The sequence below is a fragment of the Streptomyces sp. NPDC060002 genome (genome assembly GCF_042737245.1).
Taxonomy (GTDB): Bacteria; Actinomycetota; Actinomycetes; order Streptomycetales; family Streptomycetaceae; genus Streptomyces.
Genome location: NZ_JBHWUW010000006.1, coordinates 198,969 through 251,720, shown reverse-complemented (window position 1 = coordinate 251,720; position 52,752 = coordinate 198,969). Strand labels below are relative to the sequence as shown.

At 72.4% G+C, this 52,752-nt stretch carries 49 protein-coding genes and 1 pseudogene; 28 read left to right on the top strand and 22 right to left on the bottom strand.

The window, feature by feature from the left end:
- Positions 1 to 383: 383 nt before the first annotated feature.
- Complete coding sequence (locus ACFWBD_RS08905; protein WP_385664666.1) at positions 384 to 1,355, bottom strand: ROK family protein; 972 nt, start codon at positions 1,353 to 1,355, stop codon at positions 384 to 386.
- 234 nt (positions 1,356 to 1,589) lie between these two features.
- On the opposite strand from ACFWBD_RS08905, the gene ACFWBD_RS08900 reads away from it, so the two are divergent.
- From ACFWBD_RS08900 to ACFWBD_RS08890, 3 genes are all read left to right on the top strand, one after another.
- The gene (locus ACFWBD_RS08900; protein ID WP_385664663.1) at positions 1,590 to 2,627 is read left to right on the top strand and encodes a LacI family DNA-binding transcriptional regulator; all 1,038 of its coding nucleotides are present in this window, start codon (positions 1,590 to 1,592) and stop codon (positions 2,625 to 2,627) included.
- 7 nt (positions 2,628 to 2,634) lie between these two features.
- Positions 2,635 to 3,372, top strand: a complete 738-nt coding sequence (locus ACFWBD_RS08895; protein WP_385664660.1) for a hypothetical protein — start codon at positions 2,635 to 2,637, stop codon at positions 3,370 to 3,372.
- An 86-nt stretch (positions 3,373 to 3,458) separates the two neighbouring features.
- The gene (locus ACFWBD_RS08890) at positions 3,459 to 3,848 is read left to right on the top strand and encodes a VOC family protein (RefSeq protein WP_385664657.1); all 390 of its coding nucleotides are present in this window, start codon (positions 3,459 to 3,461) and stop codon (positions 3,846 to 3,848) included.
- A 147-nt stretch (positions 3,849 to 3,995) separates the two neighbouring features.
- Here ACFWBD_RS08890 and ACFWBD_RS08885 read toward each other — a convergent pair whose 3' ends face one another.
- The gene (locus ACFWBD_RS08885; protein WP_385664654.1) at positions 3,996 to 5,300 is read right to left on the bottom strand and encodes a DUF6986 family protein; all 1,305 of its coding nucleotides are present in this window, start codon (positions 5,298 to 5,300) and stop codon (positions 3,996 to 3,998) included.
- A gap of 183 nt (positions 5,301 to 5,483) precedes the next feature.
- Between ACFWBD_RS08885 and ACFWBD_RS08880 the strand changes: the two genes are divergently transcribed.
- Both ACFWBD_RS08880 and ACFWBD_RS08875 read left to right on the top strand, forming a co-directional pair.
- Positions 5,484 to 6,407, top strand: a complete 924-nt coding sequence (locus ACFWBD_RS08880) for an endonuclease/exonuclease/phosphatase family protein (RefSeq protein WP_385664652.1) — start codon at positions 5,484 to 5,486, stop codon at positions 6,405 to 6,407.
- Between the two features lie 67 nt (positions 6,408 to 6,474).
- The gene (locus ACFWBD_RS08875; protein ID WP_385664649.1) at positions 6,475 to 7,689 is read left to right on the top strand and encodes an IS30 family transposase; all 1,215 of its coding nucleotides are present in this window, start codon (positions 6,475 to 6,477) and stop codon (positions 7,687 to 7,689) included.
- A gap of 83 nt (positions 7,690 to 7,772) precedes the next feature.
- Here ACFWBD_RS08875 and ACFWBD_RS08870 read toward each other — a convergent pair whose 3' ends face one another.
- From ACFWBD_RS08870 to ACFWBD_RS08855, 4 genes are all read right to left on the bottom strand, one after another.
- Complete coding sequence (locus ACFWBD_RS08870; protein WP_385664646.1) at positions 7,773 to 8,735, bottom strand: electron transfer flavoprotein subunit alpha/FixB family protein; 963 nt, start codon at positions 8,733 to 8,735, stop codon at positions 7,773 to 7,775.
- Between the two features lie 50 nt (positions 8,736 to 8,785).
- Positions 8,786 to 9,574, bottom strand: a complete 789-nt coding sequence (locus tag ACFWBD_RS08865) for an electron transfer flavoprotein subunit beta/FixA family protein (RefSeq protein ID WP_385664643.1) — start codon at positions 9,572 to 9,574, stop codon at positions 8,786 to 8,788.
- 218 nt (positions 9,575 to 9,792) lie between these two features.
- The gene (locus tag ACFWBD_RS08860; RefSeq protein WP_385664640.1) at positions 9,793 to 10,302 is read right to left on the bottom strand and encodes a flavin reductase family protein; all 510 of its coding nucleotides are present in this window, start codon (positions 10,300 to 10,302) and stop codon (positions 9,793 to 9,795) included.
- 208 nt (positions 10,303 to 10,510) lie between these two features.
- Positions 10,511 to 10,924 carry a TlpA family protein disulfide reductase gene (locus tag ACFWBD_RS08855; RefSeq protein WP_385664637.1) on the bottom strand — a complete coding sequence of 138 codons (414 nt, stop codon included), beginning with the start codon at positions 10,922 to 10,924 and terminating at the stop codon, positions 10,511 to 10,513.
- Positions 10,925 to 10,999: 75 nt separating this feature from the next.
- Here ACFWBD_RS08855 and ACFWBD_RS08850 point away from each other — a divergent pair, with 75 nt between their 5' ends.
- Complete coding sequence (locus tag ACFWBD_RS08850) at positions 11,000 to 11,416, top strand: DUF4395 domain-containing protein (protein ID WP_385664634.1); 417 nt, start codon at positions 11,000 to 11,002, stop codon at positions 11,414 to 11,416.
- A gap of 189 nt (positions 11,417 to 11,605) precedes the next feature.
- Positions 11,606 to 12,334, top strand: coding sequence for a lysophospholipid acyltransferase family protein (locus ACFWBD_RS08845; RefSeq protein ID WP_351755486.1), 729 nt, complete (start codon positions 11,606 to 11,608; stop codon positions 12,332 to 12,334).
- A gap of 459 nt (positions 12,335 to 12,793) precedes the next feature.
- Here the strand turns inward: ACFWBD_RS08845 and ACFWBD_RS08840 are convergent, their stop codons facing one another.
- The 4 genes from ACFWBD_RS08840 to ACFWBD_RS08825 all read right to left on the bottom strand — a co-directional run bounded on the left by ACFWBD_RS08840 (position 12,794) and on the right by ACFWBD_RS08825 (position 16,725).
- A complete protein-coding gene (locus ACFWBD_RS08840) occupies positions 12,794 to 13,387 on the bottom strand; it encodes a transglutaminase domain-containing protein (protein WP_385664631.1) in 594 nt (197 codons plus the stop codon).
- Between the two features lie 82 nt (positions 13,388 to 13,469).
- Positions 13,470 to 14,540 (bottom strand): threonine aldolase family protein, encoded by a 1,071-nt coding sequence (locus ACFWBD_RS08835; RefSeq protein ID WP_385664627.1) that lies wholly within the window; start codon positions 14,538 to 14,540, stop codon positions 13,470 to 13,472.
- On the bottom strand, positions 14,537 to 15,283 hold the full coding sequence (locus ACFWBD_RS08830; protein WP_385664697.1) for an SDR family NAD(P)-dependent oxidoreductase: 747 nt from the start codon (positions 15,281 to 15,283) through the stop codon (positions 14,537 to 14,539). The genes ACFWBD_RS08835 and ACFWBD_RS08830 overlap by 4 nt, the downstream gene beginning before the upstream one ends.
- Before the next feature lie 44 nt (positions 15,284 to 15,327).
- Positions 15,328 to 16,725, bottom strand: coding sequence for a DUF6421 family protein (locus ACFWBD_RS08825; protein ID WP_385664625.1), 1,398 nt, complete (start codon positions 16,723 to 16,725; stop codon positions 15,328 to 15,330).
- A 287-nt stretch (positions 16,726 to 17,012) separates the two neighbouring features.
- Here ACFWBD_RS08825 and ACFWBD_RS08820 point away from each other — a divergent pair, with 287 nt between their 5' ends.
- Positions 17,013 to 17,696 carry a glycerophosphodiester phosphodiesterase gene (locus ACFWBD_RS08820; protein WP_385664622.1) on the top strand — a complete coding sequence of 228 codons (684 nt, stop codon included), beginning with the start codon at positions 17,013 to 17,015 and terminating at the stop codon, positions 17,694 to 17,696.
- 29 nt (positions 17,697 to 17,725) lie between these two features.
- On the opposite strand, the gene ACFWBD_RS08815 is transcribed toward ACFWBD_RS08820, so the two are convergent.
- Positions 17,726 to 18,265 (bottom strand): GNAT family N-acetyltransferase, encoded by a 540-nt coding sequence (locus ACFWBD_RS08815; protein WP_385664619.1) that lies wholly within the window; start codon positions 18,263 to 18,265, stop codon positions 17,726 to 17,728.
- A gap of 74 nt (positions 18,266 to 18,339) precedes the next feature.
- Here ACFWBD_RS08815 and ACFWBD_RS08810 point away from each other — a divergent pair, with 74 nt between their 5' ends.
- Together ACFWBD_RS08810 and ACFWBD_RS08805 are read left to right on the top strand one after the other, a co-directional pair.
- Positions 18,340 to 18,732, top strand: a complete 393-nt coding sequence (locus tag ACFWBD_RS08810) for a VOC family protein (RefSeq protein ID WP_385664617.1) — start codon at positions 18,340 to 18,342, stop codon at positions 18,730 to 18,732.
- Positions 18,733 to 19,062: 330 nt separating this feature from the next.
- Positions 19,063 to 19,827, top strand: a complete 765-nt coding sequence (locus ACFWBD_RS08805; protein WP_385664614.1) for a VOC family protein — start codon at positions 19,063 to 19,065, stop codon at positions 19,825 to 19,827.
- Positions 19,828 to 19,870: 43 nt separating this feature from the next.
- Here ACFWBD_RS08805 and ACFWBD_RS08800 read toward each other — a convergent pair whose 3' ends face one another.
- A complete protein-coding gene (locus tag ACFWBD_RS08800) occupies positions 19,871 to 20,398 on the bottom strand; it encodes a MarR family winged helix-turn-helix transcriptional regulator (RefSeq protein ID WP_385664694.1) in 528 nt (175 codons plus the stop codon).
- Positions 20,399 to 20,733: 335 nt separating this feature from the next.
- Positions 20,734 to 22,347 carry an FUSC family protein gene (locus ACFWBD_RS08795; protein ID WP_385664691.1) on the bottom strand — a complete coding sequence of 538 codons (1,614 nt, stop codon included), beginning with the start codon at positions 22,345 to 22,347 and terminating at the stop codon, positions 20,734 to 20,736.
- 261 nt (positions 22,348 to 22,608) lie between these two features.
- Between ACFWBD_RS08795 and ACFWBD_RS08790 the strand changes: the two genes are divergently transcribed.
- From ACFWBD_RS08790 to ACFWBD_RS08770, 5 genes are all read left to right on the top strand, one after another.
- Positions 22,609 to 23,151: a DUF5134 domain-containing protein gene (locus ACFWBD_RS08790; RefSeq protein WP_385664611.1), complete on the top strand. Its 543-nt coding sequence runs from the start codon at positions 22,609 to 22,611 to the stop codon at positions 23,149 to 23,151.
- Between the two features lie 82 nt (positions 23,152 to 23,233).
- Positions 23,234 to 24,169 (top strand): M56 family metallopeptidase, encoded by a 936-nt coding sequence (locus tag ACFWBD_RS08785; protein ID WP_385664608.1) that lies wholly within the window; start codon positions 23,234 to 23,236, stop codon positions 24,167 to 24,169.
- 655 nt (positions 24,170 to 24,824) lie between these two features.
- Positions 24,825 to 25,496 (top strand): phosphatase PAP2 family protein, encoded by a 672-nt coding sequence (locus tag ACFWBD_RS08780; RefSeq protein ID WP_385664606.1) that lies wholly within the window; start codon positions 24,825 to 24,827, stop codon positions 25,494 to 25,496.
- Positions 25,497 to 25,632: 136 nt separating this feature from the next.
- A complete protein-coding gene (locus tag ACFWBD_RS08775) occupies positions 25,633 to 26,322 on the top strand; it encodes an HAD family hydrolase (RefSeq protein ID WP_385664688.1) in 690 nt (229 codons plus the stop codon).
- A gap of 226 nt (positions 26,323 to 26,548) precedes the next feature.
- Positions 26,549 to 27,232 carry a TetR/AcrR family transcriptional regulator gene (locus ACFWBD_RS08770; RefSeq protein WP_385664604.1) on the top strand — a complete coding sequence of 228 codons (684 nt, stop codon included), beginning with the start codon at positions 26,549 to 26,551 and terminating at the stop codon, positions 27,230 to 27,232.
- Here ACFWBD_RS08770 and ACFWBD_RS08765 read toward each other — a convergent pair.
- A complete protein-coding gene (locus ACFWBD_RS08765) occupies positions 27,220 to 28,722 on the bottom strand; it encodes an LVIVD repeat-containing protein (RefSeq protein ID WP_385664601.1) in 1,503 nt (500 codons plus the stop codon). The two genes, ACFWBD_RS08770 and ACFWBD_RS08765, sit on opposite strands and share 13 nt — an antisense overlap.
- A 191-nt stretch (positions 28,723 to 28,913) precedes the next feature.
- Between ACFWBD_RS08765 and ACFWBD_RS08760 the strand changes: the two genes are divergently transcribed.
- Positions 28,914 to 29,552: a DUF305 domain-containing protein gene (locus ACFWBD_RS08760; RefSeq protein WP_385664598.1), complete on the top strand. Its 639-nt coding sequence runs from the start codon at positions 28,914 to 28,916 to the stop codon at positions 29,550 to 29,552.
- A 36-nt stretch (positions 29,553 to 29,588) separates the two neighbouring features.
- Here ACFWBD_RS08760 and ACFWBD_RS08755 read toward each other — a convergent pair whose 3' ends face one another.
- Positions 29,589 to 30,203, bottom strand: coding sequence for a DUF6214 family protein (locus tag ACFWBD_RS08755; RefSeq protein ID WP_385664596.1), 615 nt, complete (start codon positions 30,201 to 30,203; stop codon positions 29,589 to 29,591).
- 199 nt (positions 30,204 to 30,402) lie between these two features.
- Here ACFWBD_RS08755 and ACFWBD_RS08750 point away from each other — a divergent pair, with 199 nt between their 5' ends.
- A complete protein-coding gene (locus ACFWBD_RS08750; protein ID WP_385664685.1) occupies positions 30,403 to 31,779 on the top strand; it encodes an FAD-dependent oxidoreductase in 1,377 nt (458 codons plus the stop codon).
- Positions 31,780 to 31,924: 145 nt separating this feature from the next.
- Entirely contained in the window at positions 31,925 to 33,322 is a 1,398-nt protein-coding gene (locus ACFWBD_RS08745) for a nucleobase:cation symporter-2 family protein (RefSeq protein WP_385664593.1), read from the top strand.
- A gap of 42 nt (positions 33,323 to 33,364) precedes the next feature.
- On the opposite strand, the gene ACFWBD_RS08740 is transcribed toward ACFWBD_RS08745, so the two are convergent.
- Positions 33,365 to 34,666 (bottom strand): PHB depolymerase family esterase, encoded by a 1,302-nt coding sequence (locus tag ACFWBD_RS08740; protein ID WP_385664590.1) that lies wholly within the window; start codon positions 34,664 to 34,666, stop codon positions 33,365 to 33,367.
- A 586-nt stretch (positions 34,667 to 35,252) separates the two neighbouring features.
- Here ACFWBD_RS08740 and ACFWBD_RS08735 point away from each other — a divergent pair.
- The gene (locus tag ACFWBD_RS08735; RefSeq protein ID WP_385664587.1) at positions 35,253 to 36,056 is read left to right on the top strand and encodes a pectate lyase; all 804 of its coding nucleotides are present in this window, start codon (positions 35,253 to 35,255) and stop codon (positions 36,054 to 36,056) included.
- A gap of 94 nt (positions 36,057 to 36,150) precedes the next feature.
- On the opposite strand, the gene ACFWBD_RS08730 is transcribed toward ACFWBD_RS08735, so the two are convergent.
- Positions 36,151 to 36,903, bottom strand: coding sequence for a PaaX family transcriptional regulator C-terminal domain-containing protein (locus tag ACFWBD_RS08730; RefSeq protein ID WP_385664584.1), 753 nt, complete (start codon positions 36,901 to 36,903; stop codon positions 36,151 to 36,153).
- A gap of 71 nt (positions 36,904 to 36,974) precedes the next feature.
- Between ACFWBD_RS08730 and ACFWBD_RS08725 the strand changes: the two genes are divergently transcribed.
- Positions 36,975 to 38,672, top strand: coding sequence for an acyl-CoA dehydrogenase family protein (locus ACFWBD_RS08725; protein ID WP_385664581.1), 1,698 nt, complete (start codon positions 36,975 to 36,977; stop codon positions 38,670 to 38,672).
- A gap of 99 nt (positions 38,673 to 38,771) precedes the next feature.
- Here ACFWBD_RS08725 and ACFWBD_RS08720 read toward each other — a convergent pair whose 3' ends face one another.
- Positions 38,772 to 39,353: a hypothetical protein gene (locus tag ACFWBD_RS08720; RefSeq protein ID WP_385664578.1), complete on the bottom strand. Its 582-nt coding sequence runs from the start codon at positions 39,351 to 39,353 to the stop codon at positions 38,772 to 38,774.
- Positions 39,354 to 39,566: 213 nt separating this feature from the next.
- Between ACFWBD_RS08720 and ACFWBD_RS08715 the strand changes: the two genes are divergently transcribed.
- From ACFWBD_RS08715 to ACFWBD_RS08700, 4 genes are all read left to right on the top strand, one after another.
- Entirely contained in the window at positions 39,567 to 40,718 is a 1,152-nt protein-coding gene (locus ACFWBD_RS08715; protein ID WP_385664576.1) for a WD40/YVTN/BNR-like repeat-containing protein, read from the top strand.
- A gap of 81 nt (positions 40,719 to 40,799) precedes the next feature.
- The gene (locus ACFWBD_RS08710; RefSeq protein ID WP_385664574.1) at positions 40,800 to 41,477 is read left to right on the top strand and encodes a uracil-DNA glycosylase; all 678 of its coding nucleotides are present in this window, start codon (positions 40,800 to 40,802) and stop codon (positions 41,475 to 41,477) included.
- A gap of 155 nt (positions 41,478 to 41,632) precedes the next feature.
- A complete protein-coding gene (locus ACFWBD_RS08705; protein ID WP_385664571.1) occupies positions 41,633 to 42,586 on the top strand; it encodes an N-acetylglucosamine kinase in 954 nt (317 codons plus the stop codon).
- A 188-nt stretch (positions 42,587 to 42,774) separates the two neighbouring features.
- Entirely contained in the window at positions 42,775 to 43,698 is a 924-nt protein-coding gene (locus ACFWBD_RS08700) for a sirohydrochlorin chelatase (protein WP_385664569.1), read from the top strand.
- A gap of 148 nt (positions 43,699 to 43,846) precedes the next feature.
- Here the strand turns inward: ACFWBD_RS08700 and ACFWBD_RS08695 are convergent, their stop codons facing one another.
- Both ACFWBD_RS08695 and ACFWBD_RS08690 read right to left on the bottom strand, forming a co-directional pair.
- Positions 43,847 to 44,887, bottom strand: coding sequence for a lactonase family protein (locus tag ACFWBD_RS08695; protein WP_385664567.1), 1,041 nt, complete (start codon positions 44,885 to 44,887; stop codon positions 43,847 to 43,849).
- A gap of 153 nt (positions 44,888 to 45,040) precedes the next feature.
- Positions 45,041 to 46,552: an FUSC family protein gene (locus ACFWBD_RS08690; protein ID WP_385664564.1), complete on the bottom strand. Its 1,512-nt coding sequence runs from the start codon at positions 46,550 to 46,552 to the stop codon at positions 45,041 to 45,043.
- Positions 46,553 to 46,865: 313 nt separating this feature from the next.
- Here ACFWBD_RS08690 and ACFWBD_RS08685 point away from each other — a divergent pair, with 313 nt between their 5' ends.
- Both ACFWBD_RS08685 and ACFWBD_RS08680 read left to right on the top strand, forming a co-directional pair.
- Positions 46,866 to 47,342, top strand: a complete 477-nt coding sequence (locus tag ACFWBD_RS08685; RefSeq protein WP_385664562.1) for an Lrp/AsnC family transcriptional regulator — start codon at positions 46,866 to 46,868, stop codon at positions 47,340 to 47,342.
- A 139-nt stretch (positions 47,343 to 47,481) separates the two neighbouring features.
- Positions 47,482 to 50,268, top strand: coding sequence for a beta-L-arabinofuranosidase domain-containing protein (locus ACFWBD_RS08680; protein WP_385664559.1), 2,787 nt, complete (start codon positions 47,482 to 47,484; stop codon positions 50,266 to 50,268).
- Positions 50,269 to 50,283: 15 nt separating this feature from the next.
- Here the strand turns inward: ACFWBD_RS08680 and ACFWBD_RS08675 are convergent, their stop codons facing one another.
- Positions 50,284 to 51,093 (bottom strand): LysR family substrate-binding domain-containing protein, encoded by an 810-nt coding sequence (locus tag ACFWBD_RS08675; RefSeq protein WP_385664556.1) that lies wholly within the window; start codon positions 51,091 to 51,093, stop codon positions 50,284 to 50,286.
- A gap of 58 nt (positions 51,094 to 51,151) precedes the next feature.
- Between ACFWBD_RS08675 and ACFWBD_RS08670 the strand changes: the two genes are divergently transcribed.
- Positions 51,152 to 51,538 carry a DUF5997 family protein gene (locus ACFWBD_RS08670; protein ID WP_385664553.1) on the top strand — a complete coding sequence of 129 codons (387 nt, stop codon included), beginning with the start codon at positions 51,152 to 51,154 and terminating at the stop codon, positions 51,536 to 51,538.
- A gap of 6 nt (positions 51,539 to 51,544) precedes the next feature.
- Here ACFWBD_RS08670 and ACFWBD_RS08665 read toward each other — a convergent pair.
- Positions 51,545 to 52,103: pseudogene (locus tag ACFWBD_RS08665) on the bottom strand (hypothetical protein).
- A 100-nt stretch (positions 52,104 to 52,203) separates the two neighbouring features.
- Between ACFWBD_RS08665 and ACFWBD_RS08660 the strand changes: the two are divergent.
- Complete coding sequence (locus tag ACFWBD_RS08660; protein ID WP_028806173.1) at positions 52,204 to 52,593, top strand: cold-shock protein; 390 nt, start codon at positions 52,204 to 52,206, stop codon at positions 52,591 to 52,593.
- The last annotated feature ends 159 nt before the right edge of the window (positions 52,594 to 52,752 follow it).

Genomic DNA, 52,752 nt, shown 5'->3' with positions numbered 1-52,752 from the left:
GGCAACGGTATGCAGACGGCACCCCGCCCGACGGTCTACACGCCCTGAGCGATCGAGGGGTGGGGGGCCCCGCCGCCCCCGCCCCCGCCCCACCCCGGCCGCCGCCGCGAGCACCGGCACAAACACCGGCACTGCCCGTCAGGCACCACCCCGCACGCCGCCTGGGAGCGGCTGGACCGCCGTCACGGCGGCCGCGACAACGGTCCGGCACGTCGCCGAGTGACCACCACACGGCCGACCGCCACGCAGGCCCCCACCCGCGCCCGTGCGACGCCCAGCCGCCCGCCGCCAGCACCGACACGAGCACCGGCGAAGCCGGTCCGCCATGGCCCCCTACGCCGCCTCCACGCCGGAACGTTTCCTCCGGGGGCCGCCCGTCGGCGTCAGACTCCCGCCGCCGTGGCGCCCGCCTCCGCCCCGGCCTCCGTGCTCGCCGACAGCGCTGCCGCCGCCGCTCCCACCAGGCCCGCGTCCGTGCCCATCTGTGCGGGCGTGACGGTCAGGCGCTGGACGAAGGAGAGGGTGGCGTAGTCGCGGAGCGCCCGGCGCAGGGGGGCGAAGAGCACCTCGCCCGCCTTGCCCACGCCCCCGCCGACCACCGCGATGTCGATCTCGACGAGGGTCGCCGTGGCCGCGATTCCGGCGGCCAGTGCCTGGGCGGCCCGTTCGAAGGAGGCCACGGCGACCGGGTCGCCCGCGCGGGCGGCGGCGGCCACCGCGGCCGCGGAGGCGTCGCCGTCGGGGCCGGGCAGCCAGCCGTTCTCCAGGGCCCGCCGGGCGATGTTGGGGCCGCTGGCGATGCGTTCCACGCAGCCGCGCGCGCCGCACGGGCACAGGTCGCCGTCGAGTTCGACGCTGATGTGGCCGATGTGTCCGGCGTTGCCGGTGGGGCCGGGGTGCAGCCGGCCGCCCAGGACCAGGCCGCCGCCGACGCCGGTGGAGACCACCATGCACAGCGCGTTGTCGTGCCCGCGGGCGGCGCCCTGCCAGTGTTCGGCCGCCGTGATCGCCACGCCGTCGCCGATGAGCTCGACCGGGAGGTTCCCCGTGACCGCCCGGACCCGGTCGACCAGCGGGAAGTCGCGCCAGCCGGGCACGTTCACCGGGCTGACCGTGCCCGCCGAGGCGTCCACCGGGCCCGCGCTGCCGATGCCGACGGCCCGGACGCGCCCCCACAGCGGAGACGCGGTCAGCTCGGCCAGCGCCTCCTCGGCGGCCCGCATCACGGTGTCGCCGTTCTCCTGGGCGGGCGTGGGGCGCTGCGCGCGGGCCAGGATCGTGCCGTCGCCGTCCACCAGCGCTCCGGCGATCTTGGTGCCGCCGATGTCGAGCGCGGCCACGAGGTCGGTGTACATCAGTCTGGTTTCTCCCGGTCCACCATGGAAGGGGCTGGCCGGTCCAGCGGTTGGGGGACGCGGGCCGGAGTTTGCGGTGGACAGTGTCTCCCGCATCTGACAACGTTGTCCAGGCTCTATGCTCGACGCCACATCCTCATACAAACCCTGGGACCCACGCATCCCCGTGCGCAACATCTTGTGGACGGCGTGCCTGGCCGACCTCCCGTGGACGACAGGACAGGACACAGCATCGTGCCCGAGACGCAGCGCCGGCCCGAGAGCCGTTACGGCAACCGTCCCACCATGAAGGACGTCGCCGCTCGCGCCGGAGTCGGCCTCAAGACGGTCTCGCGCGTGGTGAACGGCGAGCCGGGCGTCACGCCCGAGACGGAACGCCGTGTCCAGGAGGCCATCGACGCGCTCGGTTTCCGCCGCAACGACAGCGCCCGGGTGCTGCGCAAGGGGAGCACGGCCAGTATCGGCCTGGTCCTGGAGGATCTCGCCGACCCGTTCTACGGGCCGCTCAGCCGCGCGGTGGAGGAGGTGGCCCGCGCCCACGGCGCACTGCTCATCAACGGCTCCAGCGCCGAGGACCCGGACCGGGAGCAGGAGCTGGCGCTGGCGCTGTGCGCGCGCCGGGTGGACGGTCTGGTGGTGATCCCGGCCGGTGACGACCACCGGTACCTGGAGCCCGAGATCAAGGCGGGCGTCGCCACGGTGTTCGTGGACCGGCCGGCCGGGCAGATCGACGCCGACTGCGTCCTGTCGGACAACTTCGGCGGCGCCCACGAGGGCGTGACCCATCTGGTGGCGCACGGGCACCGCCGGATCGGCTTCATCGGCGACATGCCCCGTATCCACACCGCCGCAGAACGTCTGCGCGGCTACCGGACGGCGATGGAGGACGCGGGCATACCGGTCGAGGACGCCTGGATGTCGCTGGGCGCCACCGATCCGCTGCGGGTGCGCCGCGCGGCCGAGGAGATGCTGTCCGGACCCGCGCCGGTCACGGCGGTCTTCTCGGGCAACAACCGGGTGACGGTCACCGTGATCCGGGTGCTCGCCGAGCGGAGCCGCCCGGTCGCCCTGGTGGCCTTCGACGACCTGGAGCTCGCCGACCTGCTCCAGCCGGGGGTCACCGTGATCGCCCAGGACGCGGCCACGCTCGGCCGGACCGCAGCGGAGCGCCTGTTCGGGCAGCTGGACGGCACTCTGATCACCCCCGAGCGCATCGAACTGCCGACCCGGCTCGTCACGCGCGGCTCGGGCGAGCTGCCGCCGGCCGACTGAGACGCCCATGGACGCCCGCGACGAGCACCGCACCCTTCGGGCACTTGGCCTGGCCGACGCGCCGCGCGACCACCCGCTGAGCTATCCCGGCGCCTGGCCGGCCGCGTCCGGACTGCTCCGCGGGGACGAGCTGCTGCCGCTGGACCGGCTGACGCATCCCGGCCGCACTCCGGTCGTGGCCGTCGGCTCCAATGCCAGCCCCGCCCAACTGCGGGACAAGATGGCCGAGTTCGCGGTCACCTCACCCGTCCCCATGGTGAAGGCCCGGGTCACGGGCATCGACATCGGCGTCTCGGCGCATGTCAGCCGCCTCGGCTATGTGTCCGCGTCCCCGGTCGACGCCCCCGCCGTCACAAGGGAGTTGTTCGTCATCTGGCTCGACCCGGAACAACTCGCCCTGATCGACGCGACAGAGCCGAACTACGACCGGGTCCTGCTGCCCGCGCCGGGAATCCGGGTCGAGCTGGAGAACGGCGAGGTCCTCCTCGATGCGTTCGCGTACGTGAACCATCACGGAGTGCTGCACAACGGCGACGGGGTTCCGCGCAGGCATCCAGGACAGCGTGCCCTGATCACCGAACTCCTCACGCGGTCACCGGCGTTGCGGCAGCTGTTCGGGACGACACCGGAGGAGTTCTGTGCCCGCGCACGGGCCGACGCACGGCTGTGCGAGGAAGGCACCCGCCTGTTCGCGGAAGAGAAGTTGGCGATCGCGTCCGGCCTGGAACACCTGCGCGTCCGTTAAAGTGATCGAACGGCATCGCGTGTCGGTCACCGGCCGGGTGAGGCATGGAGGTGCCCGTGAGTTTGCCTTACGGAGGCATTCCACACATGTCAGTCGAGTTGAACCACACCATCATCCACTCCCGTGACAACCGGGAGTCCGCCGAGTTCCTCGCTCACGTCCTGGGACTCGAAGTGGGCCCCGAGTGGGGTCCGTTCGTCCCGGTGAACACCAGCAACGGCGTCACCCTGGACTTCGCCGCCATCCCGGTGGAGTCGATCGTCATGCAGCACTACGCGTTCCTCGTCTCGGACGAGGAGTTCGACGCGGCCTTCGAGCGGATCCAGCGGGCGGGGATCACGTACTTCGCCGATCCGCACGGCAAGCAGCCGGGTGAGATCAACCATCACCACGGCGGCCGGGGCGTGTACTTCATGGATCCGGCCGGGCACGGCATGGAGATCATCACGCGTCCGTACGAGCTCCCGCAGCAGTAGTCACCGCTGAACAGAGGCCGGCGGGGCAGGGGTTGCGCGGTGTCGTCGAGCGGTTCCGGTCCTCGGCGAGGACGCCCTGTTCCTCCGGCCGGCCCGCCGGCCGGAGGAGCCCCCGAGGCCACCCCGCGCCGGCCGCAGCCGCTACTGCTACTGCCCGGAGACCGTCAGATCGCCTCGGCGCGGCGTCGCGAAGCCCTCCAGGGCCGCCCTGGTGAGCCCGGTCGCGTCGGTCACCTCGGCGAGGTCGAGGGCGCCGCAGTCCAGGCCGCGCAGCAGGTAGCCGCTGAGGGCCTTGGCGGTCGCGGGCTCGTCCATCACATCACCGCCGGCCCGGTTGGCGTACCGCGAAAGCCGCTCGGCGGCCTGGGCGAAGCCCTCCCGGTAGAAGGCGAAGACGGCCGCGTAGCGGGTGGGGATGTGGCCGGGGTGCATGTCCCATCCCTGGTAGTAGGCGCGGGACAGGGCGCGGCGGGTGAGGCCGTAGTGCAGCCGCCAGGCGGCGTGGACCTGCTCGGTCGGGCCGACCGGCAGCACGTTCGTGGAGCCGTCCGAGACGCGCACCCCGGTGCCGGCCGCCGCTACCTGCATGACCGCCTTGGCGTGGTCGGCGGCGGGGTGGTCGCCGGCCTGGTAGGCGGCGGAGACACCGAGGCAGGCGCTGTAGTCGAAGGTGCCGTAGTGCAGACCGGTGGCGCGGCCCCGGGCCGCCTGGATCATGCGGGCGACCGTCGCGGTGCCGTCGGTGGCGAGAATGGACTGGCTGGTCTCGATCTGGATCTCGAAGCCGAGCCGTCCGGCGTCGAGGCCCCGCGCCCGCTCGAAGGCCTCCAGGAGCCGGACCATCGCGGTGACCTGCTCCGGATACGTCACCTTGGGGAGGGTCAGGACCAGGCCGTCGGGAAGGCCGCCGTTCTCCATCAGGCCGGTGAGGAAGATGTCGAGGGTGCGGATGCCCCGGTCGCGTACCGCGGCCTCCATGCACTTCATGCGGATGCCCATGTACGGGGCCGCGGTGCCCTTGGCGCCCGCCTCCGCGATCAGCCGGGCCGCGCGGGCGGCCGCCTCATCCTCCTCGGCGTCCGGGCGGGGGCCGTAGCCGTCCTCGAAGTCGACGCGCAGGTCCTCGATGGGTTCGCGCTCCAGCTTGGCCCGCACGCGCCCGTACACGGGCTCGGCGAGATCCTGGGAGAGACCGAGGCAGGCGGCGAAGGAGGCCGCGTCCGGGGCGTGCTCGTCGAGGGCGGCGAGGGCCCGGTCGCCCCAGGAGCGGATGGTGTCGGCGTCGAAGGCGTCGCCGGGGACGTAGACGGTGTGGACGGGCTGGCGGGTGCCGGGGTCGCCGGGGTAGCGGCGGTCGAGTTCGGCGTCGACCGGGACGAGGGAGGCGCTGATCTCCTCGCTGACGGCGCCCGCGAGGCTCGTCGCGACCGTCTCCTGCTGGCCCTGACCCATTCCACACCCTCCGATTTTTCCGCTGTACGGAATCAACAATCCGTAGAGCGAAGCTATCCGTGCAGCTTCCGGCAGGTCAACACCCTGTCCACGGCTTGCCCCTCGCGTTCACCGCCGCATCCACGCCCTCTTCCGTACAAGGGTTCACACCTTCATCCTGGCTCACGAGACAAAGGGGAACACATGACGAGCAGCAGTCGGCCGACTCGCCGGGCGGGGCTGAGAACCGTGGTGGCCGCCGTGGCCGCCGTCCCCCTGCTCGGTACGGTGCGGGCCTCGGCCGCACGGCACGAGAGCCGGCCGCACGGGACGCTCCGGCCGGCGTCCGTGCCGCCGCTGGAGGTCATGACGTACAACCTCCGTTTCGCGTCCGCCGAGGAGCCCAACAGCTGGGCGGTGCGCCGACCGGTCATGCGCGCGCTGCTGCGCCGGGCCGCCCCGCACGTCATCGGCACCCAGGAGGGCCGGCCGCAGCAGTTGCGGGACATCGCGGCCGACCTGGGGAAGCGGTACGAGTGGATCGGCACCAGCCGCGGAGCCGTCGACGACGAGGCGATGGCCGTCTTCTACGACACCCGTCGGCTCGCCCCGGCCGAGCACGCGCACTTCTGGCTCTCCGACACGCCCGAGGTACGCGGCTCCAACACCTGGGGCGCGGCCCATCCCCGCATGGTCACCTGGGTCCGCTTCCGTGATCTGCGGGCGGTGGGGCGGGAGTTCTGCGTCCTCAACACCCATCTCGACAACGCCGGCCAGTACGCGCGCGAGCGCTCCGCCGCCCTGATCGCGGCGCGGATCGCCGGGTTCGACCGCTCCCTGCCCCTGCTGCTGACCGGCGACTTCAACGCCGTCGCGCACGTCAATCCGGTCTACGACACCCTGCTGGCCGCCGGGCTGGTCGACACCTGGGACGCGGCACGCTCGCGTGGCGGGGCGTATGCCACGTTCCACGGGTACAAGCCGCTCACGCCGAACGGGGACCGCATCGACTGGATCCTGGCGACGCCCGGGTTCAGGGTCCACCGGGAGTGGACCGACACCTTCGCCCTGAACGGCCAGTACCCGAGCGATCATCTGCCGGTACAGGCGTCCCTGAGCCCGGAATGAGCCGAGGCCCCCGTGACCTGGCCTTAGGTTCTAGTGATCGTCGCAACACCCCAGCTCAAGGGGTGCGATGTTCGAGATCCGCCAGGCCCGGACGGTGGCTCAGGGCCGCAGGAAGCTGACCCGTGAGCGGGAGGAATACTTCCGGCTCGTGCAGCAGGGCGTGAGTTACACGGAGGCGGCCAAGGCCGTCGGCATCAACCTCCGTACGGGAAAGCGATGGCGTAACGGCCGGAACCCCTCCGGTCGGCAGAAGGCGGCAGCACCGGCCAGACCGGTTCTGCCGCCTTCTGGTGTGTCCCGGTACCTGCGGGAAGCCGACCGGATCTACATCGCCGACCGGCTCCTCGAGAAGGCGACAATCCGCGCGATCGCCGCCGAACTGCGCCGCAGTCCCTCCACCGTCAGCCGGGAGATCCGCCGCAACCGGCACCCCGTCAACGGCCAGTACCGTCCCTTCGCCGCGCAGGCCCGCGCGGATGACCGCCGTCCCCGCCCCAAGCCCCGGAAGATCAGCCAGGACCCGGAGTTGCGGGCCGCCGTCCAGGCGGGTCTTGACGAGCGGTGGAGCCCGGAACAGATCTGTCACGCTCTGCGCAGACAGTTCCCCGACCGGCCGGAGATGCACGTGGTCCACGAAACCGTCTACCAGGCGCTCTACGTGCAAGGACGCGGAGCACTGCGCCGGGAGCTGGCCGGCGCCCTGCGCACCGGACGCGCCCGCCGCAAGCCCCACCGCCAGGCCAACTGCCGACAGCCACGCTTTGCCGATCCCATGGTGATGATCAGCGACCGCCCGGCCGAGGCGGACGACCGGGCCGTGCCCGGCCACTGGGAAGGCGACCTCATCATCGGCAAGAACAGCGGCTCGGCGATCGGCACCCTCGTCGAACGCAGCACCCGCTACGTGATGCTCCTCCACCTGCCCACTGACCACACCGCGGCCAGTGTCCGAGACGCACTGACGGATGCCGCACACAGGCTGCCACCGCATCTCAAGCGGTCTCTGACCTGGGACCAGGGCTCCGAGATGGCCGCCCACCACAGCTTCACCGTCGCCACGGACGTCCCGGTCTACTTCTGCGACCCGGCAAGCCCCTGGCAGCGCGGCTCCAACGAGAACACCAACGGCCTGCTGCGGCAGTACTTCCCCAAGGGAACCGACCTGTCCGTCCACAGCCGCGAGCACCTCGACGCCGTCGCCGCCCAGCTACACGGCCGCCCACGCAAAACGCTCGGCTGGGAAACCCCAGCCGAGCGCCTGCATAAACTGCTCGCCGTCTGACACAACCGATCATGTGTTGCGACGATTCCTAGAAACCGCCGGCGGTCACGGGGGCCTCGAACGGTGCTGCGACTGCCGGGTGATCAGCCCTTGCGGGTGTTGATCTCCTCGGTGAGCTGCGGGACGACGTCGAACAGGTCGCCGACGACGCCGTAGTCGACCAGGTCGAAGATCGGGGCCTCGGCGTCCTTGTTGACGGCCACGATGGTCTTCGAGGTCTGCATGCCGGCGCGGTGCTGGATGGCGCCGGAGATGCCGTTGGCGATGTAGAGCTGCGGCGAGACGGACTTGCCGGTCTGGCCGACCTGGTTGGTGTGCGGGTACCAGCCGGCGTCCACCGCGGCGCGGGAGGCGCCGACGGCCGCGCCGAGGGAGTCGGCGAGGGACTCGATGAGGGCGAAGTTCTCGGCACCGTTGACGCCGCGGCCGCCGGAGACCACGATCGCGGCCTCGGTCAGGTCCGGGCGGCCGGTCGACTCACGCGGCGTGCGGCCGGTGACCTTGGTGCCGGTGGCCTGGGCGGAGAAGGTCACCGCGAGGGCCTCGACCACGCCGGCGGCCGGGGCGGCCTCGACGGCGGCCGAGTTCGGCTTCACGGTGATGACCGGGGTGCCCTTGGAGACACGGGACTTGGTGGTGAAGGACGCGGCGAACACCGACTGGGTGGCCACCGGACCCTCGGCGCCGGCCTCGAGGTCGGTGGCGTCGGTGATGATGCCGGAGCCGATGCGCAGCGCCAGACGGGCGGCGATCTCCTTGCCCTCGGCGGAGGACGGGACGAGGACGGCGGCCGGGGAGACCGACTCGACCGCGGCCTGGAGCGCGTCGACCTTGGGTACGACGAGGTAGTCGGCGTACTCGGACGCGTCGTGGGTCAGCACCTTGACGGCGCCGTGCTCGGCGAGCGCGGCGGCGGTGTTCTCGGCGCCCGCGCCGAGGGCGACGGCGACCGGCTCGCCGATACGGCGGGCCAGCGTCAGCAGCTCCAGGGTGGGCTTGCGGACGGCGCCGTCCACGTGGTCGACGAAGACGAGGACTTCAGCCATGGGATTGCTCTCCTGCGAAACGAAGTTGAGGGGCGGTCGGCGAAGGGCCTTTAGATGAACTTCTGGCCCGCGAGGAACTCGGCGAGCTGCTTGCCGCCCTCGCCCTCGTCCTTGACGATCGTGCCCGCGGTGCGGGCCGGACGCTCGGTCGCGCTGTCGACCGCGGTCCAGGCGCCCTCGAGGCCGACCTCTTCGGCCTCCAGGTCCAGGTCCGACAGGTCCCAGGACTGAACCGGCTTCTTCTTGGCCGCCATGATGCCCTTGAACGACGGGTAACGCGCCTCGCCCGACTGGTCGGTGACCGACACGACGGCCGGCAGGGAGGCCTCGAGCTGCTCGGAGGCGGCGTCGCCGTCGCGGCGGCCCTTGACCGTGCCGTCCTCGACGGAGACCTCGGAGAGCAGGGTGACCTGCGGGACGCCCAGGCGCTCGGCCAGCAGGGCCGGGACGACGCCCATGGTGCCGTCGGTGGAGGCGAGGCCGGAGATGACCAGGTCGTAGCCGGCCTTCTCGATCGCCTTGGCCAGCACCAGCGAGGTGCCGATGGCGTCGGTGCCGTGCAGGTCGTCGTCCTCGACGTGGATCGCCTTGTCGGCGCCCATGGAGAGGGCCTTGCGGAGCGCGTCCTTGGCGTCCTCGGGGCCCACCGTCAGGACGGTGATCTCCACGTCGTCGTCGGAGTTCTCGGAGATCTGCAGCGCCTGCTCGACCGCGTACTCGTCGAGCTCGGAGAGCAGACCGTCCACGTCGTCCCGGTCGACGGTCAGGTCATCGGCGAAGTGCCGGTCGCCAGTGGCGTCGGGCACGTACTTCACAGTGACAACGATCCTCAAGCTCACGCCGGCTCTCCTACTGCATCGTCAGTTCTCGGCTGCCTTCTTCCAGGCAGCATAGGCGCCACAATCGGCCGATCCCGGTCGGGGCGGCCCGCGCTCCGTCCGAAATATTACTCGTCAGTACACCCAGTTCGTTCCCGCTAAGCAAGCGCTTTGAACTGTGACCTTTGCAACGCAGCGTAATCGGAACTCGACGACTTCGCAGGAGAGCCCGGCAGTGATCAATCCCGCAGGGCGGTGAACTGCCCCTGGTGGTAGAGCAACGGACGGCCCGCGCCCTCCGGATCGCCCAGGACGACCTCGGCCAGCACGATGCGGTGATCGCCCGCCGGGACCCGCGCGACGACCCGGCACACCAGCCACGCCAGCACGTCGTCCAGGACCGGAACGCCCTGCGGACCGTCGCGCCAGGCGGTCGGCGCCCCGAAGCGGTCGGCGCCGCTCCTGGCGAAGGTGGCGGCCAGCGCCTGCTGGTGCTCGCCGAGTATATGGACGCCCACATGTGTGGCCCGCGACAGCGCCGGCCAGCTGGAGGCGCCGGTGCCGATGCCGAAGGAGAGCATCGGGGGTTCGGCGGAGACGGAGCTGAGGGAGGTGGCGGTGAAGCCCACCGGGCCGCTCTCACCGGAGGCGGTGATCACCGCGACCCCCGCGGCATGCCGGCGGAAGACGGAGCGCAGGAGGTCGGGAGAGGCCAGGTGCGGGGAGCCAAGGCCGGGTATGGCCGTCATGGGGTTGTCCTTCTGCGGGAGGTGGCGAGCCGGGCCGTGGGTGCTCAACGGCCCGGACAGCGCGCGCTCGCGGTACGGACCAGGTCGACGTGGACCCGTCCGTGGAGAAGGAGTTCCTCAGGCATACGGTCAGGCTGACGATAGGTGGCGCGCGCAGTCAAGTACGTTCCGGCATCTGGGAGATGCCTCACCGTCCCCCGCGGGCGGATCACACGGCCTCCCCCAGGGCCGCGAGGACGTCCGCCTTGCGGGGCTGGCCGGTGGCGCGCCGGACGATGTGGCCGTCGGCGTCGAGCACCAGGACGGTCGGGGTCCTGAGGATGTCGAGCTCGCGGACGAGGTCCAGGTGCGCCTCGGCGTCGATCTCTATGTGGGCGACTCCGGGGACCACGCCGGCCACCTCGCCGAGGACCCTGCGGGTGGCCCGGCAGGGCGCGCAGAAGGCGCTGGAGAACTGCACGAGCGTGGCCCGTTCGCCGAGTTCGCCGCCGAGCCGGTCCGCTCCGAGCCGTTTGCCGTCGTCGCGCCCGCGCACCCGTACTCTCCCGCTCCGCCGCTTGTGCAGCACTCCGTAGGTGCTTGCCGCGGCGAGCACCGCCACACACACCAGCAGTCCGGTCATCAGGTCCTCCAGCGTTCACGAGACTGCAAAGATTCCCGACCCCAGGAATCGTTTCCGTTGCGGAATGCTTGATTCATGGACATCGATGCGAGGGGCCCGCGCTTCGGGGCCGCTGTGACGACCGTAGTACTCGCGGTCGTACTGATCAGCGGCAACGCCTGGCTGCTGGCGTGGCAGACGCTGGCGTTCGCGCTCGGCGCGGCGGGCGGGGTGGGGCGTTCACCGTACGGCTGGGTGTTCCGCAAGGTCGTACGGCCGAGGATCGGGCCGCCGACCGAGTTCGAGGCGCCGGAGCCGCCACGGTTCGCGCAGGCGGTGGGTCTGCTCTTCGCGGGGGTCGGAGCCGTCGGGCTCACGCTGGGTCCGGACTGGCTGGGCCTCGCGGCGACCGGGGCGGCGCTGGCGGCCGCCTTCCTCAATGCCGCTTTCGGGTACTGCCTCGGATGCGAGATGTACCTGCTCGTACGGCGGGTCGCGGTACGCGCGGAGTAAAGACCACTTAAAAGCCCGAGGTGGATCAAGGGGGCCGAAGTGACGAGGATCTCGCCGTTCCCGGGCGCTGGGGCTGGCTCCCCGGCCGTTCTTCGGGCACCATCTGCGAGATGCCGTAAACCTACGGCTGCGTAACTTTGCCGTCGGGAGCGCCTCCCCGGCAAAGAGAAGGAAGGGTCCGCCCCGCCCATGGCAGAGATTGTCTACCGCCCCGTCGTCGGCCTCGCCCAGACGTTGTTCAAGGCCTGGGACCTCAAGATCGACTGCAAGGGGTCGGAGAACATCCCGCGCTCTGGTGGAGCCGTGCTGGTGAGCAATCACATCAGCTACCTCGACTTCATCTTCGACGGTCTGGCCGCGCTCCCGCAGAAACGTCTCGTTCGTTTCATGGCGAAGGAGTCCGTCTTCCGCCACAAGATCTCCGGCCCGCTGATGCGCGGGATGAAGCACATCCCGGTGGACCGCAACCAGGGCGAGACGGCCTACGCGCACGCGCTCGAGTCGCTGCGCTCGGGCGAGATCGTCGGGGTCTTCCCCGAAGCCACCATCTCGCAGTCGTTCACGCTCAAGAGCTTCAAGTCGGGCGCGGCCCGGATGGCCCAGGAGGCGGGCGTCCCGCTGATCCCGGTGGCCCTGTGGGGTACGCAGCGGCTGTGGACCAAGGGCCACCCGCGCAACTTCAAGCGCAGCCACACCCCGGTCACCATCCGCGTCGGCGAGGCCATGGAGGCCTCCCGCGACAAGTACGCGGGGGCGATCACCCGGCAACTGCGCGAGCGCGTCCAGGAGCTCCTGGAGGCCGCTCAGCGCGCCTATCCCGTCCGGCCCAAGGACGCGAACGACACCTGGTGGATGCCGGCCCACCTGGGCGGCACGGCGCCGACGCCGGAGCAGGTGCGCGAGGCCGAGGCGCGCTGACGCGGTTCGCGCGCTGCGCGTTCCCCGGCCGGCGTTCGCGCGTCGGGGCTCGCGCGTCGGGGCTCGCGCGTCGGGGCTCGCCCGTCGGGGCTCGCGCGTCGAGACGGGCGAGGTCGTCGCCCGGGTCGAGGGCGCGGGTCGCGGCGGCCGGGTCCTCGGCCAGTGCGCGGGTGGTGGCGGGGAGCTTCCGGCAGGGTGTCTCGTTTCCGGAGCCGGCGAGGGCGATCGGCACGGCGGTCGCGGTCGCGAGGAGGGCCAGGGCCACGGCGGAGCCGAGCAGCGGGCGCTTGCGCGGCCGGGTGACGAGGCGCGGCCGCTCACCGGGCGGGTCGTCCGGCCCGCCCGGCTCGGGCGGGGCGTCCTGTCCCAGATGCTTGATCCCGTCCGCACCGGCCTCTCCCCCATCACCCATGCCGGGGAGGTGAGCGACCGCGACAGCCGGGGCTCGCGGCGCGGTGGTCACAGTGCGGTGGGGAGGGTCTTCCACAGGTGCGGCCGGTCGTGGGCGGCCCGCAGCGCGCCGAGGACGGCCGGGTGCGGTGCGGCGTAGAGGCCGGGGTAGTCCAGCTCGCCCGCCGAGGGGTCGGGCTGGAAGGCCAGGTGCTCGCCCTCCAGGGAGAACCGCGCGTCCACGCCCGGTTTGTTGCCGCGGGGATCCTGGCGGTGCCAGGCCCCGTCGAAGCGCACGGCGACAAGCCCGTGGAGGGCGTGTCCGCCCCCCTCGTCGTGCACGAACCGCTGGTAGCACAGCGCGGTCGGGATGTCCTCGGCCCGCAGCAGGGCGGCCAGGGCATGAGCCTTGGCGTGGCAGATGCCCGTGCCCTGCTCCAGTACGTCCGAGGCGCGCCAGGTCACGCGCGGGTCGCCCGCGTCCTGTGAGTGGGGGATGGCGTCGCGGACGAACTCGAAGGCGAGGCGCGCATAACCATACGAGTCCTCCGCATCCTTCGCGAGGTGGGCGGCCGTGTCGCGCACCAGCCGGTGGTGATGGTCGATGACGTCGTCAGCAGCCAGATAGGCCGAGAGGTCGGGGTTCTCCTGGGTCAGCTCCATGACGGGAGAGCATAGGAAAGCGATCACCCAAAGGTCAATGACTTTTCAGGTGACCGCATACCTATGCAATCGGACGCCGCTGCTACCGCGCCATCTCCTCCTTGACCGCGGCAACGAACGTGTCCACGTCCTCCTCGGTCGTGTCGAACGCGCACATCCAGCGCACGACACCCGCCGCCTCGTCCCAGAAGTAGAACCGGAACTTCTTCTGGAGCCGCTCGCTCACCTCGTGCGGGAGCCGCGCGAACACGCCGTTGGCCTGCACGGGGTAAAGGATCTCCACACCGTGCACGGCCCGCACGCCCTCGGCGAGCCGCTGGGCCATCCCGTTGGCGTGGCGGGCGTTGCGCAGCCACAGGTCCCTGGCCAGCAGGGCCTCCAACTGCACCGACACGAAGCGCATCTTGGAGGCGAGCTGCATGGACAGCTTGCGCAGGTGCTTCATGTGACGGACGGCGTCCTGGTCGATGACGACGACCGCCTCGCCGAACAACGCGCCGTTCTTCGTCCCGCCCAGCGAGAGGAGATCGACGCCGGCCGCGTTGGTGAACGTCCGCATAGGGACGTTCAGCGAGGCGGCGGCGTTGGCTATCCGGGAGCCGTCCAGGTGCACCTTCATGCCGTGCGCGTGGGCGTGGTCGCAGATCGCGCGGATCTCGTCGGGTGTGTAGAGCGTGCCGAGCTCGGTGCTCTGGGTGATCGAGACGACCTGCGGCATCGCGCGGTGCTCGTCCTCCCAGCCCCAGGCCTGCCTGTCGATCAGCTCGGGGGTGAGCTTGCCGTCCGGGGTGGGCACGGTGAGCAGCTTCAGGCCGCCCATGCGCTCGGGCGCGCCGCCCTCGTCGACGTTGATGTGCGCGCTCTGCGCGCAGATCACCGCGCCCCAGCGGTCGGTGACCGCCTGGAGCGCGACGACGTTGGCGCCGGTGCCGTTGAAGACCGGGAAGGCCTCCGCCGTGGGACCGAAGTGACTGCGGATGATCCCCTGGAGGTGCTCGGTGTAGTCGTCCTCGCCGTACGCCACCTGATGGCCGCCGTTGGCCAGGGCCAGGGCGGCCATCACCTCCGGGTGGGCCCCGGCGTAGTTGTCGCTGGCGAAACCGCGGACCTCCGGGTCGTGATGGCGTCGCGCGTCGGTCTTCGGAGGGTTCACGGGTTCTCGGTGAGCCACAGACGCTGTCCGTTCACTTCGGGGGCGGACTTGTCCCAGACTCCGGTGATGGCCTCGGCCAGGTCCTTCACGTCGGTGAAGCCCGCGAACTTCGCGTTGGGGCGGTCGGCACGCATCGCCTCGTGCACCAGCGCCTTCACCACCAGGATCGCAGCCGCGGAGGTCGGCCCCGCGGCGCCCCCGGCCTTCTGGAAGGCGTCGGCGAGCGCGAGCGTCCAGGCCTCGGCGGCGGCCTTGGCGGCTGCGTACGCGGCGTTGCCCGCGGTGGGCTTCGACGCGCCGGCGGCGCTGATCAGCACGTACCGGCCGCGCTCGCTGCGCTGCAGGCCCTCGAAGAAGGCGAGCGAGGTGTGCTGCACGGTCTTGACGAGCAGCAGCTCCAGGAAGTCCCAGTCGTCGAGGCTGGTCTTGATGAACGTCTCGCTGCCGCGCCAGCCGCCGACGAGGTGGACCACGCCGTCGATCCGGCCGAACTCCTTCTCGACGCGCTGCGCCCAGTCCCGGGTCGAGTTCAGGTCGAGCAGGTCGACCGGCTCGCCGGTGACGGTGGCGCCCCCGGCCCCGTAGCGGGCCGCGTCGACGGCCTCCGCCAGGCGCTCGGGGTCGTTGTCCGCACCGACGACGACCGCGCCCGCCTCGGCGAGCCTGAGCAGTGCCGCCCGGCCGGCCGGTCCGCCCGCACCGGCCACCGCGATCACCGCACCACTGAGAGCCCCGTTCCCCATGGTCTTCGCCTCCTGCTGAGCAGTGTTCTCGGTACGCAGGTCGCTCATGCGGCGATCCGCTCGGCGCCGTCCGCCGTGATGCCCCGGGTGGAGGCGATCACGTTCTTCAGCTTCTTGGACAGTGCCTCATAGAACATGCTCAGCGGAAACTCGTCCGGAAGCACGTCGTCCACGAGTTTGCGGGGCGGCTGGGTCAGGTCCAGGGCGTCGGGGCCCTTGGCCCACTTGGAGCCCGGGTGCGGGGCGAGGTAGCCGGAGACCAGCTCGTGGGCGGCGAACCAGTGGACGAGCTTGGGGCGGTCGATGCCGTCGCGGTACAGCCGCTCGATGTCGGCGCACAGCTGGTTGGTGACCTGCGGGGCGCGCTGCCAGTCGATGTGCAGCTTGTTGTCGGTCCAGCGGACGACGTCGTGCTTGTGCAGGTAGGCGAAGAGCAGCTGGCCGCCGAGGCCGTCGTAGTTGCGCACCCGGTCTCCGGTGACCGGGAAGCGGAACATGCGGTCGAAGAGGACCGCGTACTGCACGTCACGGGCCTGCGGGACGCCGTCGGCCTCCAGCTTCACGGCCTCCTTGAAGGCGGTGAGATCGCAGCGCAGCTCCTCCAGGCCGTACATCCAGAACGGCTGGCGCTGCTTGATCATGAAGGGGTCGAAGGGCAGGTCGCCGTGGCTGTGGGTGCGGTCGTGGACCATGTCCCACAGGACGAAGGCCTCCTCGCAGCGCTTCTGGTCGTGGACCATGGCGGCGATGTCCTCGGGCAGCGACAGGCCCAGGACGTCGACGGCGGCGTCGGTCACGCGGCGGAAGCGGGCGGCCTCGCGGTCGCAGAAGATGCCACCCCAGGAGAAACGTTCCGGCGCCTCGCGGACGGCGATTGTCTCCGGGAAGAGGACGGCGGAGTTGGTGTCGTAGCCGGCCGTGAAGTCCTCGAAGGTGATGCCGCAGAACAGCGGGTTGTCGTAGCGGGTGCGCTCCAGCTCGGCCAGCCACTGCGGCCAGACCATGCGCAGCACGACGGCTTCCAGGTTCCGGTCCGGGTTGCCGTTCTGCGTGTACATCGCGAAGACGACCAGGTGCTGAAGCCCGTCGCGGCGGTTAGCGGCGGGCTGGAAGGCCAGCAGCGAGTCGAGGAAGTCCGGCACCTCGAAGCCGCCGTCGGCCCAGACCCGCAGGTCCTTGGCGAGCGCCCGGTGGTAGTCGGCGTCGTGCGGAAGCAGCGGGGAAAGCTCCTCGACGGCCTCGATCACGCTCTGGACGGCCTGCTCGGCGTCCGTGCGCGGCGGTGCGCCCTCGGCCGCGAAGTCGATCGACCCGTCCTTGGACTGCCAGGGCCGGATCCGCTCCACGGCATCCTTGAGCACGCGCCACGCCGGGTGCTCCACCACCCTGGACGCCGGAGAAACCTGCTCCCCCGTAGTCGCCTGCACAAGAATTTCCGTCATGTCCCATCCTTCACTGGAGAAGCTCACGTCAGGACACCGTATGCATAGGGGGTTTCCTCCAGCAAGTGGACCTTCGGGAAATTATCCTGCGCTCTCGCATCTTCACCGCACTTTTTCCTGCTGGACACCGGAGGGGCGGCTACTTCCGCTAGTGCCGGACCGACGGGTCGGATCTCCGCGCGAGACGGGTAGAGGAACCTTCGGTGCACGCACATGTCCCTGGCGGCCCGGGGCCACTAGGCTGCGTGCTCCTCCGGCCCCAGCCGTCGACGGAAGCGAGTCGTGTCTTGAACTTCCTCACCATCGGTCACCGCGGAGTCATGGGCGTCGAGCCCGAGAACACCCTGCGTTCCTTCGTCGCCGCGGAACACGCCGGCCTCGACGTCATCGAACTCGATCTGCACCTGAGCAAGGACGGCGCTCTGGTGGTCATGCACGACCCCGATGTGGACCGTACGACCGACGGGACCGGGCCCGTCGCCGACCAGACCCTCGCGGAGCTGCGCACCCTCGACGCGGGCCGCGGGGAGCGCGTGCCGTTCTTCGAGGAGGTCGTGGACGCCGTGCGGCTCCCGCTCCAGGCCGAGATCAAGGACGTCCAGGCCGCGCGGGCGCTGGCCGAGGTGATGCACGCGCGGGACCTCGTGGACCGCGTGGAGGTGTCCTCCTTCCACGACGAGGCCGTCGCCGAGATCGCGCGCCTCGTACCCGGGGTGCGCACCGCGCTCATCGGCAGCCGCTACGGCCTCGACATCGTCGACCGCGCCGTGGAGGCCGGCGCGGCGACGGTCTGCCTCAACCTGCGCCGGCTCACCCTGGAGATCGTCGAGGAGGCTCGGAAGCAGGACCTGCGGATCATCGGCTGGGTGGTCAACACACAGGACCAGCTGCGGCTGGTCCGCGCCCTGGAACTCGACGGCGCGACCACCGACTACCCCGAGATCAGGCGCACGGGCCGCTTCACGGCCTAGTAGTCCGGGCCTCGGCCGGGTCCTGACGGTCAGCCGAGTTCCTTGACCAGCAGCTCGAACTGGAGGTCGTCTCGCTGCGGAACGCCGAAGCGCTCGTCGCCGTAGGGGAAGGGGGTCATGCGACCGGTACGCCGGTAGCCGCGACGCTCGTACCAGGCTATGAGGTCCTCGCGTACGGAGATCACGGTCATGTGCATCTCGGTGACGCCCCAGTTCTCGCGGGCCTGCCGCTCCGCCTCCGCCATGACCGTCCTGCCGAGGCCGGCGCCCTGGACCGTGGGGCTGACGGCGAACATGCCGAAGTAGGCGTGGGCGCCGCGGTGTTCCAGCTGGCAGCAGGCGACGATCCGGCCCTGCCGCTCGACGGTGAGCAGCCGGCTGTCCGGCGCCTTGATGACCGCGAGCACGCCGTCGGGGTCGGTCCGCTGCCCGTGGAGGATGTCTGCCTCGGTCGTCCACCCGGCCCGGCTGGTGTCTCCGCGGTAGGCCGACTCGATGAGCGCGACGAGCGCGTCCACATCGGCGTCGACGGCGTCGCGGAAGGTGAATTCGGTGGCGGCGGTGTCCATGCGCGCGATCTCCGGTCTCTGACTCTGCTGGGGCACCGCCGAGCGTAGACCCTGCGCCGGTAGGCTCCGGCTGCATGGTGCACGTACTCAGCAGTAGGACCCTGCTCCGGCCGGCCGATCCCGAGCGTTCCCGTGCCTTCTACGGGGAGCAGCTGGGCCTGGCGGTCTACCGCGAGTTCGGGACGGGGCCGGAGCGCGGGGTCGTCTACTTCCTCGGCGGCGGCTTCCTGGAGGTCTCGGGCCGTTCGGAGACGTCGCCGGACCCCGCCGTACGGCTGTGGCTACAGGTGCCGGACGTGGCGGCGGCCCACGACGAGCTGCGCGCCGAGGGCGTGGAGATCGTCCGGCCGCCGGTGCGGGAGCCGTGGGGGCTGCTCGAGATGTGGATCGCCGACCCGGACGGCACGCCGATCGTTCTGGTGGAGGTGCCGGCGGACCATCCGATCCGATACCGCCCGGGAATCTGAGCCGATCCGGTACCGCCCGGGAATCTGAGCCGATCCGGTACCGCCCGGGAATCTGAGCCGATCCGGTACCAGCCGGGAATCCCGGCCGACCGGTATCGGGATGGCCGGGGCAGTGCCCGACGGCAGCCGGGATGGCCGGGGCAGTGCCCGAGGGCAGCCGGGGTGGCCGGGGCAGCGCCTCGCGGCAGCCGGGACGGACGGGGCGGTTCGGCGCGTGTCGAGGCCATCGGGCCAGGCCGGGCCATGTCTCCGGGCCTCGGCGGCCACCGGATGCCGTGGCGCGGGCCGAGGCATAGCGTGCTGGAGGGGGTCCCTTTCGGAAGGAACGCCATGAAGCTCGACGCGCCCGTGCCCGGCGGGCCCTGCTGGGCCGAGCTGGGGACCAGCGACCTGGAGGCGGCGAAGCGGTTCTACGCGGAGCTCTTCGGCTGGCGCGCGGAGACGGATCCGCGCCAGGAGGCGGGTGGCTACACGGTCGCGCACCTCGGCGAAGCGGCCGTCGCCGCGCTCACCCCCCTGTACCAGGAGGCACAGCCCTGCGCCTGGAACGTGTCGTTCGGGGTGACCGACGCGGACGTCAGCGCGCGGCTGCTCACGGAGGCCGGGGGCAAGGTGCTGGTCGGCCCGATGGACGTCTTCGACGTGGGTCGTTTCGTGGTCGCCCTCGATCCGGGCGGTGCCGCGTTCCAGTTGTGGCAGGCGCGGGCCTTCCCGGGCGCCGGGCTGTTCAACGCGCCCGGCTCGCTCGGCTGGGTCGAGCTGCTGACCCGCGATCGCCACCGGGCGGAGACCTTCTACACCACGGTGTTCGGCTGGACGGTCCGCTCCTCGGAGAACTACCTCCAGTGGGGCGTCGGCGGCGCGGACTTCGGCGGCATGATCACGATGGACGAGAAGTTCCCGCCCGAGGTGCCCCCGCACTGGCTGCCGTACTTCGCGGTGGCGGACGTGGAGGAGTCCACCCGGACGGCGGTCGGGGCGGGCGGCACCACGCTCATGGAACCGACCTCGGTGCCGCACGGGCCACGGATCGCCGTGCTGCGGGACCCGCAGGGCGCGGTGTTCGGCGTGTACCGGGCGGCAGACGAGAGGTGAACGTCGACGGGTCGCGTGGTCCGGCCCCGCGCCGGCGTGGCGTTCAGACCCGCAGCGCGCGCATGTGCCCCTCGAGTCGGCTCAGCAACTCGCCCAGCAGATCGGCCAGTTCGCCCTGCCGGCCGTCGTCCAGGGCGGACAGCACGGCGCTCTCGTAGACGAGCTGCTCGGGCATGATGCCGTCGACGAGGTCCCGCCCGGCGTCGGTGAGCCGGAGGTGGGCGACACGGCGGTCCCGGGTGTCGACGCGACGCTCCACCAGTCCGCGCTCGGTGAGCTGCTTGAGCCGCTTGGTGACGGCCGCCCCGGAGGAGAAGGTCTCGCGGGCCAGTTCGCCGGGGGTCAGCTCATGGCCGGTACGGCGCAGCGCGCCGAGCAGGTCGAACTCCGCACGGCTCAGGCCGGCCCGCCGCAGGGGCGCGTCCTCGGCCTGCTGGAGGAGCGCGGCGCAGCGGTTGACGCGGCCGATGATCTCCATGGGGCCGGTGTCGAGGTCGGGCCTGACCGTCTGCCACTGCCGTACGACGGCGGCGACGGTGTCGTTGCGTACCGGCTGTACCGGCTGTGCCAGGTCTCCGCTGCCCTTCCGGCCACCGCTGCCCCGCGCGTCGCCGCTGCCCCGCGCGTCGCCGCTGCCCCGCGCGTCGCCGCTGTCCCGCGCGTCGCCGCTCCCCCGCCCGCCACCGCTGCCCCGCGCGTCGCCGCTCCCCCGCCCGCCACCGCTGTCCCGCGCGTCGCCGCTGCCCCGCGCGTCGCCGCTGTCCCGCGCGTCGCCGCTGTCCGGCCCGTCGCCGCTCCTGGGGCGGTCACCGGTGGTTCCGGGGTCGTCGTCGGCCGACAGTCCTTCCCCGGTCGCCTGCCCTTCCCCCGTCCCGTTCCCGGCCGCCGCCCGTCCGTGCGTCGCCGTCATCGCCGTACGTCCTCCGCTCCCGTGCTCGCGTCCCGGTCCAGGAGCAGTCCCTGGCGCCGTACCGTCGCGGCGAGCGTACGGTGTCCGGACTGTTCGGCCGACACGACCCGCTCCTCGGGCAGCGCCCGCTGCCACCACTCGCCGGACGCGGCGTCGGCGGTGGCTCGCAGGTCGACCAGAGCGGCGGCGAGGCCGCGGCGGGCGGACTCCAGGGTGCCGGGCGCGGGGCGAGACTCCACCAGGAGGCGGGCGGCCTGTTCGCGGGCCTGTTCGACGGCCGTCAGGGCGTGCCCGAGCCGGTCGCCGGCCCTGCGGTTGGTGACGGCGACCGCGGCGACGAAGCCGACCACCGCTCCGACGAGGGTGTCCACCAGACGCTCGGTGATCAGCCGACCCGAGTCCTGGACCTGCGCGAACTCGGTGATGAGCAGGGCCATCGGGGTCACGCAGACGCTGCCGAGCCAGTAGTTGCGGCTGATCAGCGCCTCGGCGCCGAAGTTCAGGGCCAGGCAGATCAGGACGAGGGCGGCCTGGGTGAGATGGGCGAGCGGGACGAGCGCGGCGAAGGCGAGCACGCCGACCAGGTTGCCGACGACGCGCTGGACTCCGCGGCTCCAGGTGAGCGTGAGGTTCGCCTGGTAGAGGGACGCGGCGGTGACCAGGGCCCAGTAGGGGCGGCCGATCCCGAGGGCGAGGGAGGCGTATCCGGCGAGGGCGCAGCCCAGGGCGGTGCGTGCGGCGATCGGCGCGAGGGGGCCGAGGCGGAGCCACAGCGGCGGCCGGCCGGTGGCGAGTTCGGCGTCGACGCCGAGGAGTTCGTCGTCGTCCACCAGGTCGCCCGGGTGCGGGACCGGGCCGGTGCCGCGCAGGTCGCGGGCCCAGTCGCGCAGCCGCTGCGGGTCGGTGTCGGCGGGGGCGGCGAGGGCGATCTCGGCGCGGACGACGAGGCGCTCCAGAGCCCTGCGGGCCTCCGTGGCGCGGGCCGACAGGAGGGTCTGCCAGGCGGCGTGCACGGCGCCGGCCGCGGCGGCGCGGGTCCTGGCGTGGCCGTCGCCGGTGCCGTCCGTGGCGGCGTGGGCGGCGGCAGCGTTCAGGGCGTGGGCGGTGGCGCGGCGCTCGGGGCCGTGCGGCCGCAGCAGCCCGGGCGCCATGCCGATCAGCCAGGCCCAGGCGCCCGCGGCGAGTGCCAGTCCCAGATGGCCGGGGACCTGCCCGGGGCTCTGCGGTGTGAACAGGGCGGCGGAGCTGATGAAGGTGAGGACGACGTTGCCGGGCGGGCCGAGGCGGGTCGCGTCGCAGAGGGCCTTCTGCGCGGCCGCGAGCAGCGCGCCGACGGTGACCAGGGCGACGGCGTCGGTGGTCAGCGAGGCCGCGAGCAGGGCGACCGCCAGGCCGCCGGTCATGCCCAGCACCACCCGGGCCAGGACACGGGCCCGGGCCGCGTAGGGGCGGTTGTGGGCGTACAGCGCGCACAGGGAGCCGGCCATCGTGTACAGCGCCAGGTCCAGCCGCCCGAGGGCCAGCAGGATCAGGTTCGGCGGGGCGACGGCGGCGATCACGCTGAGGGCGGGCTTGAACCAGATGTCGGAGGGCCGGCCGAGGCGCAGCACTCCGGCGATCGGGAGGCGGCGTACGGGTCGCCGCCCACGGTGCCTGCCGCCGGGCTGACCGCCGCGCGGCTCGGGGCGGTTTTCGGGGCGGGGGCGCTGAGGGGTCGCACTGCTCATACCCACTAATTTAGCATGTGTTTTACCCGTGAAATATCTCGTGCTCCGTCGAATGCTCCCCGTGTACACCCTTGCGCCCGCGTGCGCACGGTGTGCCCTGGGCATCGCAACCCTCGATTGCGAACGTCGAGCGGGGAGGTGCGCGTGCACGGACCGGCTTCGCCCGGCTGGCTGCTGGTGGCGCTGTGTGCGGCGACCGGGGCCTACTGCCTGCTGCGGATGCGCAGCGGGGTCGAGGAACAGCGCCGGGCCGCGGGCGGCGAGGCGCTGATGGGCTTCGGGATGGCGGCGATGGCCGTGCCCGCGGCCGCGTTCACCCCGCCCGCGTGGGCCTGGCCGGCCTTCGCGGCGGTCTTCGGGGCGGCCGCGCTGCGGGCCCTGTGGGCGGCCCGCGCCGGCGCCCACCACCTGCACCATCTGGTCGGGGCCGCGGCCATGGTCTACATGGCGGCCGTGATGGCCGCCGCGCCCGCGCACCAGCACGGACACGGCGGCGCCGACGTCCCGCTACTGACGGGGGTGCTGCTGCTGTACTTCACCGGGTACGTCCTGCTCGCCGGGGTCCGGCTGCTGCCGGTGGCCGGGGCGGGCGGCGCCGCCGTGGCCTGGAGCGACCGGCCCGAGGTGGCGCGGGCGTGCCGGCTGTCGATGGGGATCGGGATGCTCGCCATGCTGCTGACGATGTGAACCCCAACTCGGGCGTGGTCTGCGTCACTTCGCCGCGACAAGCCGTACCCCCGAGCGGTGCGCCGCTCATAGGGTGCTGCCCATGATGGTCCCCGCGGTACTGCTGCTGCTCGGTGCCCTGACCGCCGTGATCGCCCCCCGGCTGATCGCCCGGGCCGACTGGCCGGACCACGAACCGGTGGTCGCGCTGTGGGCGTGGCAGTGCGTGGTGGCCGCGGTCCTGCTGTGCTGTGCGCTGTCGATGACGCTCAGCGCGGCGGCGGCCTGGCAGGCGGTGCGCGGGCATGTCTTCGCGCCGGCCCCGCGCTCGGTGGTGGAGGCGTACGCGCTGGGCGCGACCGGCCCCTGGGCGGCGGCGACCGCGGTGGCGCTCGCGTGCGGTGGGCTGTGGAGCGGGGTGATGCTCGTGCGGGAGGTACTGCGGAGCCGGGCCGGACACCGGTCCCGGCACGCCGAACTCCGTTTGCGTGCACCGTTGTTGCCTGGCGAGGACGCCGCGTCCGGCCGACTGGTCGTACTGGAGGGTGAGCGGCCCGACGCCTGGTGGCTGACGGGCGCCGCACCCCAACTGGTGGTCACCACGGCCGCGTTGCAGCGCCTGAAGGGGCGTCAGCTGGATGCCGTGCTGGCGCACGAGCAGGGGCACGCCCAGGCACGTCACGACTGGTTGCTGAACTGCTCGACGGCGCTGGCCACGGGCTTTCCACGGGTACCGGTGTTCGCCGCGTTCCGCGACGAGATGCACCGGCTGGTCGAGTTGTCGGCGGACGACATGGCCTCCCGGCGCTTCGGCCGGCTGACGACCGCGCTGGCGCTGGTCGAACTCAACGAGGACCGGGGCGTGTTCGGCCCCTCCCCCGCCCCGCAGGCCCATGTCCCGCAGCGCGTGCACCGGTTGCTCACGCCGCCCGGCCGCCTCACCGCGGCCCGCAGACTGCAACTGACGGCGGCGGCCTCCCTCGTACCGGTGGTCCCGGTTCTGGTGACCCTGGTCCCCGCCCTGCGGACACTGGGCTGAACCCGACGGCGCCGTAGAAGCCACCCCGAAGCCCAAGACCAGCCCTCCGGCCACCGGCCTGACACCCCTGCCCGGCCACCCGACCTCGGGTGGCCTGACACCCCTGCCCGGCCACCCGACCCCGGGCCGACCACCCCAACCCCCTCGGAAGCCCGGCCGCTGCCCCAGGGCCTTCGACCGGCCGCTTCACGCACCGGGACCGACGCACTCCGGCGGCCGGACCACCCGTCCCAGGGCGACGACCGAGCACTCCGGCCTCCGGCGCCACCCGACCCACCCGTCGACCGGGCCGGCCACCTCCGCCCCCGGGACGGCCGTCCCCCGGCCAGGGCAACCACCCCGAACCGGAACGAGCCACTCCAGCAGCCGCTCGAGCAAGCCGGGCCGGGCCGGCCGGCCTGAGTGGCCGAGGCAACCGCGCCAGAACCCGACCCGAAGGCCGACAGAGCCCCGACCCATCGACCCCCGAACCCCGGCCCCAGGGCGGCTGAGCTCGACCCGAAGGCCGCGGCGCAGAGGCCCGACTCATCCACCCCGACGCATCGACCACGGAACCTCCGGCCGGCCTCCCCAGCACCCCGCACCGACCGCCCCGGAACCTGGACCGATCGTCCCGCGTTCGCTTCCGGCCCCACCGTTCGGCGAGGATCTCCGTATGCACCATCCGTCCGTCGAATCCCCGCCCCGCCTCCCGGCTCCGCGTGTCACGCTCCGGACCGCCCTGGTCCTGGGGCTGTGCTCCGCCCTGCTGCTCGTCATGGTCGCGGCCGACTGGCATCCCCTGATCTCCGTCGACGGCGACATCGCCCGCACCACCCACCGCTGGGCCGTCGCCGACCCCGACGTGACCCAGGTCTGCCGCATCCTCACGGACTGGGTCTGGGACCCCCTGACCATGCGCCTGCTGGGCGCGGCGGTCGCCGTGTGGCTGGTGTGGCGGCACGCGGCCTGGTGGACGGCCGGGTGGCTGGTCGTCACGTCGGCGGTGGGCACACTGATCCAGCAGTCCCTCAAGGCCGGGGTGGGCCGCGAACGCCCGGTCTGGCCCGACCCGGTCGACTCCGCCCACTACGCGGCGTACCCCTCCGGGCACGCCCTGACGGCGACGGTGGTGTTCGGCCTCCTGCTGTGGCTGCTGCACCGGCACGGCGTCACACCTGCCGTGTGGCGTACGGCGCTGGCGGTGGCGGTGGTCTCCGTGACGGGCGTGGGACTGACCCGGATATGGCTGGGCGTGCACTGGCCCTCGGACGTCTTGGGCGGCTGGCTGCTGGGCGCCCTGCTGGTGACACTGGCGATCGCGGCCCACGGGCGGTGGCGGCCCTGACCCGGCGATCTTCCGCTCGTGGGGAACATGGCTTCGCGGGATCCGTGATCCGGCCGGGAGCGCGGGGTCCGTGAGATTCGGCCGGGAGTGCGGGGTCCGTGAGATTCGGCCGGTTCATAGAATCGGCCCCATGCGCATGACAGCTGTGTTGTTCGACTTCTCCGGGACCCTGTTCCGCATCGAGTCCGCCGAGTCCTGGCTGCGGGCCGTGCTGGAGTCGGCCGGCGTCGCGCTGCCCGCGTCGGAGCTCGCCGCGAAGGCGCGGGCGCTGGAGTCGGCCGGCGCGCTGCCCGGCGGGGCGAGTCCGGTCCGGCTGCCCGCCGAAGTCGCCGGGGTGTGGCGGGTGCGCGACGAGAGCGCGGCGCTGCACCGGGCCGCGTACACCGGTCTGTCCCGTCAGGTGCCGCTGCCGGACCCGGCGCTGCACGAGGCCCTGTACGAACGGCACAGGATGCCGGCGGCCTGGGCGCCCTACCCCGACGCCCTCGACGTACTGAGCGCGCTGCGCGAGCGCGGGCTCCGGGTCGGTGTGGTCAGCAACATCGGCTGGGACCTGCGGCCGGTGTTCCGGGAGCACGGCCTCGACCGGTACGTCGACGCGTACACGCTGTCGTACGAGCACGGGTTCCAGAAGCCGGACCCCCGGCTGTTCACGGTCGCCTGCGAGGCGCTGGACACCGATCCCGGTGGAACCCTGATGGTGGGCGACGACCGGCGAGCGGACGGCGGGGCGGCGGCGCTGGGCTGCGCGGTGCACTTCGTGGACCATCTGCCGGCGGCCGATCGTCCGGACGCGCTGCGGACGGTGCTGGACCTGGTGGGGTGACCCGGCGACACCGGCCCGCTGTCCGCTCTCTACCGACGGTCTCTCAACCGACGGCCTCTCAACCGACGGTCGCCTGAGGCCACCATTACGGGAGAAGCACGCCCACTCTGGACGATCCCCCGCGTCGCCCAGAGCAGGCGGCAGCCCGGTGTGCTCCGAACCGGAACCCCACCGGGTTGCCCCTGAGTATAGTTGGCTGGCAGCCAGTCAACGCAGGAGTTCCAGGATGTCCCCGCGCAGCGCCTCGGTCAATGAAGAATTGCGGCGCCGTTCCAGGGAGCGGCTCCTTCAAGCCGCGGTGGAGCTGGTGAGCGAGCGCGGATACGAGGCGACGACGCTCGGTGCCATCGCGGACCGGGCCGGCTCGGCGCGCGGTCTGGTGTCGTACTACTTCCCCGGCAAGCGGCAGCTGGTCCAGTCGGCCGTGCACCGCCTGATGCACCGCACACTGGAGGAGGCGCTGGAGCGGGAGCCGCGCACCGAGGACGGCCGGGAGCGGATGGCGCGGGCCATCGACGCGATCCTGGGCCTGGCCCGGGACCGTACGGTGCTGATGCGCCAGCACATGGCGGGCCTTTTGCAGGCCGAAGGGTTCGTGCAGTGTCCGGAGCAGCAGCGGCTGGCCGAGCTGCTGCGGGACACCGCGGCCCGGCGCGGGTCGCAGGACGTCGACCACGACTACCCGATGCTGCGCTCCCAGCTGATGGGAGCCGTCTACGCGATGGTGCTGCCGAACGTGCCCCTGCCGCTCACGACGCTGCGCGCCGAACTGTTCGCGCGCTACCGGCTCGACTGGGAGCAGGGGGCCCCGCCGGACGCCGAGGCGCCCGGCGGGAGGACTGACACCGATCTGTCGCGCTTCTTCGCGACCGACCCGACGGCTCCGCGGAGCGAGGGTCAGTCGAAGTAGTCCGGCTGGGTCTGGACGTTGAGCTCGTGGACACGGACCCGCTTGGCGGGGTCGGTGCGCCGGTCGCTGAGCTTCAGCACGTCGAAGCCCTTGGCGATGTCGTTCGAGTAGATGTAACCGTTGTAGTAGTACGCCGACCAGGAGCCGCCGCCCCTCAGCACCTGGGTGTCGAGCGGACCGCGTTCGAAGTAGGCGATCTCCTTCGGCTTCGACGAGTCGGTGAAGTCCCAGACCGAGACACCGCCCTGGTACCAGGCCTGCACCATGATGTCCTTGCCCTTGACCGGGATCAACGAGCCGTTGTGGGCCACGCAGTTCTCGGTGTCCGCCTGGTGGCGGGGGATCTTGTAGTAGCTGCGGAAGACCAGCTTGCGCTTGTCACCCTTGCCGACGATGTCGTAGATGCCGTCGGCTCCCTTGTCCGGCCCGATCGCCGCGTTGCACGTGGCCGCGCCGCCGCCGCCGAGCTCGTCGGTGAACACGACCTTGTCCGCCTTCTGGTTGAAGGTCGCCGAGTGCCAGAACGCGAAGTTCACGTTGTCCTGGACCTGGTCGATGACCTTCGGGTGCTCCGGGTCCTTGATGGAGAACAGGATGCCGTCGCCCATGCAGGCGCCCGCCGCCAGGTCCTTGGAGGGCAGGACCGTGATGTCGTGGCAGCCGGTCGTCTTGGAGACCCCGGGGTTGGTGGGCGAGCCCGGGTTGCCGCCGCCGTCCGGGCCCTCTCCCGGGAAGAGCACGGGGAAGCTCACGATCGCGGCCTTCTCCGGCGACTTGCGCGGCACCTTGATGACCGAGATGCCGTCGTGCGGGGGCTGGCAGTCCGGGTAGGCGGCGTTCGGCGAGTACGAGGAGACGTAGATGTAGACGTTCTTGCGCTCGGGCACCAGGGTGTGGGTGTGCGAGCCGCAGGCGGTCTCGACGGCCGCGACGTACTTCGGGTTCGCCTTGTCGCTGATGTCGAAGACCTTCATGCCCTCCCAGGAGGACTTCTCGGTCACCGGCTGCGTGGTGCTGTTGCAACTGCTGTCGCTGCGCGAGGAGTCGGTGGACAGGAAGAGCAGGTCGCCCGAGACGGAGATGTCGTTCTGCGAGCCGGGGCAGAGCACCTGGGCGACGGTCTTGGGGGACTTCGGGTTGCTGATGTCGAAGACGCGGAAGCCGTCGTAGTTGCCGGAGAAGGCGTACTTGCCCTGGAAGGCGAGGTCCGAGTTGGTGCCGGGCAGGGCGTCCTTCGGGATGTTCGTCAGGTGCTCGATGTTGTCGGAGTGGACGATCTCGTCCTGCCCCGGTATCCCGCCGTCGGCGATCGCCGCCGCCGCCTCGGCCCGGGCGCCCTGGGACACCTCCTGCTGCACGGCGGGTCCGTCCCCCGGGTCGGGGGTCGCGGCCGCCGGGACCGCCGTCAGGAGCGCGGCCAGGAGTCCGGTACACGCGGCGGCCACTCCCAGCCGTCTGCGTCGCGTTCGAAGGTCGTTCAACAGGGTCACTGCGTCCTCCCTTGTCGCCGTTCACGTGGAACGGTTCGCGGTGCTCCGAAGTATCGTCTTCATCATGCACATATCAAGGGCTGGCAACGCACTCGTAATGAATCTTTCGGCCCATTAGTGCGATCCATGGTGCGAAGATCCAGACGAGGACGGCATCCCCGTCCTCAACTCGCCTGCTTCAGGAGGTCGTTGTGCTCGTCCGCCGCGCGCCCCTCGTCTCAGCCTCACTGCTGCTCGCCCTCGCCCTCGCGGGCTGCGACTCCGGGCCGGACACCAACTCGGGTGCCGCGAGCGGCCCTTCGGTGATCGCGCCGGGCAAGCCGGGTGAGACGAACCGGACCCTCTCCGCACAGGACGCGGCCGAGCAACGCGCCGACGACGACACACCCAACTCCGCCGACGTGGCGTACGCGCGGATGATGATCCAGCACCACACCCAGGCCCTGGAGATGACCGAACTCGTCCCGAAGCAGGCGGCGTCGACAGCCGTCAAGGGCCTCGCGTCGCGGATCGGCGCCGCACAGGGGCCGGAGATCGAAGCCATGAAGGGCTGGCTCACGACATACGGCGAGGACGAGACGGCAGGCGGGCACGAGCACACGGCGATGCCCGGGATGGCCACCGAGGCACAGCTGACCCAGCTGCGCGCGGCCCGCGGCAAGGCGTTCGACGCGCTCTTCCTCACCCTGATGATCACCCATCACGAGGGCGCCCTCACCATGGCCGCGGACGTCAAGGCACAGGGCAACAACGTGCGGATCGAGGAGATGGCGGACGACGTGATCGCGCAGCAGACGAGCGAGATCGCCCGGATGCGCGGGATGCAGTAACGCCCCCTGATCCACGGATTTCTTCGACGAGCCCTGTCAGCGCCGTGCGTGACGTGGCGTCAGATAGCCCGCGTCACGCGCCTGCGCGATCAGCCTCAGCGATCTGCGTCGGCTGTGTCCCGTCGCGCGCATGACCGCGAGGACGGGGTCCTCCCCCTCCTCCTGGGCCGCGCGGTACTCCTGCGCCACCAGCCACCGCCCCTCGAGGCCGCGCGGCCAGGCCGGACGGGCCCGCCGGGGGCCGAACGACTCGTCGGCATCCCCGCTGACGGCCGGCTCCCGCACGTCCTCCGTGTCGCACCCGCCGTCCGTGTCGCACCCGCCGTCCGCGGCGCCCTCGCCGTCCGCGCCCTCCGCGCCTTCCGTGCCGACCACGCCCTCCGTGCCTTCCACGCCGGCCACGTTCGCCGCATCGAGGCCGCGGGCTTCGGCGCACCTCTCGAACAGCGGTCCCTCGATCCAGTCCGCGAGCGCCGTGAGGTCCACGAGCGACAGGGGCGGCTGGGCGCGGACGTCCTCGACCGAGACGCACCCCCCGCAGACGACGGCCAGCAGCTCGACCCGCGCGCCGTCGACGAACCCCAGCCGCACATGAAACCAGGACGTGGCGCCCCCGGCTTCCCGGACCTCCCACGCGGGCCACACGGACACCGTGCCGTCCTCGGCGGAACGATCAGAAAGATTAAGAAACGATGCTTCCAGCACACACGCAACGTAACCGCATGATCACTTTCCATACGAATGGACACGCGCGCACCCAGCGCGCACAGCACCCTGTCAGCGGAGCCGCCCTGATGCGATGCTGGAGACACCAGCGATCTCCTCCGTCCCCCTGGGTAAGGAGTTCCGCGTGCTGCGTGTCGCCGTCGTCGGCTCAGGGCCGAGTGGGGTCTACACCGCCCAGAGTCTGGTCCAGCAGGACCCCGAGGTGCTCGTCGACGTCCTGGACCGGCTGCCGTGCCCGTACGGGCTGGTGCGGTACGGCGTCGCTCCCGACCACGAGAAGATCAAGTCGCTCCAGAACAATCTGCGCACGGTGCTCGAGCACGAGCGGGTGCGCTTCCTCGGCGGGATCCGGGTCGGGACGGACGGGGTGCCGGCGGCCCGGCTGCGCGAGCTGTACCACGCGGTCGTGTACTGCGTGGGCGCCGCGACGGACCGGCATCTCGGGGTGCCCGGCGAGGAGCTGCCGGGCAGCTGGTCGGCGACGGAGTTCGTGTCCTGGTACAGCGCCCATCCGGACACCGTCGCCGACGGGTTCCTGCGCGACGCCCGCTCGGCCGTGGTGGTGGGCGTGGGGAACGTGGCGGTGGACGTCACCCGGATCCTGGCCCGGCAGACGGCCGAGCTCAGCCCGACCGACATGCCCCAGGCGGCGCTGGCCGCGCTGGCGGCGAGCGGGGTCGGCGAGATCCACATGGTGGGGCGGCGCGGCCCGTCCCAGGCCCGCTTCACCACCAAGGAGCTGCGCGAGCTGGCCGGCCTGCCGGACACCGAGGTGGTCGTGGACGAGGCCGAGCTGGCGCTGGACCCGGCGTACGGCGACCCCTCCGCGCTGCCGGCGGCACAGCGGCGCAACGTGGAGGTGCTGCGCGTCTGGGCGGCGGCCGCACCGGCCCGCGGCGCCCGACGGCGGATCCGGCTCCGGTTCTTCCTGCGGCCCGTCGAACTGCTCGCCGACAAGGGCCGGTTGGGCGCGGTGCGTTTCGAGCGGACCGTTCCGGACGGGCACGGCGGGGTGACGGGCACCGGGCGGTACGAGGACATCGAGGCCCAGTTGGTGCTGCGCTCGGTGGGCTATCGCGGGGTGCCGCTGGAGGGGCTGCCGTTCGATCCTGAGCGGGGCACGGTGCCGCATCTCGCGGGGCGGGTCCTGCGCGCGGGCGCGGTGGCACCGGGCGAGTACGTGGCGGGCTGGATCAAGCGGGGCCCCACCGGGGTCATCGGCACCAACCGGCCGTGCGCGAAGGAGACGGCGACGTCCCTGCTGGAGGACGGCCCCGTCCTCGCACGGCGGGAGCTGCCGGGTGATCCGCTCCAGCTGCTGCGGGCCGCCGGAGCCGAACCCGTCGAGTGGGCGGGGTGGCTGGCGATCGAGCGGGCCGAGGCGGCGCTGGGCGCCTCACTGGGGCGGGGCGTGGTGAAGCTGCCGGACTGGGCGGCGTTGTGGACGGCGGCGAGTACCGCCGGAATCGGTGTACAGGACACACAGCAGCAACACCGGTGAAATCAACAAACTGTTCAAGCCCCGTACGTTCTCGTGCTGTTCGGCCTGCTCGGCCTGTTGGGCCCCTTTGACCCCTTCGGCCCCTTCGGTCCGTTCGGTCCGCTCAGCCCGTTCGGATGCCCCCCGTCGCCGCTCTGGAGTGCCTATGACCACGACCGCGCCCGTTCATCCCGTCGACGAGGTGCCGCCCGCACGCCAGTTGGCCGCCTTCGGCCTCCAGCACGTACTCGCGATGTACGCGGGCGCGGTGGCCGTGCCGCTGATCGTGGGCGGTGCGATGAAGCTGTCGCCCGCCGATCTGGCGTATCTGATCACCGCCGACCTGCTGGTGTGCGGTATCGCCACGCTGATCCAGTGTGCCGGCTTCTGGCGGTTCGGCGTACGGCTGCCGATCATGCAGGGCTGTACGTTCGCTGCGGTGTCGCCCATGGTGCTGATCGGGACGACCGGCGGCGGACTGCCCGCGATCTACGGGTCGGTGATCGTGGCCGGGCTCGCGATCATGCTGCTGGCGCCCCTGTTCGGCAGGCTGCTGCGCTTCTTCCCGCCGCTGGTCACCGGCACCGTCATCCTGATCATCGGTATCTCGTTGTTGCCGGTCGCGGGCAACTGGGTAGCGGGCGGAACCGGTTCGGCGGACTTCGGGGCACCGAAGAACATCGGGCTGGCCGCGTTCGTCCTCGCCGTGGTGCTCGCCGTGCAGCGGTTCGCGCCGGTGTTCCTGAGCCGGATCGCGGTGCTGATCGGCATCGTGGTGGGGCTCGCGGTCTCGGTGCCGTTCGGGTTCACCGACTTCGACGGGGTCGGGGACGCCGACTGGGTCGGGATCAGTACACCGTTCCACTTCGGTGCGCCCGCCTTCGAGGCGTCGGCGATCATCTCGATGCTGGTCGTGGCGCTGGTCACCATGACCGAGACGACCGGAGACCTCATCGCGGTCGGCGAGATGACCGGCCGCGAGGTCGAGCCGCGCACCCTTTCCGACGGGCTGCGCGCCGACGGGCTGTCGACCGTCCTCGGCGGCGTCTTCAACACCTTCCCCTACACCGCGTACGCGCAGAACGTCGGCCTGGTGGGCATGACCCGGGTGCGCAGCCGCTGGGTCGTCGCCACCGCGGGCGGCATCCTCGTGCTGCTGGGCCTGCTGCCCAAGCTGGGCGCGGTGGTGGCCGCCGTTCCGGCGCCGGTCCTCGGCGGGGCCGGACTGGTGATGTTCGGGACGGTCGCCGCGAGTGGTCTGCGAACGCTGGCCGAGGCCGACTTCAAGGGGAACCACAACCTGACGGTGGTGGCCGTGTCGGTCGCGATGGGCGTGCTGCCGGTCGGCGTGCCGACGATCTACGAGCAGTTCCCCGACTGGTTCCGGACGGTGATGAACAGCGGTATCAGCGCGGGCTGTCTGACGGCGATCGTCCTGAACCTGCTCTTCAACCACCTGCCCTCGAAGGCCGGTCCGGCGCCGGAGACGGTCGCCCTGCCGACCGGCGGCGGCGAGGAGCCCGTCGGCGACGTGACGGGCAGGTCCGGGCAGGAAGTCGTCTAGACGGCCGTGGGCGGCCGGGCTCACCGGCCGCCCACGGAAGCATCAACTCGCGTCGCAGGTGGCTCCGTTGAGTGTGAAGATGCCGGGCGCCGCACTGTTGCCGGTGTGGTTCGCCTGGTAGCCGATGGTGACGCTCGCGTGGGGGGCGAGCGTGCCGTTGTACGTGGCGTTGGTCGCCGTCACCGCCCCGGAGGCCGGTGCGTAGGTGGCGCCCCAGCCGTTGGTGATGGTCTGGCCGGCGGGCAGGGTGAAGCCGAGCCGCCAGCCGTCGACCGTGGTGGTTCCGGTGTTGGTCAGGGTCACGGAGGCGGTCAGACCGGTGTTCCAGGCGCTGGTCGTCGCGGTCACCCGGCAGCCGCCGGGCTGGGGCTGCGGGGTGGGGCCGGCGGCGTCCAGGCCGAAGAAGGTGATCACGCGGGCGGCCATGCCCCAGGCGTACAGGTTGTGGCCGACGCCCTGGAGGCTGACGGCCTCCACGGGGGCCTGGTCACCCGTGCCGCCGTACCGGGTGCGGGTCCAGCCCGAGACGGGCGAGTCGGTGGCGGCCGGGGCCTGGCTCACACCCCGCACGTTGGTCCACTGCTTGATCTCCTCACCGAAGTTGGGGTAGCGCAGCACATCGTCCTCGGTGCCGTGCCACACCTGCATACGCGGCCGGGACCCGGTGTAGCCGGGGTAGGCCGTACGAACGAGGTCGCCCCACTCCTGCGCGGTGTGGATCACGGTGCCGCCGGAGCAGGCGCTGTTCCACTCGGATCCGTCCGTGGTGGCGAAGCAGCCGAAGGGAACCCCGGAGAAGGCGGATCCGGCGGCGAACACGTCGGGGTAGTCGCCGAGCAGGACGTTGGTCATCATCGCCCCGGAGGAGATTCCGGTGGCGTAGACGCGGCTGGTGTCGGCCGCGTAGGCGGCGCTCACCCAGTCGATCATCGACTTGACGCCGACCGGGTCGCTGCCGCCGCCACGCCTGAGCGCCTGGGGCGAGGAGACGTCGAAGCACTTGCTGCTCCGGGTGACGGACGGGTAGACCACCACGAACCCGTACAGGTCGGCGAGCTGGGAGTACTCGGTGCCGGAGTACATCGCGGGCCCGGAGCCGCCGCACCAGTGCACCGCGACGAGCACCGGGGGGTGAGCGGTGACGGTGGCCGGCGCGTAGACGTACATCTGGAGACTGCTGGGGTTGGCGCCGAACCCGGTGACCTCGGTGAGCGTGGCCGCGGGGACCGGCGCGGCGGCCTGTGGACGCGCGGTGGCCGTGGGGGCGGCGAGAAGAGCGGCGGTGAGCAGGAGCAGCAGTACCCCGCAGAACGAACGCAGGGCTCTCCCAGGGGAGTTCGACACGTGCCTGTCCCTTTCTGGTAGCGGCTCGGGGGACGTCGTACGTGGGGTGCGCGAGAGGGAAGCGGCGGCTCGGCAGGTGGCGTCGGCCTGCCTCGGCAGACCCGGACGCACGCCCCTCTCCGACAGTCACGAGAAGGACGTCCGCCCCGCATGGTGGCACGCGCACGCTGGCCATGGAAGCGCTCCCACGCCAACTCCCCGCAAGCCCTTACTGGTTGACCGGGGCCCGTCCGGTCGGTCGCATGCGTTCTGCGCAAAGCGTTGACTAGAAAGCGCTTGCCCCCTACGTTCCGTTCAGCAGTGTGACCGAGCCGCTCACTACGACCCCACAAAGGGCCGCACTGCCCCGCAGGTCGTTCAACAAGACATACGTGATTCACGTACCTGACCCTTCCCCTCCCCTGAAGGGACGCACCCGCATGCACACAGGGCCCCCGCGTGCACAGGAGCAAAGATCCGCCCCCGCCACGACGGCCGCCGCTCACGCGCCGGCGGCGATCCTCGCCCCGCGCCGGTCGGCCGGTGCCGGAACGCTCTGACCACTCGCCGCTCTCCCCGCCCCCCACCAGGAAGAAGGCATCGGGACATGACTTCACCAGCACTGCCGCGCCGACGGCGCACCCTGACCGGCGCACTCGCCGCCCTCGCGCTTTCGGTTGGCATGATCATGACTACCGGGGCGCTGACTCCGGCGAACGCCGCCACCTGGCCCAGCGCGACCGGCAGCCAGGCGGTCTCCTCGACCATCGCGCTGTCCGGCACCAAGGACTACGGGATGATCCGCCTCTACGGCACCGGTGACCTGGGCAGCGGCAGCCAGGACGAGGACCAGGGGCCGATCCTGGAACTGGCCGCCGGCGCGGTGCTCAAGAACGTCATCATCGGCGCCCCCGCCGCCGACGGCATCCACTGCAAGGGCGCCTGCACGCTGCAGAACGTCTGGTGGGAGGACGTCGGCGAGGACGCGGCGACCTTCCGCGGCTCCTCGTCGTCCAACGTGTACACCGTCTCGGGCGGTGGCGCGCGGTCGGCCAGCGACAAGGTGTTCCAGTTCAACGGCGCCGGCACACTGAACGTCTCCAACTTCGCGGTGCAGACGTTCGGCACCTTCATCCGCTCCTGCGGCAACTGCTCGACGCAGTACAAGCGGACGATCAACCTCAACACCATCGAGGCGACCTACTCGGGCAGCAAGCTCGTCGGCATCAACACCAACTACGGCGACAGCGCGACCCTGAAGAAGATCACCATCGTCGGGGACGGCAGCAAGAAGATCATCCCGTGCCAGAAGTACATCGGCAACAACACGGGGGCGGAGCCGACCACCAACGGCACCAGCGCGGACGGGACCTACTGCAAGTACGCGTCGTCCGACATCACCTACAAGTAGCCCCCACCTGCAAGTAGCCCCGCACCGGTCCCCCCACGGTAAGAAGGCGGCCGTACGAAGCGCCCCCGCACGGCGCTTCGCACGGTCGCCGCACCTATGCGCCGGCCCCCGACACCTTGGTGACGAGCTCCCGTTGACCGTGACCGTAGGCGGTGCGCAGGGCCGGTCCCGGCCAGGCGGCGGGGAGGAGTCCGGCCGGCAGCACCGGGTCGGCGACGAGGTGCCGTACGACCGCGGCGAGGACCGTGAAGCGGTCGGCGGGCCGCCGGGTCCGCTCGACGTGGGACAGCAGGACCCGGGCCGTCCGCGCCCACGCGTCGAGGGACCACAGTCGGGCGACCAGGTCGGGGGCGGGCGAGCCGGGGCGGGCGGTGAAGTGCTGGAGCACGTCCCCGAGATCCACGGGCCAGGGCCGGCCCAGATTGGCCGGCCGCAGCCAGACCCCCTCGCGGAGCTCGGCGAGCCGGAGGGCGCTCAACCGCCCGCGCAGTTCGGCGCGCTCGGCGGGGCCGCGACCGGTCGCGGTGATGACGGCCATCTCCCACTCACCGTCCCACGCGCGCGTGTCCGGATGCACGGCGTCGTCCTGGCGGCGCTGGCGCTCCAGCAGCCGGTCACTGAGCCGGTAGACGCCGTCCGTCCGCCGCAGGTCACCCGCCGCCACCATCCGGCTGAGCGCGGCCCGCACCGTCGATCCGCCGACGCCGAACGGCTCCACCCCACGCACCAGGTCCTTCGCCGCCATCTCGGGCGGGTGCGTGCCCAGCAGCAGACTCAGGACCACCGATCGCGCGGACAGCGGCGGCAGGTCGACCTCGCCGGGCTCCACCGGCACGTTCATCCGCATGAGGCCGTACTTTACGTGGGCTCTGATGTTGCACTATTGCTGCAGCCGCAGGAAACGTGCAACATGGCCGCATGGCCCAGATACTCACCCCGCCGCAGCCGCAGGCCCCGGCCGTGCCGCCCGTCTCCTCCTACGCCACGCACGACGTCACCAATCAGCCTCCGCCCCTGGCCCCGTACGACGCCTCCGACGACGTGGCCCTGCTGGAGGGGCTGCGGCGGGAGGGCGCCGGATGGGCGGAGCCGGACGTCCGCCGGATCGGTCTGCTGGCGGGCGGCGTCGAGGCGCAGGAGTGGGGCGACCTGGCCAACCGGCACGAGCCCGTACTGCGTACGCACGACCGGTACGGGCACCGTGTCGACGAGGTCGACTTCCACCCCGGCTGGCACGAGCTGATGCGGGTCGCGGTCGCGGAGGGGCTGGCCGGCGCGCCCTGGGCGGACGACCGGCCGGGCGCCCATGTGGCGCGCACCGCGGGCGGTCTCGCCTGGGGGCACACCGATGCCGGGCACGGCTGCCCCACGTCGATGACCTATGCGGCCGTCCCCGCGCTGCGTCGCCAGCCGGAGCTCGCCGCCGTCTACGAGCCGCTGCTGACCGGCCGGGAGTACGACCCGGGGCTGCGGGCGCCGACACAGAAGCGAGGACTGCTCGCGGGCATGGGGATGACCGAGAAACAGGGCGGCTCGGACGTCCGGACGAACACGACGACGGCCCTGCCCACGGCGGAGCCCGGTGTCTACACCCTGCGCGGGCACAAGTGGTTCACATCGGCTCCGATGTGCGATGTCTTCCTGGTGCTGGCGCAGGCGCCCAACGGGCTCTCGTGCTTCCTGGTACCGCGCGTGCTGCCCGACGGCACCCGCAACACGTTCCGCGTCCAGCGGCTGAAGGACAAGCTGGGCAACCGCTCCAACGCGTCCTCCGAGCCCGAGTTCGACGGGACCGTGGCCTGGCTGGTCGGGCCCGAGGGACAGGGCGTGAAGACCATCATCGAGATGGTCAACTGCACCCGCCTGGACTGCGTGATGATGTCGGCGACGCTGATGCGCAAGACGCTCGTCGAGGCGGGGCATCACGTGCGGCACCGCAGTGCCTTCGGGGCGCGGCTGCTGGACCAGCCGCTGATGCGCAATGTGCTGGCCGACCTGGCGCTGGAGTCGGAGGCCGCCACCACGCTCACCCTGCGGCTGGCCGGGGCTGCGGACCGGGCGGTGCGCGCGGACGACGGCCAGGAGGCCGAGCAGGCCTTCCGGCGGATCGCCACCGCCGTCGGCAAGTACTGGGTGACCAAACGCGGGCCGGCCTTCACGGCGGAGGCCCTGGAGTGTCTCGGCGGCAACGGATATGTGGAGGACTCCGGAATGCCCCGCCACTACCGCGAGGCACCCCTGCTGTCCATCTGGGAGGGGTCGGGCAACGTCAACGCCCTCGACGTGCTGCGGGCGTTGACCCGCGAACCGGCCACAGCGGACGCCCTGTTCGGTGAACTCGCCCTGGCGCGGGGCGCGGACGCCCGCCTCGACGCCGCCGTCTCGCGGCTGCGGACCCGGCTGGGCGAGGCGACACCGACCGGCGCCCGCCGGCTGGTGGAACAGATGGCCCTCACCCTCCAGGCCTCGCTCCTGGTCCGGCACGCCCCGCCCGCCGTCGCCGACGCGTTCTGCGCGACCCGGCTGGGCGGCGACTGGGGGTACGCCTTCGGCACCCTCCCGGACGGCGCCGATCTCGACGGGATCCTGGAACGGAGCCTTCCCGGCACGAACTGACCTCTCTCACGGGTGCGTCGCCGCCGGCCCCTCGGCGGCCCGCGCTCCACGCCCGGTCGTCGGGTTTCCGTCCGGGCAGGGGCGCGGGCACGGGTCGGGTCAGCCCGTCGGGCGGCCCCGGAGCGCGTCGAAGCGGGCCCAGTCGAGGTCCCACTGCTCCACCCGTCGGCGTTCCAGCCGGCCCCGCAGGACACTGCCGCCCGCCAAGGGGAGGGTGGCCGCGCCGACTCCCGCCAGGCCGCCGACGAGGGAGGCGCGCAGTCTGGCCTGGGCGGCGGTGGCCGGTTTCGTCACCAGGCGGCCCTGCCGGTCCGTCCAGACCGTGACGGGGGTGCCCGCAGCGCTGCCGGGGCCGACCCGGACCTGGCCGTTGTGCGCGGAGCCGTCCGGTCCGGTCCAGCCCACCTTCGCCCACACCTGGTCACCGGCGGTGGAACCGTTCACGGCGGCCTTGCCCGGGGCCTGCTCGGTCAGCCGCCCCAGGAGGGGCCGCCACTCGACGCGTTCGCGCGCGAGACCGTGTTCGACGGACCCAGCGGTCGCCCACCCCGCCAGCACTCCGGCGAGGACGGTCAGCGCCCACACGCCGAGCACGACCCAGGCCTCCACCGTGTCGGCGCGCCGCTTGAGCGGGTTGCGCCGCCAACGCCACAGCCACACCTTCGGACCACGGAACGCCATCGAAGGCTTCCTCCTCATGAGCGCATGAACATCCCGGCCGCCCTCCCATACGGGGCAGGCGGCCCCGATGCTCAGGCCGAATTCCTCGTCCCGGCGGTCCCACGGGCCCGGCACCCGCGCGGGCGTCCCGCCGACAGCGGCCGACGTCCTGCGCTCCCGACCCGCCGTCGCCGCTGTGACCTGCGGCAACGGCATTTCCAGAGGTGACTGTCAGTGGCGGGGTGCAGACTGGCCGGTGTCTGGGACAAGGACGTCAAAGACACCGCGGAGGTGATCGGCATGACCGAAGCACTGCTGGCAGTGGGCACGCGCAAAGGCCTGTTCATCGGGCGTCGGCGCGACGGCGCATGGGAGTTCGACGAATCCCCCTACTTCAACGCACAGGCGATCTACTCGGTCGCCATCGACACCCGCGGCGACCGGCCGCGGCTGCTGGCCGGCGGCGACAGCGCGCACTGGGGCCCGTCGGTGTTCCACTCCGACGACCTCGGCCGGACCTGGACCGAACCGGCCGCACCCGCCGTCAAGTTCCCTCAGGACACGGATGCCTCGCTGGAGCGGGTGTGGCAGCTGCACCCGGCGGCCGCCGAGCCGGACGTGGTGTACGCGGGCACGGAACCGGCCGCGCTGTACCGCTCGCGGGACCGTGGCGAGAGCTTCGAGCTGGTCCGCCCGCTGTGGGAGCACCCCACCCGCTCGAAGTGGGTGCCGGGCGGTGGCGGCGAGGGCCTGCACACGGTCCTCACCGACAGCCGCGACCCGCGGTCGGTGACCGTGGCCGTGTCGACGGCCGGGGTGTTCCGCACGAGCGACGGCGGCGCGAGCTGGGCGCCCGCCAACTCCGGTGTCGCCGCGGTGTTCCTGCCGGATCCGAACCCGGAGTTCGGCCAGTGCGTGCACAAGGTCGCGAGGGACGCGGCGAACCCGGACCGCCTCTACCTCCAGAACCACTGGGGGGTCTACCGGAGCGACGACAAGGGCGGGCAGTGGACCGACATCGGCGCCGGTCTGCCCTCCACGTTCGGCTTCGCCGTCGCCGCGCACCCGGCCCGCGGGGACACGGCGTACGTGTTCCCGATCAACGCCGACGCGGACCGGGTGCCCGCCGACCACCGGTGCCGGGTCTTCCGTACCTCGGACGCGGGCCGGAGCTGGGAGCCGCTCACGGCGGGCCTGCCGCAGGAGGACCACTACGGCACGGTGCTGCGCGACGCGCTCTGCACGGACGACGGCGACCCGGCGGGGGTGTACTTCGGCAACCGCAACGGCGAGGTGTTCGCCTCGGCCGACGACGGCGACAGCTGGCGGCAGTTGGCCTCACACCTGCCGGACGTCCTGTGCGTACGGGCCGCGGTGGTCGGATGAGCGCAACCGTGCGCGGGGGGCGGCCGTCCGGCCTTGGCCACCGGTTGATCAACGCCGTGTGTACGGCAGTAGGGTGACGCCGTGGCACCACGACCCTTGCATGAAATCGTCGAGCCGGGCTGGGCCGAGGCCCTCGAACCCGTCGCCGGGAGGATCGCCGAGATGGGCGACTTCCTGCGCGCGGAGATCGCCGCCGGACGCACCTACCTCCCCGCCGGACAGAACGTCCTACGGGCCTTCCAGCAGCCCTTCGAGGACGTCCGCGTCCTGATCGTGGGGCAGGACCCGTATCCGACGCCCGGGCACGCGGTGGGTCTGTCGTTCTCGGTCGGCCCGGAGGTCCGTCCGCTGCCGGGCAGCCTGATCAACATATACCGGGAGCTGAACACCGACCTGGGCCAGTCCCAGCCGTCCAACGGCGACCTGACGCCGTGGACGCGGCAGGGGGTGCTGCTGCTCAACAGGGCGCTCACCACAGCCCCGCGCAAACCGGCCGCACACCGCGGCAAGGGCTGGGAGGAGGTCACCGAGCAGGCGATACGGGCGCTGGCGGCGCGCGGCAAGCCCCTGGTGTCCATCCTGTGGGGCCGGGACGCCCGTAACCTGCGTCCGCTGCTGGGGGATCTGCCCTCGGTGGAGTCCGCGCACCCCTCCCCCATGTCGGCGGACCGGGGCTTCTTCGGCTCGCGGCCGTTCAGCAGGGCGAACGACCTGCTGGTCCGGCAGGGAGGACAGCCGGTGGACTGGCGCCTGCCGTGACCGTCGGCGCCGGATCGGGAGACGGGTCCGGTCCGGGAGACAGGGCCGGTCCGGGCGACGGGTCCGGTCCGGGAGGCAGGGCCGGTCCGGGCAACGGGTCCGGTCCGGGAGGCAGGGCCGGGACCGCGGATGGCTCCGGTGGCGGCATCCTCGCCGTGGACTCGGGTGGTTCCGGTCTCCGGGTCGTCCTGGGGACCGCCGAGCGCGGCGCCCTCGCCCAGCGCTCGTCCCAGGTGCCCGTGCGCACCGGTTCCCGGGGCATCGACCCGGACCACCTGATGGCACAGCTGACGCCGCTGGTAAGGGCGTTGTCGGCCGAGACCGGCGTCCTCCGGCCCGCTACGGCGGTCGTGGGCGCGGCGGGGCTCAGCACCCTGGGCGACGCGCTGCGCGCCGAGCTCCCGGGCGCGCTGGCGCGGGAGTTCGGCGTCCGGACGACCGCGCTCGCCGCCGACGCCGTCACCGCCTATGTCGGCGCGCTCGGCCCGCGGCCGGGCGCCGTGGTGGCCGCGGGCACGGGCCTGATCGCGATCGGTACGGACCTGACGGCATGGCGGCGGGCGGACGGCTGGGGCCATCTGCTGGGCGACTGCGGCGGCGGCGCCTGGATCGGGCGGGCCGGTCTGGAAGCCGCCCTGCGCGCGTACGACGGACGTCCCGGCGGGTCGGCCGCCCTGCTGGTCCGGGCCGAGGAGCGGTTCGGTCCGCTGACCGCGCTGCCCGGTCAGCTCTACCCCCGCCCGGACCGCCCGGCCGTCCTCGCCTCCTTCGCGCCGCAGGTGGCCGTCTGCGCCGAGGAGGACCCGGTCGCCGCCGGCATCCTGCGCGACGCGGCCCGGCACATGGCCGAGTCGGCCGCCGCCGTCTGCCCGGCCGGCGGGGAGCCCCGGATCGCCCTCACCGGCGGCCTGTCCAGGATGGGCGACCCGCTCCTCGTGCCCGTGGAGGAGGAACTGGCGCGACTGCTGCCGCATGCCGTGCGGGTGCCCGCCGAGGGCGATCCACTGGACGGCGCCGTGCGCATCGCCACCGAACTCGCGGCGGGCGCGTTCACGCTGCCGCGCGAGGAGAGCCTGCTCTCGGTGGAGAGCCCGGTGAACCCCATCTGATGCATCGTACGTAGGGAACGTACGTCATGCCCCAAAAGGGGGATTACCGCCTCCGAGGGCAAGTCACCTGGAAAACATGCTGATCACTTCTGATCCGTACGTAACTCATCAGACAAAACCGGACGGATACCGCTCACGTGCACCCTCCCCGAACAGGGGAGCCCAGGAAGCCAGTAACATGCGTCGCCATGAGCTCCCCCACTGGGCCCGCGTCCGGCCTGCCAGTACGAATGCCGCGGCCTCGCCAGCCCGGGCGGCACCGCCGACCCGAGCCGCTGGCGGCTCCCGAGGGCGCGCCCGCGCTCGTCCTCGCGGTGCCTGGTCCGCCGAGCGCCGCCACCCGCGGCCTCGCCGAGGAGATCGTGAGCATCGCCCGCTCCGAGCTGCCCGGCCTCGACGCCCGCATCGGCTACCTGGACGGGGACGACACCGGTTTCCCCACCCTGCAGTCCGTTCTCGCGCACGCAGCCGACGAACGCACCGCGCGCTTCGAGCAGGCCCGTGCCGCCGGACTGGACGTCAAGGAGCCCGACGGCCCGGTGGGCGTCGTCGTGCCGCTGCTGGCCGGCCCCGACGGCGCGCTGCTGCGCCAGGTCCGCCAGGCCGTCATGGAGAGCCGGATCGCGGCCGAGCTGACCGATGTGCTCGGCCCGCACCCGCTGCTCGCCGAGGCCCTGCACGTGCGCCTGTCCGAGGCCGGTCTGGCCCGTGCCGACCGCGCCCGGCTGTTCACCGTGGCGACGGCCGCGGACGGCATCATCCTCGCCTCCGTGGGTGGCGAGGAGGCCGTGCAGGCCGCCGGGATCACCGGCATGCTGCTCGCCGCGCGCCTCGCCGTGCCGGTGATGGCCGCGGCACTCGACCAGGAGGGTTCCATCGCCTCCGTCGCGGAGCAGCTGCGCTCCTCCGGCTCCCAGAACCTGGCGCTGGCGCCCTACCTGATCGGCCCGGAGATCGACGCCACGCTGATCGTCGAGGCGGCCAGGGAAGCCGGTTGCGCCGCCGCCGAGGCGCTCGGCCCGTACCCGGCCATCGGCAAGCTCGCGCTGGCCAAGTACACGACCGCCCTCGGTATCGCCCCGCCGCAGCCCCAGGGCGCGCCGGTCCGCTGAGCCGACCGCACGGACGCCGTACGAACGAAGGGCCCGCTCCGGGTGACGAGCGGGCCCTTCGCGTCGGCGCCCCGGATTCGGCGCGGGGCCGGCCGGGGCCGCGGAACAGCAGCGGCTCCCCGGGTTCGGCGCCGAGCGGCGGTGCGGGTCAGCCGAGGACGACGCAGGAGGCGGCGGGGACCGCGATCGAGCCGCTGCGCCGGGGCAGGCCGGTCGCGGGGTCGAGGGAGAACCAGGTGACGTCGCCCGAGCGTTCGTTCGCGACGTACAGGAAACCGCCGGACTCGGCGACGGCCCGCGGCCAGTGTCCGGCGCAGGGCACGGTCCCGACCAGCCGCAGCGCCTCCCCCGCGCCCTCCACGGCGAACACGGAGAGCACGTCCTCGCCTCGGGTGGCGGTCCGGACGAACCGGCCGTCGGGCGAGACGACGAGCCCCGAGGGGTAGGCGTCCCCGGCCGGTGCGCCGGGCAGTACGGCGGCCTCGGCCAGCGGCTTCAGGGAGCCGTCCGAGGCGTCCCACCGGCAGACGGTGACGGTCGGGGTGAGCTCGTTGACCACGTAGGCGTAGCCGCCTCCGGGATGGAAGGCCAGATGGCGCGGCCCCGAGCCGGGGCGCAGCGCGTGCTCCCGGTGCAGGACGGGGCTGCCGTCGCGCAGGGCGCACACCCGCACGGAGTCCGTCCCGAGGTCCACACTGACCGCCCAGCGCCCGCTCGGGTCGGGTTGCACCTGGTGGGCGTGCGGGGCCTGCTGGCGGCGCGGGTGCGGGCCCGAGCCGGTGTGCCGCAGGACGCCGGAGGCGACGCGGGCGAGGGTGCCGTCGGCGCGGACGGGGACGGCGGTGACGCTGCCGGAGCCGTAGTTGGCGGTGAGGACGTGTCCGTCGAACACGCTGAGGTGCGTGGGGCCGCTGCCGCCGACCGGCACGGGCGGCCCGGTCTGCTCCGGCGCGTCGCCCGTCACCCGGTACGCGGCCACCGCGCCGTCCGCCGTCTCGCTGACCGCGTACAGGGTGTCCCCGGTGGCCGACAGGGCCAGATACGAGGGGTCGGGGAGGCCGTTCACGCTGCTCAGGACGGTCAGCGCGCCGCTGACCGGGTCCACGGCGGCGACCACGATCCCAGGTCCTCCAGCCGCCGTGAACGAGCCGATGAACGCCCGCCGTCGCCTTCCGCCGAGGTCTGCCACCGCTGTCCCCTCCCGGGTCGCCGCTGCCGCTGCTGACGCTGCTGCTCGGGGTGACCGTAGCAGTCGATCACCAGCGGTCTAGACCAGGCGCGCTCGCTCGGCCGGGCGACGGCGCCCGGGTGGCGGGCCGGCGCGGCCGGCAGCCGGGCGGGCTCAGGCGCCGACCGGGACGCGGGTGGCGCCGCGAAGGGGCACGGCGAGTTCGAGGAGGGCCCGCTCCAGGGCGTGGAGGTGGGCCAGCACCGGCTCGGCCGCCGTGCCGAGCGGTACGGCGACGGTCTCGGCCGGGCGCGGCCGCGCGTCGGTCGGCGGTGCGGTGAGCGCCTCGACCGCGGCCTCCACCCGCCAGCAGGCGGCGACGAGGCGGGCGTCGTGCGAGGCCTCGGGGTCTGCGGCGACCGAGGCCAGCCCGCGCACCTCACGGGCGCAGTCGTCGAGCAGCTCCAGCACATGCCGGGCCCTGCCCTTGCGCGCCCGCAGGGGGCTGAGCGGATGCACCAGCGGCGCCAGGGACAACCGGACCCGGGCGAGGATCTGCTCCAGTTCGACCACCCGCCGGGCCGGGTCCGCCGCAGCGGATCCCGCGAGCCGGGCCGCGGCCTCGGCGGTGCAGAGGTGCACACAGCGCAGCGCGCGCTCCACCCAGGCGTCGGTGACGGAGTGCGTGGTCACCGGGAGCACCAGCAGCACCGCCAGCGCGGCTCCCAGCGCCCCTACGGCCGTCTCCGTCACCCGCAGGGCGAGCAGCGCCGGGTCGAGCAGGCCGAGCAGCCCGTACAGCGCGCTCGCCATGACGGTGACGGCGAGCATCATCCAGGTGTAGGACACGGCGGCCGAGTAGAAGATCCCGAAGACGCCGACGGCGACCACCACGGCGGTCGCCACCGGCTCCCCGTGCAGGGGCAGCGCCACGACCAGACCCAGCACGATCCCGAGGACGGTCCCGAGGAACCTCCGGAACCCCCGCACAAGGGTCTCGCCGCGCGAGGTGGTGTTCACGAACACCCACCAGGTGGCACCCACGGCCCAGTACCACCGCTGGTCCGACAGCGCCTGCCCGGCGACGAGGGCGAAGCCCGCGCCCACGGTGGCCTGCGTCGCCTGCCGCGTGGTGATCCGCGCCAGCCCCGTCCCACCGGCCGGCGGGGCGACGGCCGCCGGTGCCGGCAGCCGGCGTTCGTAGGGCCACACCCCGAACCGCACCGCGGACGACGCGGCGATCGACAGCAGGACGGCCGCGCACAGCTCGGGCAGCCGGCCGGGGACGGTGTGCAGGAACTGGGCGGCGAAGAAGGTCATGAACGCGAACACCCCGAGCGAGTGCCCGCGCGGCCCCCAGCGGCGTGCGTACACCCCGGCTCCGACCACGGCGAGGAAGGCCGCGTCCCGGGCTACGGGCACATCGTGCAGGACGGCCGCGAGAGCGAGCACCGGCAGCCCGACGACCGGGAGGAGAGCGGTGGTCACGGCCTGTCCGCGCACCGTCGCGTCCGTCACCGTGAACAGCGCGAGCAGCGCGGCCAGGCCGCCGGTGATGGCCGCCACCAGCGACTGTCCGGCCAGCCCGCACAGTACGACGGCGAGCCCGATGCCGAGCACGGCCCGGCAGGCGAACCGCAGTCGCACCCGTCCGGGATCGGGTGCCACGAACGCCCTCTTCAGCAAGCTGCCCCGCCCTTTCCCCACCCTGACGCGCCGCGGATGTGCCGCGACATGAGAAAGGCGCCGCGGAGGTCCGCAGCGCCATCGACTCCGCCATTGGAGCATCCGGAGGGCTGCTGGTTCAACAGGGACCGAGGCAACTGAGCCAATGGCCCATCCTGGGCAGGATCTCCCCGACCATCAGCTAGCCAACGGCACCCCTTGGCCGACACCCTCGGCGCCGGCACCCAGCCCCCAAGTGGCTCGGACCCCGTCCGGTGCACTGGGCCATTGGTACAGTCGGCGCTGATCACGAACGCGCGAGGAGGCCCGCCGGATGGCCGTGGACGAGCTGGACACCCGCATCCTGCGCCTGCTGCTCGATCAGCCGCGGACGAGCGTGCGGGAGTACGCCCGGCTCCTCGGTGTCGCGCGCGGCACCCTTCAGGCCCGCCTCGACCGGCTGGAGCGGGACGGCGTGATCACCGGCGCGGCGCCGTCGCTCTCCCCCGCCGCACTGGGCCACCCGGTCCTCGCGTTCGTGCACATCGAGGTCACCCAGGGACACCTCGACGACGTGGGCGACGCGCTGGCCGCCGTGCCGGAGATCGTCGAGGCGTTCTCCATCACCGGCGGCGGCGACCTCATCACCAGGGTCGTCGCGCGCGACAACGCCCACCTGGAGGACGTCATCCAGAAGCTGATCAGCCTGCCCGGCGTGGTCCGCACCCGTACCGAGGTCGCGCTGCGCGAGCGCGTGCCGCACCGGCTGCTGCCGCTGGTGGAGTCGATCGGGCGAGCGGTCTCGAAGTAGCGCCGGCGTTCGCAACTTTCCGTCCCGTCAGACCCGTTGACGCTCCCCCGCCACCCCTCTAGCGTCTGGTCGACCATCCGCACGCCGTTCGCGATATCGAACGACAGTGTGGGTCACCTGTGGCCCGGAGGAGCAGCACATGGCACCGCCCCTCACCCGACGGATCCTTCTCCAGAGCGCGATGCTGGCGACGGCCGTTCCGGCGATCTCCGCCACGGCGGCCGCGGAGGCCTCGGCGGCCGCCCTCCCGCCCCCGACCGCCTGGTCCCTCCAGCCCTTCGGCCTCGAGGACGTCACGCTCGGCGCCGGTGTCTTCGCCGCCAAGCGGCAGCTGATGCTCGACCACGCCCGCGGCTACGACGTGAACCGGCTGCTCCAGGTCTTCCGCGCCAACGCCGGCCTCTCCACCCTCGGCGCGGTCGCCCCCGGCGGCTGGGAGGGCCTGGACGGGGAGGCCAACGGCAATCTGCGCGGCCACTACACCGGGCACTTCCTGACGATGCTCTCCCAGGCGTACGCGAGCACCGGTGATCAGGTGTTCGCGGACCGGATCCGCACGGCGGTCGGCGCCTTGACGGAGGTGCGCGAGGCCCTGCGGCACGACCCCGTCGCCCTGAGCACCGACGGGAGGTTCGCTACGGCCGTGGAGAACGTCCGCGGCTCCTACCAGTACGTCGATCTGCCCTCCGGCGTCCTCGGCGGCGCCACCGAGGTCACCCTCGCCGCCTGGGTGAAGCCCACCCATGACGCCGCCTGGACCCGGATCCTCGACTTCGGCAACGACACGACCCGGTATCTGTACCTGGCCGCCCGCAACGCGAGCGGGGTGCCCCGGTTCGCCATCACCACCGGCGGGGCGGGCGGCGAGCAGGGACTCGACGGCACGGCCGCGCTCCCCCTGAACCGGTGGAGCCACCTCGCGGTGACCCTCGCCGGAGGCACCGGCACCCTGTACGTCGACGGCACGGCCGTGGCCCGCAACGCCGCCATGTCGCTCACCCCGGCCGCCCTCGGCGCCCTCACCGGCCACTGGCTCGGCCGGTCCCACTACGCCTCCGACGCCGTCTTCGCGGGCGCCTTCGGCGGCTTCGACGTCTGGTCGCGTGCGCTGACCGCCGACGAGGTCGCCGGGCTGCCGAGCGCCCGGGCAACCGGCGACCTCGCCTCGTACGCCTTCGAGGAGACCTCGGGAAGCACGTTCGCGGACGCCTCCGGACGAGGCCTGACCGCCACCCTGCGCCGTACCTGGGGCGGGCCCAGCCATCCCGGGTTCCTCGCGGCCTACCCGGAGACCCAGTTCATCCAGCTGGAGTCGATGACCGGCTCCGACTACACGAAGGTGTGGGCGCCCTACTACACCGCCCACAAGATCCTCCGGGGTCTGCTGGACGCGTACCTGGCCACCGACGACGACCGCGCGCTCGACCTGGCGTCCGGGATGTGCGACTGGATGCACTCCCGGCTGTCGAAGCTGCCCGAGGCGACGCTCCAGCGCATGTGGGGGATCTTCTCAAGCGGGGAGTTCGGCGGCATCGTCGAGGCGATCTGCGATCTGCACGCCCTCTCCGGCAGGGCCGAACACCTCGCGCTGGCCCGGCTGTTCGACCTCGACAAGCTCATCGACGCCTGCGCGGCCGACACCGACACGCTCGACGGGCTGCACGCCAACCAGCACATCCCGATCTTCACCGGGCTGGTGCGGCTGTACGACGCGACGGGCGAGGCGCGCTACCTCACCGCCGCGAAGAACTTCTGGCACATGGTCGTACCGCACCGCATGTACGGCATCGGCGGCACCAGCACGGCCGAGTTCTGGAAGGCGAGGGACGTCGTCGCGGGGACGATCGGCGCGACCACCGCCGAGACGTGCTGCGCGTACAACATGCTGAAGCTGAGCCGGATGCTCTTCTTCCACGAGCAGGACCCGGCCTACATGGACTACTACGAGCGGGCCCTGTACAACCAGGTCCTCGGCTCCAGGCAGGACACCGCGGACGCGGAGAAGCCGCTGGTCACGTACTTCATCGGGCTCACCCCGGGCCATGTGCGCGACTACACCCCCAAGCAGGGCACGACCTGCTGCGAGGGCACCGGCATGGAGAGCGCCACCAAGTACCAGGACTCGGTGTACTTCCGGGCCGCCGACGGCGGCGCGCTGTACGTCAACCTGTACAGCGCGTCCACGCTCACCTGGGCCGAGAAGGGCGTCACCGTCACACAGAGCACCGACTTCCCGCGCGAGCAGGGCAGCACGCTCACCGTCCGGGGACGCCGGACCGCCTTCGCGCTGCGGCTGCGCGTGCCGTCCTGGGCGACGGCCGGCTTCGGGGTGACGGTCAACGGGCGCAGGGTCGACGGGACGCCGACGCCCGGCAGTTACTTCACGGTGGCTCGGACCTGGCGCGACGGGGACGTCGTCCGGGTGACGATGCCGTTCCGGCTGCGGGTCGAGAAGGCGCTCGACGACCCGTCCCTGCAGACCCTGTTCCACGGTCCCGTCAACCTCGTCGCCCGCAACTCCGCGACGACGTACCTGGAGTTCGGCCTCTACCGGAACGCGGCCCTCTCCGGCGACCTGCTGCCCTCCCTCACACCGGTGCGCGGGAAGCCGCTGCACTTCACCCTCGACGGCATGGGGTTCGCCCCGTTCTTCGAGGGCACCGAGGACCCGACCCACGCCTATGTACGACGGGCCGAGCCCAGGATCGTCCTCGGCAACAGCGACTCGGGCGTGGCGAACCCCGCGAAGACGGACGGCACCACCCTGCTCGACGAGGTGTGGGCGGCGGCGCCGTTCCGCGGGAAGCCGGCGCTGGTGGCGCGGGTGCGGACGGTGGTGGACGCCTGGGTGGCCGCCGGGCTGCTCGGCGCGGCCGACGGGGCGAAGGTGGTCAGCACCGCGCGCGCGGCGACCTACGTGCGCTGACGGTGAGCGAGGTCGCTACGACCGGCGGCGGGGCTTGCCGCCGCCGGTACCGCGCCGGCCGCCGCCCTTCGCGGCACCGCCCTTGGCTCCACCGCCCTTGGCTCCACCGCTGCGTCCGCGGGCACCCCCGGCGGTGCCCTTGCCCGCACCGGAGCCCGGCTGCGGCTTAGGGCGCTCGCGCTCGCCCTTGCGCTCCGTCGCCGGAGCCTGCTGGGCACGGCCCCGTGTGCTGTTGACGGTGCGGCCGCGGACGATGCCGATGAAGTCCTCGACCAGCTCGGTGGTCGCGTCCTCGGGCCAGGCGAGGCCGATGTCCGACTGCGGGGCGTCGACGACCGTGCGGTAGGTGAGGTCCTTGCGGTGGTGGAGGCGGGCCAGGGACTGGGGCACGACCAGTACGCCGATGTTCGCCGCGACCAGCTCGATCGCGTCCTCGGTGGTCGCCGGGCGCTCGAAGGCGGCCTCGCCGGGCAGCCGCTCCCAGCCGAGCACGTCGTCCAGCGGGTGCAGGACCACCTCGTCGGCGAGGTCGGCCACCGTGACCTCCTCGGCCGCGGTGATCAGATGGTCCCTGGGGACCACGACGACGGTGGTCTCCGTGTACAGAGGGATCGCGCTGAAGACCGTACGGTCGACCGGAAGCCGCACGAAGGCGGCGTCCGCGGCGCCCTCGCGCAAGACCTCGGAGGCCTCGGCGGGGGTCGCCTGGAGGAGGGTGAGGGGGGTGTCGGGCAGGCGCTCCGCCCAGATCCGCACCCATTTGGCGGGCGTCACTCCGGGGACGTACGCGAGCCGGAACGAGGAGGAGTCCGCCGAGTCGGTCATCCCGCCAGGCTACCGGCTGTGGTCGGAGGTCTCCGCCGCGGCCGATACCCTGGACTGTATGAAGTCCCAGCAGAGCACCCAGACGATGAAGCCCGCCACCGCGGCGAAGAAGCTGGGTGTGCACCTCCCCGCCACGCCCGCCGAGTTCCAGGAGGGCGTCGTCTCGCGCGCCGAGCTGACCGAACTCCAGGCGAACCCGCCCGAGTGGCTGCTCAAGCTGCGCGAGACCGGCCCGCACCCCCGTCCGGTGGTCGCGGCCAAGCTCGGCGTCTCCATCGCGGGCCTGTCCCGCGGCGGGGTGACCGAGGCGCTCACCACCGAGCAGATCGAGGCCGTCAAGGACGCCAGGCCCGAGTGGCTGGAGAAGGAGCGCGCCACGCAGGCCGAGGTCCGCAAGGAGACCGTCCGCATCAAGAAGCGCAACGCGGAGCGAGCCGAGTCCTGACCCCGGTCAGCGGCGCGGCACGAGGACGCTGAGGGCGTCGGCGCGGACGACGGCGGCGACCGCCGACCGGTCGACGAGGCCGAAGCCCTGCCCCGGCCCGAACCGGCCGACCAGCGCGGCGAGCACCGGGTTGACGCTCGTGAACGGGCCGAACGCAGCGGCGGGCACATGCCGCAGAGTGAACAGATCGGCGAGGTAGGACACCGCGGAGGAGAGGACCCCGGCGGCCACGGCGTAGCCGCCGGACCGGACGGTCGGCGGGTGGCGCAGGACCAGGACGACGCCGACCGGCAGGCACAGCACGGCGGAGACGGTCGCGGCGGCCGGCGCGATGGTCGGCGGCCCGAGGAACTCCGGGGCCACCGCGAGACCGAGACCGATGCGGTCGATGGCCGTGCAGAGCGACAGGTTCATCGTCCCGAAGACCACCGCCGGCAGCAGGACCGGGCCCCACTGCCGCCGGGTGCGGGACCGCAGCCGGGGACGGCCGGGGACGGCCCACGGCCGGCAGGACGAGCACGGCGACGTACTGGCGTACCACGGCGACCCCTGTGAGACCGAGCACGGGGAACGCTGAATCCTTGGAGTCGCCCGGGGCCCGTCGCCTTGACTACGATCTGGGCAGGTTCACCGACGTGGGTGTTTCGAGGTTGCTGGGGGTTGGGATGGTTGCTGGTCGTGTGGTGCGCTTCGACAGTCAGCGGGGCTACGGCTTCATCGCGCCCGACGACGGCGGGGAGGACGTCTTCCTGCACGTCAACGACATGCTGATGCCCGAGTCGCAGGTGCGCCGGGGCATCGTGGTGGAGTTCGAGATCGAGGACGGCGAGCGCGGTCCGAAGGCGTCCGACGTCCGGCTCGCGCGGGGTGCGGACGGCAAGCCGCTGGCTGCCGACGACGACGTCCTGTGCGACGTGCTGAGCACCGAGGAGTTCACCCGGGACGTCACCGAGGCGCTGCTCACGGCGGCGCCCTCGCTCACCGGTGAGCAGATCGTCCAGGTGCGGGCCGGCCTGGCGCAGTTCGCGAAGAACCACGGCTGGGTCGAGGGCTGACGCCCCTGGCCTGCCGAGGGCGTGGAGGTCCCGGGCGAGGGCGCGCGAGGTCCCGGGCGAGGCCCGCTACAGGGCGCTGACCAGGGGTCTCGTCCTGCCGGGCCCCGGGGTGCCGCCCGCCCCGTCGTCTTCCGGATCCCGTTGTCAGTGGCCTGTTCT

Coding starts and splice junctions, on each gene's coding strand:
- ACFWBD_RS08860 (WP_385664640.1), bottom strand. CDS start 10,302: ATGACGGCCATACCCGGCCTTGGCTCCCCGCACCTGGCCTCTCCCGAC.
- ACFWBD_RS08890 (WP_385664657.1), top strand. CDS start 3,459: ATGTCAGTCGAGTTGAACCACACCATCATCCACTCCCGTGACAACCGG.
- ACFWBD_RS08775 (WP_385664688.1), top strand. CDS start 25,633: ATGACAGCTGTGTTGTTCGACTTCTCCGGGACCCTGTTCCGCATCGAG.
- ACFWBD_RS08895 (WP_385664660.1), top strand. CDS start 2,635: ATGGACGCCCGCGACGAGCACCGCACCCTTCGGGCACTTGGCCTGGCC.
- ACFWBD_RS08815 (WP_385664619.1), bottom strand. CDS start 18,265: ATGGACACCGCCGCCACCGAATTCACCTTCCGCGACGCCGTCGACGCC.
- ACFWBD_RS08870 (WP_385664646.1), bottom strand. CDS start 8,735: ATGGCTGAAGTCCTCGTCTTCGTCGACCACGTGGACGGCGCCGTCCGC.
- ACFWBD_RS08730 (WP_385664584.1), bottom strand. CDS start 36,903: ATGCGGATGAACGTGCCGGTGGAGCCCGGCGAGGTCGACCTGCCGCCG.
- ACFWBD_RS08845 (WP_351755486.1), top strand. CDS start 11,606: ATGGCAGAGATTGTCTACCGCCCCGTCGTCGGCCTCGCCCAGACGTTG.
- ACFWBD_RS08680 (WP_385664559.1), top strand. CDS start 47,482: ATGGCACCGCCCCTCACCCGACGGATCCTTCTCCAGAGCGCGATGCTG.
- ACFWBD_RS08725 (WP_385664581.1), top strand. CDS start 36,975: ATGGCCCAGATACTCACCCCGCCGCAGCCGCAGGCCCCGGCCGTGCCG.
- ACFWBD_RS08735 (WP_385664587.1), top strand. CDS start 35,253: ATGACTTCACCAGCACTGCCGCGCCGACGGCGCACCCTGACCGGCGCA.
- ACFWBD_RS08805 (WP_385664614.1), top strand. CDS start 19,063: ATGAAGCTCGACGCGCCCGTGCCCGGCGGGCCCTGCTGGGCCGAGCTG.
- ACFWBD_RS08855 (WP_385664637.1), bottom strand. CDS start 10,924: ATGACCGGACTGCTGGTGTGTGTGGCGGTGCTCGCCGCGGCAAGCACC.
- ACFWBD_RS08785 (WP_385664608.1), top strand. CDS start 23,234: ATGATGGTCCCCGCGGTACTGCTGCTGCTCGGTGCCCTGACCGCCGTG.
- ACFWBD_RS08675 (WP_385664556.1), bottom strand. CDS start 51,093: ATGACCGACTCGGCGGACTCCTCCTCGTTCCGGCTCGCGTACGTCCCC.
- ACFWBD_RS08700 (WP_385664569.1), top strand. CDS start 42,775: ATGAGCTCCCCCACTGGGCCCGCGTCCGGCCTGCCAGTACGAATGCCG.
- ACFWBD_RS08780 (WP_385664606.1), top strand. CDS start 24,825: ATGCACCATCCGTCCGTCGAATCCCCGCCCCGCCTCCCGGCTCCGCGT.
- ACFWBD_RS08840 (WP_385664631.1), bottom strand. CDS start 13,387: ATGGAGCTGACCCAGGAGAACCCCGACCTCTCGGCCTATCTGGCTGCT.
- ACFWBD_RS08685 (WP_385664562.1), top strand. CDS start 46,866: ATGGCCGTGGACGAGCTGGACACCCGCATCCTGCGCCTGCTGCTCGAT.
- ACFWBD_RS08720 (WP_385664578.1), bottom strand. CDS start 39,353: ATGGCGTTCCGTGGTCCGAAGGTGTGGCTGTGGCGTTGGCGGCGCAAC.
- ACFWBD_RS08745 (WP_385664593.1), top strand. CDS start 31,925: ATGACCACGACCGCGCCCGTTCATCCCGTCGACGAGGTGCCGCCCGCA.
- ACFWBD_RS08825 (WP_385664625.1), bottom strand. CDS start 16,725: ATGACGGAAATTCTTGTGCAGGCGACTACGGGGGAGCAGGTTTCTCCG.
- ACFWBD_RS08850 (WP_385664634.1), top strand. CDS start 11,000: ATGGACATCGATGCGAGGGGCCCGCGCTTCGGGGCCGCTGTGACGACC.
- ACFWBD_RS08810 (WP_385664617.1), top strand. CDS start 18,340: ATGGTGCACGTACTCAGCAGTAGGACCCTGCTCCGGCCGGCCGATCCC.
- ACFWBD_RS08660 (WP_028806173.1), top strand. CDS start 52,204: ATGGTTGCTGGTCGTGTGGTGCGCTTCGACAGTCAGCGGGGCTACGGC.
- ACFWBD_RS08875 (WP_385664649.1), top strand. CDS start 6,475: ATGTTCGAGATCCGCCAGGCCCGGACGGTGGCTCAGGGCCGCAGGAAG.
- ACFWBD_RS08880 (WP_385664652.1), top strand. CDS start 5,484: ATGACGAGCAGCAGTCGGCCGACTCGCCGGGCGGGGCTGAGAACCGTG.
- ACFWBD_RS08830 (WP_385664697.1), bottom strand. CDS start 15,283: ATGGGGAACGGGGCTCTCAGTGGTGCGGTGATCGCGGTGGCCGGTGCG.
- ACFWBD_RS08885 (WP_385664654.1), bottom strand. CDS start 5,300: ATGGGTCAGGGCCAGCAGGAGACGGTCGCGACGAGCCTCGCGGGCGCC.
- ACFWBD_RS08770 (WP_385664604.1), top strand. CDS start 26,549: ATGTCCCCGCGCAGCGCCTCGGTCAATGAAGAATTGCGGCGCCGTTCC.
- ACFWBD_RS08670 (WP_385664553.1), top strand. CDS start 51,152: ATGAAGTCCCAGCAGAGCACCCAGACGATGAAGCCCGCCACCGCGGCG.
- ACFWBD_RS08905 (WP_385664666.1), bottom strand. CDS start 1,355: ATGTACACCGACCTCGTGGCCGCGCTCGACATCGGCGGCACCAAGATC.